Below are 57671 nucleotides of genomic sequence, written 5' to 3'. Positions count from 1 at the left end.
GCGGCCGGCTGTACAGCTGATACAGCGCATCGAGATCCGGGTCGGAAACGGTGTAGCCCTTATCCGCAGTGAGGCCGTGCTCGGCGGACACCTCGCGGATCACCTGGGCGATGGCGGCGTTATCGGCCGCCGTGATGGGGCGCACCTGCAGGCGCACGGGTGTTGCGGTTGTCATGTTTGCTCTCGCCATCCAAAAAAGATCGTCATTGTTTTTATTCCAGCAGCAAGCGCACCGGGCGTATTTCCCGGTGGAGCGTCCGTGCGGTATTGATAGTTTGTAATAACACCGATGCCGGGGCGGATGCAACGGCGAAAAAAAACAGCGGGGGTTAACCCGCTGTTCTGCGTGTGGCAATCCGTAGGGCGCATGCTGCAGCGCCCGCGGGATTACAGCGCGGCGATGGTCGCCTGCTGCTCTTGCAGTTTCACCTTGCCTTCTTTGCAGGCCGCCAGACGATCGCGCTCTTTGGCGACGACCGCTTCCGGCGCGCGTGAGACAAAGCCTTCGTTCGCCAGCTTGCCTTCAATCGCGGCAATCTCGCCGTCCAGCTTGGCCATCTCTTTCGTCAGGCGCGCGATTTCCGCGTCCTTGTCGATAAAGCCGGCCATCGGGATCAGCAGCTCGGCGCCGTCCACCAGTTTGGTGACGGAAACCGGGCCTTTCTCGCCGGCAGGCAGCAGCGCGATGGATTCCAGACGCGCCAGACGGGCGATAAAGTTCTGGTTGTCCTGCACGCGGCGCTGGGCATCGCCGTTGGCGTTGCGCAGCAGCACTTCCAGCGCTTTGCTTGGCGCGATGTTCATCTCGGCGCGGATATTACGCACCGCGATGATGGTCTGCTTGATCCACTCCAGGTCCGCCAGCGCCTGCTCATCTTCCAGCGCAGTGTCGTAGGCCGGGAACGGCTGCAGCATGATGGTATCGTCGCTGATGCCCTTCAGCAGCTTGACGCGCTGCCAGATGGTTTCGGTGATAAACGGAATGATCGGGTGCGCCAGGCGCAGCAGCGCTTCCAGCACGGTGATCAGCGTGTTGCGCGTACCGCGCTGTTCCGCCTCGCTGCCGTTGTTGATAACCGGCTTGGTCAGCTCCAGATACCAGTCGCAGAACTGGTTCCAGGTGAACTCGTACAGGATGCCGGCGGCGATGTCGAAACGGTAGCTGTCCAGCGCTTCGCGGTAGGCTTTCACCGTACGGTTGAATTCCGCCAGGATCCAGCGGTCCGCCAGCGACAGCTGCATCTCGCCGCCGTTGAAGCCGCAGTCGTGCTCTTCGGTGTTCATCAGCACAAAGCGGCTGGCGTTCCACAGTTTGTTACAGAAGTTGCGGTAGCCTTCCAGACGCTTCATATCCCAGTTGATATCGCGGCCGGTGGAGGCCAGCGCCGCCAGCGTAAAGCGCAGGGCATCGGTGCCGTGCGGTTCAATGCCGTTCGGGAACTGCTTCTCGGTGCGCTTGCGGATTTTCTCCGCCAGCTGCGGCTGCATCATGTTGCCGGTGCGTTTTTCCAGCAGATCTTCCAGCGAAATGCCGTCGATCATATCCAGCGGGTCAATCACGTTGCCCTTGGACTTGGACATCTTCTGCCCTTCGTCGTCGCGGATCAGGCCGGTCATGTAGACGGTGTGGAACGGCACCTGCGGCTTGCCGTTTTCATCTTTGATAAAGTGCATGGTCAGCATGATCATGCGGGCGATCCAGAAGAAGATGATGTCGAAGCCGCTGACCATCACGCTGGTCGGATGGAAGGTTTTCAGCGCGTCGGTCTGCTCCGGCCAACCCAGGGTGGAGAAGGTCCACAGGCCGGAAGAGAACCAGGTGTCCAGCACGTCTTCGTCCTGGCTGAGCGCCACGTCCGCCGCCAGGTTGTTGTCGCGGCGCACTTCTTCTTCATTACGGCCGACGTACACTTTGCCGTTGGCGTCGTACCAGGCCGGAATGCGGTGACCCCACCACAGCTGACGGGAGATGCACCAGTCCTGAATGTCGCGCATCCAGCTGAAGTACATGTTTTCGTACTGCTTCGGCACGAACTGGATATCGCCTTGTTCTACCGCTTCCACCGCCACTTTCGCCAGCGGCGCGGTGCGCACGTACCATTGGTCGGTCAGCATCGGCTCGATCACCACGCCGCCGCGGTCGCCGTAAGGCACCGTCAGGTCGTGCGGTTTGATCTCGTCCAGCAGGCCGAGCTCTTCAAAGGCGGCCACCACGGCTTTACGCGCGGCGAAACGCTCCAGGCCGCGGAACTGCGCCGGGATGTCGCTGCTGTACGCGTCGCTGGCTTCACCCAGCGTATCGAACACTTCCGCTTCCTGACGGATATCGCCGTCGAAAGTCAGAATGTTGATCATCGGCAGGCCGTGGCGCTTGCCCACTTCATAGTCGTTGAAGTCGTGCGCCGGGGTGATTTTCACGCAGCCGGTGCCTTTTTCCATATCGGCGTGCTCATCGCCGACGATACGGATGCGGCGGCCCACCAGCGGCAGCACGATCTCTTTGCCGATCAGGTCTTTGTAACGCGGGTCTTCCGGGTTGACCGCCACGCCGGTGTCGCCCAGCACGGTTTCCGGGCGGGTGGTGGCGACGATCAGGTAGTCTTTACCTTCGGCGGTTTTCGCGCCGTCGGCCAGCGGGTAGCGCAGGTGCCACATGGAACCTTTGGATTCGCGGTTTTCCACTTCCAGATCGGAGATGGCGGTGCGCAGCTTCGGATCCCAGTTCACCAGGCGCTTGCCGCGGTAGATCAGGTCTTCATTGTACAGGCGGACAAACACTTCCTTCACCGCGTTGGACAGGCCGTCGTCCATGGTGAAGCGCTCGCGCTCCCAGTCTACCGAGTTGCCGAGGCGGCGCATCTGGCGGGTGATGGTGCCGCCGGATTCCGCCTTCCACTGCCAGATTTTGTCGATAAACGCGTCGCGGCCGTAATCGTGGCGGGTTTTGCCTTCTTCCGCGGCGATTTTGCGCTCCACCACCATCTGGGTGGCGATGCCGGCGTGGTCGGTGCCCGCCTGCCACAGGGTGTTTTTACCCTGCATGCGCTGGTAGCGGATCATGGTGTCCATGATGGTCTGCTGGAAAGCGTGACCCATGTGCAGGCTGCCGGTGACGTTCGGCGGCGGGATCATGATGCAGAAGCTTTCCTGGCTGGTATCGCCATTGGGCTTGAAGTAACCTTGGCTCTCCCAGTGATCGTACAGTTTCTGTTCGATCTGGGACGGGTTGTAGGCGGTATCGAGCTGACTGTTTGTCTTTTCCATTTTATTTCGTAATTCAGTGAGTTGGCGGCGTTGCCGTGGTCAATTGGAAGCCGACGCTGCGATAGGCTTTGTATCGGTCGCGCGCCAACTGTTTTAAGGTTTCTTCATAAGGGACAAAGTCTACCACTTCATGGAAAGCGGTGGCAAAGTCCGCAAACTGCGGCAGCAGGGCGATCAGCAGATCGCGCGGGGCGTTGCCGCGCTTGCCGGGCCAGCACAGCTCCACCGGCGCGCCGTAGTGCGGCCCTTCGCCTGCCAGGTTGTGCGGTACAAACTGGTGCGGATCGCGCTGCCACAGCGCTTCATCCAGCCGGATGGCCTGTTCCTGACTTTCACAGGCGATCAGCACCCGTTTGCCGGCGCGGAAGGCGTCGGCAGCCACGGTGCAGGCCACGGCCTCGTGTGCGCTGAGCGCGCCCGCCGGGTCTGCATTGTCGAGCAAGTAAAACGTCGCCTGTTTCATCTGGGTCCACCGCTGCCGATAAAAAAACAGGGCACAACATGTCGGTTGCGCCCTTTTAGGGAACGGAGCAGATAACTCTGCTCCTTCGCTGCTGAGAGGATTATATACCCAATAGATTTCAAGTTGCAGCCAGCAAGGCGGCGGCTTGAAAGATGAAGGGTATTTAATCGTCGCCGTTTTGCCCGGCCCGGTTGAGCAGGAACTGCGACAGCAGTGCGACCGGACGGCCGGTCGCGCCTTTGGCCTTGCCGGAGCGCCAGGCGGTGCCGGCGATATCCAGGTGCGCCCAGCTGTACTTGCGGGTAAAGCGCGACAGGAAGCAGGCGGCGGTGATCGCCCCGCCCGGACGGCCGCCGATATTCGCCATATCGGCGAAGTTGGAGTCCATCTGCTCGTAGTATTCGTCGGCCATCGGCAGACGCCATGCGCGGTCGCCGGCCTGCTCGGAGGCGCCGATCAGTTCGTGCGCCAGCGGGTTGTGGTTCGACATCAGCCCGGTGATATGGTGGCCGAGCGCGATCACGCAGGCGCCGGTCAGGGTGGCGATATCAATCACCAGCTCCGGTTCGAAGCGCTCGACGTAGGTCAGGGTGTCGCACAGCACCAGACGGCCTTCGGCGTCGGTGTTCAGCACCTCCACCGTCTGGCCGGACATGGTGGTCAGCACGTCGCCCGGACGGTAGGCGCGCCCGCCCGGCATGTTTTCACAGCCGGCCAGCACGCCGATCACGTTCAGCGGCAGCTTCAGTTCCGCCACTACGCGCATCACGCCGTAGACCGTCGCCGCGCCGCACATGTCGTATTTCATCTCGTCCATGCCTTCGCCCGGCTTGAGCGAGATGCCGCCGGAGTCAAAGGTCAGGCCCTTGCCGACCAGCACGATAGGCTTGGCGTCCGGGTTAGGATTGCCTTTATATTCCATTACCGACATCAATGATTCGTTCTGCGAACCGGCGCCGACCGCCAGATAGGCGTTCATGCCCAGCTCTTTCATCTGCTGCTCGCCGATCACGCGGGTGGTGACATTGGTGCTGAAGGCGTCCGCCAGCTGGCGCGCCTGCGAGGCCAGATAGCCGGCGTTACAGATGTTCGGCGGCATATTGCCGAGATCTTTCGCCGCCTTGATGCCGGAGGAAATTGCCAGGCCGTGCTGGATGGCGCGTTCGCCGCTGGTCAGTTCACGGCGGGTCGGCACGTTGAACACCATTTTGCGCAGCGGACGGCGCGGCTCCACCTTGTTGCTTTTCAGCTGGTCGAAGGTGTACAGCGTCTCTTTGGCGGTCTCCACCGCCTGGCGCACCTTCCAGTAGGTGTTGCGGCCTTTGACGTGCAGCTCGGTCAGGAAGCAGACCGCTTCCATGGAGCCGGTGTCGTTAAGGGTATTGATGGTTTTCTGAATCACCTGCTTGTACTGGCGTTCATCCAGTTCGCGCTCTTTACCGCAGCCGATAAGCAGGATACGTTCGGAGAGGATGTTAGGCACGTGATGCAGCAGCAATGTCTGGCCGACCTTGCCTTCCAGTTCACCACGGCGCAACAGGGCGCTGATATAACCATCACTGATTTTGTCGAGTTGTTCTGCGATAGGCGACAGGCGGCGCGGTTCGAAAACGCCGACTACAATACAGGCACTGCGCTGTTTTTCCGGGCTACCGCTTTTTACACTGAACTCCATGCACTCTCCTGAATCTTAAAGACAAAGGCGGGAGGTACGGCTAGAATAACCAGCTCCGTAACGATCTCCCGCCGTTGAGTTAACTAAAGTATGTTAACCTGAACGGCGTAAATTGTTCTGTTTTGGCGACTATAGGTTTGTTCCTATAGGGCACCCAAACGGCTTGATGTTGTAATACTATTTTAGCTGTGAAGGTTGCCATATGATGAGAATAAATGGCGGATTAGCGAAGAAACTATCGATTTTCCTGCAAAAAGACAAGTTTTCACAGGCGTAATAAGCGTGATTATCATTAGATATCTGGTACGGGAAACGCTCAAGAGCCAAATCGCGATCCTGTTCATCCTGCTGCTGATCTTCTTTTGTCAGAACCTGGTCAGGGTGTTAGGGGACGCGGTGGACGGCGATGTCCCGACAAATTTAGTATTATCCCTGCTCGCACTGAGCGTGCCGAAAATGGCGCAGCTCATTCTACCGTTAAGCCTGTTTCTTGGCTTGCTGATGACGCTTGGACGGCTGTACACCGAAAGTGAAATTACGGTGATGCACGCCTGTGGCCTGGGCAAACGCACCCTGATTGTCGCCGCGATGGTGCTGGCGCTGTTCACCGCTCTCGCCGCCGCTGCCAACGTGTTCTGGATCGGCCCGTGGGCCTCCAGCCATCAGGATGAGGTGGTTGCCGAAGCCAAGGCCAACCCGAGCGTGGCCGGGCTGGCGGAAGGGCAGTTCAAGCCGTCGCAGGACGGCAATGCGGTGCTGTTTATCGGCAACGTCAAGGGCAACACCTTTAACGACGTGTTCCTGGCGCAGCTGCGGCCGAACGGCAACCAGCGCCCGTCGGTGGTGGTGGCGGAACATGGCAAGATCAACCAGTCGAAAGACGGTTCGCAGGTGGTGACGCTGGATAAAGGCACCCGCTTTGAGGGCACCGCGCTGCTGCGCGATTTCCGCATCACCGATTTCAGCGACTACAAGGCGGTGATTGGCCACCGCGCCGTCGTTGCAGACAATACCGAAGCCGAGCAGATGCCGATGAGCGCCCTGTGGCAGTCCGACGATCAGGACGCGCGCGCCGAGTTCCACTGGCGCCTGACGCTGGTGGTCTCCGTGGTGCTGATGGCGCTGCTGGTGGTGCCGCTCAGCGTGGTGAACCCGCGTCAGGGGCGTGTGCTGAGCATGCTGCCGGCTATCCTGCTGTATCTGATCTTCTTCCTGCTGCAGACCTCGCTGCGCTCCAACGCCGGTAAGGGCAAGCTGGACCCGATGCTGTGGATCTGGCTGGTGAACGCGGTGTATCTGGCGATCGCGCTGGCGCTCAACCTGTGGGATACCGTGCCGATGCGTAAGCTGCGCGGACGTCTGAGAGGAGCTGCCTGATGTTTGGCGTATTAGACCGCTATATCGGTAAAACCATCTTCAACACCATTATCATGACGCTGTTCATGCTGGTGTCGCTGTCCGGCATCATCAAGTTTGTCGACCAGCTGCGCAAGGTGGGGCAAGGGGAGTATTCGGCGCTGGGCGCGGGGGTGTATACCCTGCTGAGCGTGCCGAAGGATATTGAAACCTTCTTCCCGATGGCGGCGCTGCTGGGCGCGCTGCTGGGGCTGGGGCAGTTGGCGACGCGCAGTGAACTGGTGGTGATGCAGGCTTCCGGCTTTACGCGGCTGCAAATTGCCGGTTCGGTGATGAAAACCGCCATCCCGCTGATGCTGCTGACCATGGCGATCGGCGAATGGGTGGCGCCGCAGGGCGAGCAGATGGCGCGCAACTACCGCGCGCAGCAGATGTACGGCGGTTCGCTGCTGTCCACCAAGAGCGGCCTGTGGGCGAAAGACGGCAACGACTTTATCTATATCGAGCGGGTCTCCGGCAAGAACGAGCTGTCCGGCGTCAATATCTACCACTTTAACGACCAGCGCCGGCTGGAAACGGTGCGCTATGCCGCAACCGCCAGCTTTGAAGACGGCGTGTGGAAACTGTCGCAGGTGGATACATCGGATCTGACCAACGAGAAGCAGGTCACCGGCACCCAGATGCTGAACGGGGAGTGGAAGACCAACCTGACGCCGGATAAGCTGGGCGTGGTGGCGCTGGACCCGGATTCGCTCTCCATCAGCGGTCTGCACAACTATGCTAATTACCTGAAGCAGAGCGGCCAGGAAGCCAGCCGTTATCAGCTGAACATGTGGAGCAAAATTTTCTCGCCGCTGTCGGTGGCGGTGATGATGCTGATGGCGCTGTCGTTTATCTTCGGCCCGTTGCGCAGCGTGCCGATGGGGGTGCGCGTGGTGACCGGCATCAGCTGCGGCTTCCTGTTCTACGTGCTGGACCAGATCTTCGGCCCGCTCAGCCTGGTGTACAGCATGCCGCCGGTGCTGGGGGCGCTGTTGCCGAGCCTGCTGTTCCTGTCGGTCAGCGTGTATATGCTGCTCAAGCGCAAGTAACGCGCGTTTGATAGCAAAAAGGGTCGAAGCTTGCTTCGACCCTTTTTTGATCCCGGCGACCGGAAGGCCGTTTTGTGGTGAGAAAACGCTACATCTGCGAGAAGGTGTTCATGATGATGCCGCCGCCGATGATCAGCGCCATGGCGAAGATGGCCGGCAGGTCGGGTTTTTGCTTATACAGCAGCATCGACACCGCGGTCACGCCGACGATGCCAAAGCCGCACCACAGCGAATAGGCCACCCCTACCGGCATATAGCCCATTGCCCGGGTCAGTGCGAAATAACACAGGCAGTACGCACAGATTACCAGCAGAGAGGGACCGAATTTCTTAAAGCTGTTGGTTTTTTTAATCATCGAGGTGCCGGTGATTTCGGCGCCGATAGACAATGCCAGCCACAGAAAGCCAATATTAAACATGTGCCGCTCCCTTACTCTGACTCTGCCGAGCCCATTTTAGAAAACAGGTTCATAATCACGATGCCGCTGGCGATAATCGCCATGCTGATCATCGCCGGGATATCGGGATGCTGGCCGTAAAACACCATGCCCAGCGTCGACACCAGCAAAATACCGGTGCCCGACCAGGTGGCGTAGGCCAGACCGACGGGGATGTACTTCACCGCGTTCGACAGGGCGTAATAACAGGCGCAATACAGCACGACGATAAGGCCCAGCAGCAGGGTTTTGGTGGTGCCCTCGCTGTTATCGAACATCTTTAACGTTGAGGTGGCTGAGGTCTCGGACGCTATCACCAACAACATCCAGAGCCAGGACTTCGCTTTCGATGACATACTCTGTTTCTCCTGATAAATGATAATTTCCATAACGTTGGGGGAATGTTTTTTTTGGTTATTGGCTTCCTCGTTGGTATTCCAGCGCCAGATCGGTCAGCCTGGCGCCCGGCGGGCAGCGGCCGTTGCGCTGTTTGAGTTCGCTGAGGGTGATATAGCCGCCGGCCGTCCCGACGTCGGCCGCAGGCGGCACCGCCGGTGACAGCATCTGATCCAGGCTGCAGAACTGTATGCCGCGCTGCGCCAGCCGGGGCAGATTGTCCGCCAGCGAGTGCGCGTCTGCGCTGCGGCCAAGCCCTTTGAGCCGGTTTAATTCGCTGTGCGGATTGCAGTTGTAATCCAGCGCCAGCACCGGCGTGTTATGCAGCCGCGCCAGCTGAATGCAGCGAGCGGCTTCAGACTGAAACAGGTCGTGGGCGACTTCCGCTGCGGTGGCGAAATCCAGGAAGGGTGCGATGACGCGATCGATGTTTTCCAGCGCGCCGACTTGCGCCATCTCCTCCAGGGTGACAACGTGGCCCAGCTGCCGCCAGGCGTCTGCCGGGTGAACAGCCTGCGCCCTGTCGGCAAACAGCACCTGCGGCGCGAAGTGACGACAGTGCTGCAAACGCGCCAGAATGATTTCGTGGTAGCCGTCTGCGGCGGTGAGCAGCAGCAACAGCCGCGGCCGCATACGCATCAGTACGGCATTCACGATGCGGTCGAGAGTGTCGTCTTGCATCATCGCCCCCTCAGCCCGCCAGCGTGACGCTGTCGCCGGAGGCCAGTCCGGCGGCGTTGGCTTCATCGGTGTCAATGTGCAGTTCCAGCGCAAAGCTGTCTTTCACGCGCACCACCACCTGGTCGAAGACCAGCGCGCGCTGGCCTGCCGTTTTGACCCGCACCGCCTGACCGTTGCTCACTCCCAGCCGGGCGGCGTCCAGCGGTGACATATGGATATGCCGCTGGGCGCAAATCACCTGCGAACGCAGCGCGACATAGCCCGCCGGGCCGGCCAACATTGCGTCGCCGGAGGCCTGCAGCTGGCCGGACTCGCGCACCGGCGCTTTCACCCCGAGGGTAAAGCAGTCGGCCTTGGAGATTTCCAGCTGCGAAACGTCCCGCGCCGGCCCCAGCACCCGCACCTTGCCAATCGCGCCCTTCGGCCCGACGATGGTCACGCACTCTTTGGCGGCGAACTGTCCCGGCTGGCGCAGTTCCTTCAGCTGCGTCAGTTGGTAACCCGGGCCGAACAGCGCCTCGATATCCGGCTGCGACAGGTGGACATGGCGGTTGGAGACGCCAACCGGGATTGCCATCTCCGACGGCAGCGGCTGCGCCTGCGCCAGGTTGTGACGCACCTTTTCCAGTAACGATGCTTTAAACATAGGGTTGTTCCTGACTGTTAAGAGACGCTGTCGTTATTTCTGATCCTTTTTGCCGCCGGCCCGGTTTTCGGTGCGCGCGGGTTGTTTAGCCTCGGCGGTCGGCGGCGGGGCATCGTCCCGTTTGTCGGCCGGAGCGGCTGCGGCGGCGCTCGGTGCGATGGCGGCATCGTCGTCTGACGGCGTCAGGGCGTTACCCGCCAGACCATTCAGCAGTGCTACCACCTGTTGGCCCGGACGGGCGATAACCAACCGGCCGCGGATAAACGTCGGCTGGCCGACGGCGGCGACGCCGCTGTCAACGGCGCTTTTCACCGCGCTGATCTCGCCGCCGAGGAATACGTTAACCAGACCGGCGCCGATCTTCTTGTAACCCAGCAGCGTGACCGAGGCGGATTTACAGGCCGCGTCGGCGGCCTGAATGGCGGCGGTGAGGCCGTAGGTTTCAATGACTCCCAGGCTTAACTTCATGTGATTCTCCTTAGTGCCTTACCAGTCTGATGTCGAAATCAAAGCGTTGGAAAAACGCCGCCAGTTGATCCAGCTCTTGCTCGCTGTAGCTGGGGTCGTGCTGAATGGGATAGACCATGTCGAGCCGGTCGTATTTGGTGTTGCCCAGCTGGTGGTAAGGCAGCACGTCGATGCGGCTGATATTGCCGTGCCGCGCCAGCGCGGTGACATAGTCAATCGCGCCGGTGATGGCGTCGTAGGAGTCGTTGTAACCGCGCACCAGCGGCATACGCACCACGATATGGGCGCCAAGCTCCACCAGGCGCTCCAGGTTGCGCTTCACGCCTTCGTTGCCGACGCCGAACAGTTCGCGGTGGCGGTCGCTGTCGATATGCTTGATGTCGAACAGGAACATATCGGTGCAGGTCGCCAGCTTTTCGTAGTTGGCCAGCGGCGTGGTGCCGTTGGTCTCAATGGCGGTGTTGATCATCATTTTTTTGCATTCGGTCAGCAGCGCGACAGCAAAGTCCGCCTGCAGGCTCAGCTCGCCGCCGCCCAGCGTCACGCCGCCGCCGGAGGCGTAGTAAAAGTCGACGTCCTGCAGGATGATGTCCATCAGCTCCCGCACCGTGACGTCTTTGCCCATAATGTCCAGCGCGTCGCTGATGCACACCTCTTCACACTTGCGGCAGCCGATGCAGTCGATCTGACGGTCAACCCGATGCTGTGGGTCGCCCTGCGGGTTTTTGATCATCGAGTGGATGCCCACCGGGCAGACATCGACGCACTGACCGCAGTCCACGCACTTGTCGCGGGAGTACATCACCTGAAACTGGCTGCTGAGCCCTTCAGGGTTGGCGCACCAGGCGCAGCGGATGTTGCAGCCTTTGAAAAAAATCAGGGTGCGGATACCGTCTCCGTCATAGATCGAGTATTTCTGGATGTTAAAGATGCGACCCTTTTGCTCCATGTTATCCATGGTTATCGTTACCTCATTAGTCGGGCGGTGGGATAACGCCTCCCTGCGTCATCCCCGGCGCAATATCAGAACTTCTCAATCACCGTACGGCTGATGATTTCGTCCTGAACCTCTTTGCACAGCTCCACGAAGTAGGCGCTGTATCCCGCAACCCGCACGATCAGGTCGCGGTATTTCTCCGGCTCCAACTGGGCTTTTTTCAGCACCTCGTTATCGACATAGCTGAACTGCATCTGGCCGTTGCCGAGAATCGAAGCGGTGCGCAGCAGGGTGATCAGCCCGCCCTTGCCTTCCGGCGTGTCCAGCAGCCCTTTGAGGAACTTGAAGTTGTGCACCATGCCGATGTTCATGGTCTCCACGTTCATTTTGCTGACGGACTTGATGATGGCGGTCGGCCCCTGTTTGTCCGCGCCCTGGGTCGGGCTGATGCCGTCGGACAGCGGCATCCAGGCCAGACGGCCGTTCGGCGTCGCCGCCGTCAGCTCGCCGATTGGCGTGTTGTTGGAGATGGACAGGGTGCCGTGGCTCAGGCGCGAGTAGAGCATCTTGTACTGACGGCATTCGCGCTCCGTCCACTCGGTGATATCGAGGGCGAACTGATCCACGCTGTCGTCGTCGTTGCCGTACTTCGGCGCGTTCAGACAGTCGCGGCGCAGCTGTTCGTAGCCTTCGAAGTTGGCCAGCAGCGCATCGCGGATCTGCTCCAGGGTGTATTTACGATCCTGATACACCAGCTTGCGGATGGCGGCCATCGAGTCGACATAGGTCGCGAGGCCAGAGAAGATCAGGCCGGGGCCGTGGTTGATCACCGCGCCGCCGGCGGCGACGTCGAGGCCTTTTTCCATACAGCCTTCCACCAGCAGCGACATCAGCGGTTTGGGCGCGACGTCGCGGTGCACTCGCTGGCTGATTACGGTGCCGATGGCGGAGAGTTTGACGATATGCGCCACCTGCTCCTTCACCGCCCGGTCAAAGTCCTCATAGGTTTTCAGCGTGTGCAGCTCGCCGGTATCCAGGCCCTGATAGCTGTCGAACAGCACCATGCGGCCGCGGTTGAGCACAAATTCGATGGCGATCGGCCACTGGGTGTAGCCGGTGGAGGTCCACTGGTAGATGCGGCCCGATTTTTGCGGCTCCACGCAGCCCATCAGGCAGTAGTCGCGCGCGTCTTCAAAGTCGAACCCTTTACGCAGCATCATCTTGATGTGGGAATCATCGAAGTGACAGGCCGGGAAGCCCATGCCGGCTTTCACCACCTCGACGATTTTTTCCATATACTGCTGCGGCGACTGGTTGTGAATGCGGCAGGCCAGCGACGGCTGGTACACTTTGACAAAGCGCACCGCATCCATAATCAGATAGGTCAGTTCGTTACAGGCGTCGCCGCCGCTGCGCTTCTGGCCGCCCACGGTCAGGTTGATAAACGGCTGATAGCCGGCGAAGTACTTGGCGCCCTGTTCGCTGGACATCCACATCAGCTCGGCGCACTTGATGATAAACGCCTGCATCATCTCCAACGCCTGCTCCTGCGTCAGGCGGCCGGAGGCGATATCCGCCTGGTACATCGGGTAGCAGTACTGATCCAGACGCCCCAGCGACAGGCCGGTCTGGTTCTCTTCCACTTCAAACAGCGACTCCACCGTCCAGATGCTCTGCAGCGCTTCCTGCAGGGTCTGCGGCGGGTTAGCCGGCACGTTGTCGTTGGTTTCCGCAATGGTCAGCAGCTCGGCGCGCCGCGCCGGATCGTGCTCCTGCGACGCCAGCTCGCGCGCCTTGTCGGCGAGGCGTCTGGCATAGTTCATCACGCCGTCGCAGGTTTCGATCGCCGCCTTGTAGAAGTAGATCTTGTCGATATCTTCCGGATTTTCCATGCTCAGCGCGTTGAGGCGCTGCTGGGCGTCGGCCTTGATGCCGTTCATGCCCTTGGTGAACAGCAGGATGTCGTAGCCGGGGCAGGTGTCGCCGCCGCCGTTGATCTGGTGGTAGGAGAGATCGCTGACGAAGGTCTCGCCGCTGAACGACCAGACGCCGGCCTCGCGGTACTGCGCTTCGCAGATCTCATCCAGCGAGCGGCCTTCCCAGAACGGTACGATCTGTTCGCGGATGATCTGTTTGTCTTCTTCGGCGATCTCGAACGGATCCTGCGGGCGGGTGCTCATGGTATCCAGCTCGTCCTTCACCCAGCGCCAGGCGATATCCGGCGAGAAGGCGCCGGCGCGCGGTTTGCCGCACGGGTGGCCGACGATCAGTTCGTCCGGCTGGATCAGGATCGGCGCGCTTTCACAGGCGGCGCGGAACGACTTGGCGCGCAGCAGAATGGTCGGCAGGCCCGGGTTGTTTTTCGCCACCTCGGTAAAGGCCAGGGCGCGGAAGATGGAGACGCTCGGGCGGGCGTCCAGGTAATTGTCGCGCAGGCGCTGCAGACGCGGCGTCAGGCCCGGCATCAGTTGACCGGCGCTTGGTGCCGGCTGCGTGCCGGCGGCGGCATGGTGCTGAATAGGGGAGGCGGACCGGCTGCCAAACAGCCGGACGCGCAGCGCCGGGTTGACGCTTTCCAGGTTGCGGCGTGCGGCCAGCAGCATGGCGGACAGTTCGTTAATGACCAGCGCCGGGTCGTCGATGCTTACGCCGCGCAGCATGGCGTCGAACATCGGGTAGCCGTCCTGCTCGCAAGGGGCGCGCACTTCTGACAGCTCGCACAGTTTTAACCACAGGCACTCGACGATCTCATAGGCCTGCGCCGGCGTCAGGATGCCCTGAGCGATATCGTGCTGGTAGAAGCCGTACAGCAGCTTGTCGAAACCGCCCGGGCTGACCGCGTAGCTGCCGTTTTCCAGGTGCAGCGCCAGCTGGAACAGGTAGAACGCCTGGCACGCCTCTTTAAAGCTGCCTGCGCCCTGCGCCGGCACTTTTCTCAGAATGGCGGCCGCCTCGCGCAGCTCGGCCTGACGGTAAGGGTGGTTTTCCACCGCGGCCAGATTTTCCGCTTTGTCAGCCAGCTTCTGCGCCAGATGAACGACGGCGTTGCAGGCGTAAATTATCGCGCGGCACTGGTTGGCTTCATCCAGTGCGCCGCGGCTGACCGCGCTGCCGATACTTCTGGCGCGGTCTTCCATTTCGGCGCCGATGGCGCTCAGGCCTTTGGTAATCACCGCCAGATAGTCAGGTGAGGACTGGCCCGGTGCGGTAAAGGTGGAAGGGGTGCGCAGCTCGCTTTCGCTGTGGAAAATGGCGGCGCGCGGGGCGGAGGACTGGCTGCCGATAATCAGCTCATCCGGGCCGATATAGCCGGGCAGTTTTTTCACCAGCTCATTGAAGCGCCGGGCATGGCGAACCTGAGCCGGCTGGCCGGCCACGTCGTCATGCAGCGTTTCCAGCAGGCTGGCGCGCTCGGTGCTGATGGTGCTGTTCTGGGATAAAAAGCGTTCCGCCAGCTGCTGTACGCGCGGCGTCAGTGCATAGTGTGCCATGTTCAATATCTCCTGATTCCTTCGCCTTGCACGTTGTCGCGCAAAGTCCGTAAGCTTGATGATGGGTCGTTGCCGGCGGCACCGTGGTAAGCGCGGCGCAGCATGCTTTCGAGGTCGGCGAGGCTGACCTCACGCGGGTTGGTTGGCGTGCAGCCGTCATGCAGCGCCTGATGCGCCATTTCGTTCAGGCAGACCTGGAAGCGGTGCTCGTCCAGCCCGGCAGCGTGCAGGCTGGCCGGCATGTTCATTTCCTGTTTCAGCGTGGCGATTGCCACCAGCAGGCTGTTAACCCCTTCGCGCGCGCTGGCGGCCGGCAGCGCCAGCAGGCGCGCCAGTGCGGCATATTTATGGGCGGCGGGGGTGGCGCACTCTCCGTCCAGATCGGCGTTAAAAGCGATGGCCTCATGCATCAGCAGCGCATTGGCCCGCCCGTGCGGTACGCCGAACATGCCGCCGAGGGCGTGCGCCATGCTGTGGGTGACCCCGAGCGAGGCGTTGGTGAACGCCATACCGGCCATGCAGGAGGCGTTATGCATTTTCTCGCGCGCCAGCATATCGCTGCCTTGTTGGTAGCAGGGCAGCAGATGGTGGAACACCAGCTGCACCACCTTTTCCGCCAACGCGTCGCTGAAATCGCTGGCGCGCCGTGAGACATAGGCTTCCAGCGCATGGCACAGCACGTCCATGCCGGTGTCGGCGGTAATCACCGGCGGCACCGACGCCACCAGCTGCGGGTCAAGAATGGCGACGTCGGGCAGCATAAACTCATCCACCAGCACCAGCTTTTCACTGCGCGCTTTGATGACGGAAAAGCTGGTGACCTCAGAGCCGGTGCCGCTGGTGGTGGGAATCGCGACGAAGCAGGGGCGTGGACGCCGGCTCTCCTGGCGACAGTGCCACAGCGTGTACATCACCGCTTTGGCCGCATCGATCACCGAGCCGCCGCCCAGAGCGATAATCAGCTCGGGGTAGTCGTCGTCCATCATCTTCATCCCGCTGACGATGGCGGCGATATCCGGATCGGAGGCGACGCTGTCATACTGGCGGCAGCGCACCTGCTGCTGTTGGAGCAGACGCGTCACCTGCTCCGCCATCCCCAGTTTCACCATCGCCTGATCCGTCACCAAAAACGCCGAACGGCCGGGCAGATCCCGCAGCGCGTTCAGTGCGTCCGCACCGAAATGGATTTTTGGCTTAATCAGAAATTCATTCATGCCTGCTTCCTCTTAACGCTCCCGGTGAACCTTCTCGACAATGGCGACGATCGACATGGCCTTGTAGCGCTCTTTGTTCAGCGCGAAATACTCCTCCACCAGCACCAGGTCATCCTCCCCGGCGCCGACGCTGTCGACCGCCACATAGGTCCGGTCTTTGATGGCCTGCAGGTCATCCCCCAGCGCCGTCACCAGCAGCAGGTTGCTGCCGCGCAGTTCGTCGCTTTTCTGTGTGGCCACCACGTGTCCGGTTACCCTTGCGAGAATCATTGCTTATCACCTCTTATTGCCGTGTTACCGGGACATACGGCCAAGCACCGCTTTGATAATGTGCTCGACGTTTTCTTCGTTGATGTCGTTGGCCGCCTGCGCCGCCGACGGGCTTACCGCGCCGAAACGGTCGTCGGCCTGAGCGCACGGCGACTGCGCGCCGGCCTGCGGCCCCTGCTGGAAGCGTGAGTCAGCGAAAATACTGGTGTTGTGGTCCGGTTGGCTGCTGCTCTGCCGGGCGGGCTGACGCAGATCGTCGATGCTGCGCACGCCGTAGCCGACCTTGCGGATATTGATCAGATTCAGCGGCCCGACGTTATCGGAGGTGGAACCGCCGCCGACGGCGCCGCAGCCGAGGGTCAGCGCCGGTATCAGGTTGGTGGTGGCGCCGATGCCGCCCAGCGCGGCGGGGGTGTTGATCAGAATGCGGTGCACCGGTTTTTGCAGCGCAAACTCGCGGATCACCTGCTGGTTCTGCGTGTGGATCACCAGCGTATGTCCCAGGCCTTCGTTGGTGAGCAGCTCAACCACGCGGTCGCAGGCGTGCATCCAGTCTTCTTCGATATACAGCCCCAGTACCGGACAGAGCTTTTCACGGGCGTACGGGTTGCTGCGCGACACACTGTCCTGCAGGGCGATCAGCACCCGGGTGTTCGGCGGTACGTTGAAGCCGGCGCGCTCGCTGAGGTAGATCGCGGTTTTGCCGACGATTTCCGGGTTGATCATGCCGTTCGGCCGCAGCAGAATATTGGCCAGGCGGCGGGCTTCGTCGTCATTCAGGAAGTACGCGCCCTGCGCCAGCAATTCGCGGTGCACATCCTGATAGATGCATTTCTCCACGATGATCGACTGCTCAGAGGCGCAGATCACGCCGTTATCGAAGGTCTTGCTGGTGATGATGTCGCCGACCGCCTGTTTGACATCGGCGCTGCGCTCGATAAACGCCGGGCCGTTGCCCGGGCCGCCGCTGATGGTCGGCGTGCCGGAACTGTAGGCGGCGCGCACCATGCCTTCGCCGCCGGTCGCCAGGATCAGCGCCACGTCTTTGCTGTGCATCAGGGTTTTGGTCGCATCCAGCGTCAGCTGGGTCAGGCCGTCGACGATGCCGGCCGGCGCACCGGCCTGCAGGGCGGCATGTTTGACGACTTCAATCGCCCGCTGGCTGCACTGGCGGGCGTTCGGGTGCGGGGAGAAGATAATCGCGTTGCCGGCCTTCAGGGCAATCAGCGTTTTGTAGAAAATGGTCGAGGTCGGGTTGGTGGATGGCACCAGCGCCGTGATGACCCCCAGCGGTACGCCGACGTCCATCACCTTGGTTTCCCGATCGTCGTGCAGAATACCGACGGTTTTGATTGCTTTAATATGCGAATAGACGTGCTCGGAGGCGAAGATATTTTTTAATACTTTATCCTGCCAATTACCGAAGCCGGTTTCTTCATGCGCCAGCTTAGCTAACTCTTCCGCGTGCTGAGCGGCATATTGCGCAATCTGTTTAATAATTTCGTCGATCTTTTCCTGTGAATAACCGGCGAATATTTTTTGCGCCTGTTTGGCGTTATTAATTAAATTTCTCGCCTGCTGAATAGATTGTAAATCCGGATCTAATGTCGTCATTAGTCTATTCCCCTGAATAGGAAATTAATGGGTACTCTCGGCGGTAGGGTAATAATGTCTATCGTGCTTTAACTATTCTCCCGGCTGTTATCAGGTTTTATGTTTAGCGGCGATTTTCTCAATATCGTTATGCGGGCGGGCAATCACCCGCGAAGAGACCACGTGGCCGATACGGCCGGCGGCCTCAAGGCCTGATTCCACCGCGGCGTTCACCGCGCCGACGTCGCCTCTTACCATCACGGTCACCAAGCCGGAACCCACGTTCTCATAGCCGATCAGCGCGATATTGGCGGCCTTGCACATGGCATCGGCGGCTTCAATCGCCGGCACCAGCCCTTTGGTCTCGATCAATCCGAGTGCGTCTTTCATGTACGGCTCCTGGTTATTCGGCAACTTTGTACTGTGCGACGATTTTCTGAATGTCGTTGTGCGGACGGGCGATAACCAGCGAGGTCACCACTTCACCGACGCGCTGCGCCGATTCCACGCCGGAGTCGACCGCCGCCTTCACCGCGCCGACGTCGCCTTTCACCATCGCGGTGACCAGGCCGGAACCGACGTTCTCGTAGCCGATCAGCTCCACGTTGGCCGCTTTACACATGGCGTCTGCCGCTTCTATGCAGGCCACCAGCCCTTTGGTTTCAATCAATCCTAATGCGTCACCCATGATCGTTCTCCCGATTCAGGTCGTTATGCCTTGTGTTTAATAACGATTTTGTTGATGTCGTTGTGCGGACGGGCAATCACCAGCGAAGTCACCACTTCACCGACGCGCTGCGCCGATTCCACGCCGGAGTCGACCGCTGCCTTCACCGCGCCGACGTCGCCTTTCACCATCGCGGTCACCAGCCCGGAACCGACGTTTTCATAGCCGATCAGTTCGACGTTGGCTGCTTTACACATGGCGTCCGCCGCTTCCACACAGGCCACCAGCCCTTTGGTTTCGATCAGACCTAATGCATCACCCATGATTGTTTCCTCCACAAAGTCAGTTGATGGGGTCATCACCCGACTGCGCCGTGGGCCATTTGCCCCTGATACGGCCAGTCACTGGCACTATACCCCTTAAGTGATAATGCAAAATATAAATTCAATATGTTCGACATATTTAGTTTAAACATCTTATTTTCACGCTAATCACCCCGTTAATTTATCTGTTAATGCTGATTTTCTTGCGGGTAATAGCCGTGCTTACTGGTGAAAAAAGGCGGCTGCGGCGTTTCATCACTCCCCGTCTCAAGCTTGTTAATAAAGTTGTTATCAGCCGGATTTTTTCGGTAACCGGGCAGGGCGCAGAGTGTGGCCCAGCGCAAGTTTTTATCCGGCCGCAGCCCCGGCCTTAAACGTGGCGGCGGGCGGTTTCAGCAGAGAAGGGGACGGGTTAACCTGGAAGGGATGCAGCGAAGAGGCGCAAAGCGCGGTGCCGTACATGTAAAACACCGCGCAAATAACAGAGTAAAGGAAAGGGAATCAGTGGGCTGCGCCGGGCTTCAGCGTGCAGATATACAGCGGCGAGTTGATTGAACTGAGCAAGACCGTACGCGGGTTGATTTGCTCCACCGCCAGCAGCAGGCCGTCGTGGCTGTCTGACATTTCCCGCATAAAGTAGTCAAAAATCACGTCCGGCGACTGGTCGATGGAGGACTTGCTGGCGACCCAGCGGTTGATGCGGTAATAGCGGGTGCCGGGCGAGATACGCTTGCTGGTGTAATCAAACTGCACGTAGCGCTGTAAATAGAGCCAGCCGGCGGCGGAGTCGGAATAGCCTTCTACCACGATCGAACCTTTATTGTCGGCGTTAAAGCTGAAATGGATATTAACGTTGACGGATTCGGTCTCGGTATCTTCAAAATGCATAATCGCTTTGGTGGAGCAGTTTAACAGATCGTTACGCCAAATGGCTTCGTGCCGGGCGGCGATAAATATTGCCAGCAGCAGCAACAGCACAGAGCCGAAGAAAAAGCATTTCCCCCAGACTAATTTTTTCATACTGGCTTCCATGAATAATAAAAATAGTTATCGCAGTAGCTGAACGAATTATCCTGATGTTTGACGCAGTGCGCGAGGAAGGTGCGGCCTAATCCGTTGGACTGCAGCTTATCGCCGTAAAAGAACAGAAACTGCTCCCCATTATGGTATTTGATGCCTTTCTTTTTCTTCACTGCGTTAAAGTTCTGCAGGTAATTATTGCGCATGCGCTGGTCCAGCATCATGTCGGTGGAAAACACCTCGACCGGCGTCTGCGCCAGCTGTGAAAAGCGCAGCGGCGTCAGGCTGCGGCCGTTGCTCCACGACCAGCCGAACAGCGCCAGCGCCAGCAACACCAGAACCGCGCCGCTGTAGCCCCAGTAGTGGTCATGTTCGCCGGCGGCAGCGGACGGCGGCGCGCTTGCCGGCTCTGCGGCAGGCGGCGCGGGTTCGCTGGCCAGCACGGCGGGGTGCAGCGGTGCGTCGTCAATCACCTCTATCTGCAGCTCGGGGTTCAGCTCCAGCCGGCCACGCGATACGGTGACGATCACGTTGTCGATGCCGTAGCGGCGGAACGCCTTGCGCAGCATGCTCAGATACTGGTTGAGGTTGCTGTTGGAAGAGACCAGGCCGTTATCGTCCCAGACGCGTTTCATAACGTCGTCGCGGCTGATAACGCCGGGATGCTGGATAATAAAGAACAGCAGGGCGTTGGCGGTGATGGTGAGCTGGGTATCGGACTTACCGCCGTCATTCAGCCGGAGTGAACCTTCGGTGGCGTCATAATCAAGAAAGGCATTTATTCTGTACTTCATTATCGCCCCCCAGGGTGTTGATAGCTCGCCATCGACCCGCTGCTGCCGGCATAGCCGGCAATGATGCCCAGCGCGGCATGGGAGATTTATCTAAACATGTGAACAATGATGCTGCGAATCATAGCCAGCGGCAGGTGGGGGGGACTTGATCGAGGTCAAGCCCCTTCCCGGCGGGGGAGCGACAAGCTGCAATTATGCCTGCCAGTTCACATTTCCGGTATAACGATATGATAGTAAAGATTTTTCCTAAAGCCGAGGCGGGCGCTGAGACCGGCGTCCGCCCCGGTGCGTTACAGCAGCCAGTCCAGCAGCACGACGCCCACCAGGCTGATCGCCCAGGCGATGGTGGTCGGCACCGACCACACCATAATCTGCTGCTTCACGTCCTTGATGCCCATCATGCGGTTCACCACCCAGAACATGCTGTCGTTAAAGTAGCTGAAGAACAGCGCGCCCATGGTGGCTGCCTGCGCCGCCGCCAGCATGTTGATGCCCGGCAGCTGGCTGACGATGGGTGCGGAGATGGAGGCGGCGGTGATCATCGCCACGGTGCCGGAGCCCTGGATCAGCCGCACCAGCGTGGCGATAAAGAACGGGATCAGCACCGGCGACAGCGGCAGGCTGGCGACGTGCTGCGCCAGCAGGTTGCCGGTGCCGCTTTCGCGCAGCACCGCGCCCAGCGCGCCGCCGGCGCCGGTCACCAGCAGGATGATCCCTGCCGACTGCAGCCCTTCCTCCAGCCGCTCCAGCGTTTGATGTTTATCGACCTTCGGCATCAGGGTGCTGACCGCCAGCAGTACGCTGATCGCCAGCGCAATCACCGGCGAACCGAGGAAGGCGAAGGTCTGCCCCCACAGGCTTTCCGTCAGTCCGCTGAAGCCGTCGAGCTTCGCCAGCATGCCGTTGACCGCGTTGATAAAGATCAGCGCGATCGGCGTAACGATCGGCAGCAGCGACAGCATCAGCCCCGGCAGCGCCTTGGCACTTTTTTCCGCCAGGTAGTTATCGTGGGCGACGCGCAGATCCTGCGGCGCCTCGTCATCCATACTCGGCTGAAAATCCGGGTACTTCTTGCCCAGCCAGCGGGCATAGAGCACGATGCCGACCACGCAGGGCACCGCCAGCGCCAGCCCGGCCAGCATCATCGCGCCGATATCGACGCCGAAGATGCCGGCCACCCCCAGCGGCCCCGGCGTCGGCGGCACCGCGTGGTGGGTGATGATCAGTCCGCCGGCCAGAGCGACGCCCAGCGTCAGCAGGTTACGCTGGCCCTTTTTGGCCAGCGCCTTCACCAGCGGATAGAGGATAACGAACGCCGAATCGACAAAGATGGGAATGCTGACGATATAGCCGGTGATCGCCAGCGCCCACTCTTCGCGCTTTTTACCCAGCCATTTGATAAAGCTGTAGGCGATCTGTTCCGCCGCGCCGGAGACTTCCAGCACCCGGCCCATCATCACCCCCAGCCCGATCACGATGCCGATGCTGCCGAGGGTGGAGCCGAAGCCCTTGGTGATGGTATCCACCGTCTGCACCGCGCTCAGCCCGCCGGAGATGCCGGCGATGGAGGCGGCGATCAGCATGGCGATCAGCGCGTGCACCCGGGTGCGCAGCACCAGAAACACCAGCACGAACACCGCCACCGCCAGACCGATAATCGGAATATACAATTCCATGCTCAGCCCTCGCCCTGCGCCTGCTCATCGCGCAGGAAAGCGCGGATCGCCTGTTGAAAATCTTCATCGGCGCCAAAGCCCATCGCCAGCGCGCGGCGCACGTCGAAGTTACCCGGCCAGCTGGCGACGATGCGGTTGATCGCTTCGTCCGGCTCAAAGCGCACCAGATTGCTGACCCGTTCGCCGGCGACCTCGCGCAGTGCCGCCAGCATTTGGCGCACGCTGACGCTGATGCCGGGCAGGTTGACGGTGCGCGAGACGCCGAAGGCGCTGGCGGGCAGGGTGGCGGCGTGGATAAAGTTCTGCACCACGCGGCCGGGACTGGAGAGCCACAGCGTCAGCTCCGGCGATACCGGGCACACCGCCGCTTCACCGTGCAGCGGTTCGCGGATAATGCCGCTGGCGAACGACGAGGCCGCCTTGTTTGGCTTGCCCGGCCGCACGCTGATGGTCGGCAGGCGCAGCACGCGGCCATCGACAAAGCCTTTGCGCGCGTAGTCGTTGATCAGCAGTTCGCACATCGCCTTTTGTGTACCGTAGGAGGACTGCGGCGTCACCGCGCAGCCGTCATCGATCAGCGCCGGCAGCTCGCCGCCGAACACCGCCAGCGAGCTGGTGAAGATAAACTTCATCGCCGGCGCTTTGCGGCGCGCCACTTCCAGCAACTGGCGCGTGGCATCGAAGTTGACCTGCATGCCGAGGTCAAAGTCGCTTTCGGCGTGGCTGCTGACGATGGCGGCCAGATGGAACAACACGCCGCAGTCGGCGTCGATCAGCATTTCCGCCGCCTGCGGCTGGCTGAGATCGAGCGCCACGCAGCGCACGCGCGCGTCTTCTACCGGCGGGCGCGGAGTATTAATGTCCGCCAGGATCAGCCGTTCGAACGGCAGGACGTTGTTTTGCAGCAGCGCGGCGGCCAGACGCTGGCCAAGGAAGCCGGCGGCGCCGGTAATAATAATGTTCATGGTGTTACTCCTGTTCCCTGTAAGGTGTGTTGTTATGGTTGTTGCGCCGTTTGCGGCGCGTATCAGAGGTTGACGCAGTGCAGGCGCAGCCCGCGATCGTTAAGTTGCTGCTGGGTTTCCGCTGCCAGCGCGGCGTCGCACAGGATGTCGTCCAGCGCCTCCAGCGGACAGACGCGGAACATGCCGTACTTGCCGAATTTGCTGCTGTCGGAGACCAGCACCCGCCGGCGCGCCACCTCCAGCAGCGCCTGTTTCACCAGCACTTTTTCTTCATGCGGCGTCGACAGCCCGTGCTCCAGGTCCCAGGAGCTGGTGCTGATAAACGCCACGTCGATATTCAGCGTGCGCAGCAGCATGGCGGCGCTGTTGCCGACGCAGGAGTAGTTGCGCTGGTCCACCTGCCCGCCGGTGTGAAACAGGCTGAGCTGCGGGCGGTTCATCAGGTGCTGGATAATGGAGAAGTCGTTGGTGACCACCGTCAGGTTGAAGCGCTCCGCCAGGTTACGGGCGATTTCAAAGGTGGTGGTGCCGGCGTCCAGATAGACCACCTGGCCATCCTCCACCAGGCCGGCGGCGTATTTGCCGATGGCGCGCTTATGGCGGTGGTGCAGCTGCATTTTTTCGTTGTAGGCCAGCTCCTGCCGCAGCGCATCGCTCAGGCGCACGCCGCCGCTGACGCTGACCACCTTGCCCTCTTCCTCCAGCACGCGGATATCGCGCCGCACCGTCATATGGGACACGCTCATCAGCTCCGTCAGCGCGGCGATGGGCACCAGCTGATATTCATGCACGTAGCGATAGATAAAATCGCGGCGTTCGGATGGGATCATGCTCTCTCCTGTTGGCCGCTGACGCCTGCAGAACGCGCGGCTGTTATTTTTTGTTATCAGCGAAGATAGTTGACGATCTGGTTTAACAAGTAAGCGATATTTGTCACAAATAGCGCGCAGGGGATGGATGGCGGGTAGGTAGTTAATTGGTTGAAAATATTTATATTAATTGAGTAACGTTGATAAAGAGGCGTGCACAAAACGCTGTGATAAATAATGTGACGGCTAACATCTTTTGTTAGCGTTGAGGAGGGGAAACGGACGGCGGAGAGGGGCGCGATCGGCGCGACGCCGGGCTACGCTGATTTTTTCGGCACTTAACGCGTTGAATCGGTGATAACTGTTGCACCCCGATAGCTGGCAGGTATAATGCACCCGTTTTCCGCATTCTACTTCAGTGCCGAAGTGGCGAAATCGGTAGACGCAGTTGATTCAAAATCAACCGTAGAGATACGTGCCGGTTCGAGTCCGGCCTTCGGCACCATAAGTATGTAAATAGACCTCAACTGAGGTCTTTTTTTATGCCTAAAATCCAGTCCCCGCAAGGCTTTGCCCCGCTTTTCAGTCAACCGACGTCAATCTGAGTTACCCCACATCAACATGCTTGTGAGTATAGAACCGAGTATATATGCTGGTTCGATAATGCTTATATACTCACGGCAGCATATGGAAGGAATACCATCATGGCCCTGACTGATACCAAAGTGCGTTCGGCAAAACCTGAAGTGAAGGAATACTCACTAGTAGACGGTGATGGCATGTTTTTGCTTGTTCACCCCAATGGCTCAAAGTATTGGCGTTTCCGCTTTCGCTTTGGCGGTAAGCAGCACCTGATGGCATTTGGGGTTTATCCTGAAACATCGTTAGCGGATGCGAGACATAAGCGGGAAGAGGCCAGAAAGCTGGTTGCTGCTGGCATTGATCCCCGTGAACATAAGCGTGCTGTAAAAGAAGAGCAGGCGAAAGAGATTATTACTTTCGAGAAGGTTGCCAGAGAGTGGCTCGCGACCAATCAAAAATGGTCGGAAGATCATGCTGATCGCGTAAAAAAGAGCCTGGAGGATAATATCTTCCCAGCAATTGGTACTCGCAACATTGCTGAATTGGGTACTCGTGATTTACTGGCACCCGTTAAAGCGGTGGAACTGTCTGGACGACTTGAGGTGGCTTCTCGTCTCCAACAGCGTACCACGGCCATCATGCGTTATGCAGTGCAAAGCGGGTTGATTGATTACAACCCGGCGCAGGAGATGGCTGGAGCCGTCGCATCTGGCAATCGACAACATCGCCCGGCGCTGGAATTAAAGCGCATACCTGAGTTACTTGAGAAAATAGACGGCTATACCGGCAGGCCGCTAACCCGGTGGGCAACTGAACTCACTCTGCTTATATTTATTCGGTCCAGTGAGCTGCGTTTTGCTCGCTGGTCAGAGATCGATTTTGAAACGTCAATGTGGACCATCCCGCCTGAGCGAGAGCTTATTCCCGGCGTGAAACATTCTCAGCGAGGATCAAAGATGCGTACACCGCATCTGGTACCGCTTTCTAAACAGGCGCTGGCGATCCTGAAGCAGATAAAACAGTTTTGCGGCGAGCATGAGCTGATTTTTATTGGCGATCACGATCCCCGCAAACCGATGAGTGAAAACACGGTGAATAGTGCGCTGCGGGTGATGGGTTATGACACCAAAGTTGAGGTTTGCGGTCACGGCTTTCGTACAATGGCCTGTAGTTCGTTAATTGAGTCAGGGCTATGGTCGAAGGATGCGGTTGAAAGGCAGATGAGCCATATGGAACGCAATTCGGTGCGGGCGGCGTATATCCATAAAGCGGAACATCTGGACGAACGCAAGCTGATGTTGCAGTGGTGGGCTGATTTTCTGGATGCGAATCGGGAGAGAGCGATTACGCCGTTTGACTATGCGAAGATCAATCGGGGTAATATTTAGAGTATATGTTTAATTAAGATAAAACTAATCAACCATCAACTAGCCTCGCTTTGGAGGCTAGTTGATGGTTTTGGGTTTGACCCCCGTCTCTGGATGTGTTTTGTATCATTGGTAACGTTGTACGGATAGGGAAAGATACGATGTTGAAATCGCTCGTAATGACTGTGTCAAAGAGCCTATAGATATCATGGGTTAGCTTTTATACAATAGGTGAATTCTTACTTTAGAGAACATGAACTCATGAGCGCAATCACATTACGTAAAGCGTTGGGTGTACTTGCGAAGTCATCTTCGTTTTCCGTCACCACCGTGACACACCGTCAGAAGGATGAGTTCGATCAGTTAAAGGAACAACTGTTTGTTAAACAAGAGATTGAAGCCGAGTTACAACGCTATCTGGATGTTGCTAAACCCGGTGAAATCATTTTTTTGTGCGGTAGTAGCGGGGACGGAAAGTCCGAAATTTTAACCCGCTGTCAGTCAGATCCGCGTTACCAGCGGCGGTTTATTTTCCATCTGGATGCCACTCATAGCTTTGCCCCTCGACAATCAGCCATTGATGCTTTGAATGAGTTATTTGCTAATCATCAGCAGCAGTCATCTCCATTGCTCATTGGCATCAACACCGGAATGCTTGCTAACTTTGCCCGAGAAGGCGCTGAATGCCACAGGGTGATCCGGTCTGCAATTGACTCATTTTTATCAGGGCAGCAGGATGAAAGCCGTCCTTACCGTAACGAGAATTGTTCTTTTTTTGATTTTGAACATTACCCTAAATTCCAGTTTGACGAAAATAAACAATATTCATCATTTATTAAGACCTTATTAGATAATTTAACTCGTGATGATGATAATAATTTATTTCAGTTTATTTTTCGGCGCGATGAGTCAATTAATCCAGATCTAAAAGAGGTCGCAAACTTTAAATTGCTTTGTATGCCAGGCGTGCAGAGTGTATTAATTACGCAGCTCTTTAAAGCGCGATTAATTAAAGACCAGTTTGTAACGACCCGAACGCTGCTGGATTTTTTGCATCATCTGCTGATGGGGCCTGGCTACTTATTTGATAATCTCTTCATCGGTGCAGAAAATGATCTGATTAAAAAAGTTTCCGATTTTGATCCCGCCAGATTGCACACCTATGAACTTGATCAGTTTGTTTTGCGCTATGAATTGGGACTAGTTGACGCTGATCTCGATGATTTTTTAGCCGCACTTGAGCCGTTGCACATTAAGTTTGATCGCCAGAACGTTAAGTCTGGTGACGCAACCTCCTTGATCCGGCTTTTCTGGCTGTTGCAGTACGAGTCATTGGGTAATGATTATCATCGGAAATTTTCCGCGTTCTTTAACGAATCGTTGTTTGAACGTTACTCAGAAATCTGGCATTTGCATAGAAATTACACAGCAGATCCGGAGCAAAAAAGATCACTGAATCGCTTTTATGCTTTTGAGCTTATCGCGGGTATCCAGCGCTATGCTAACCGCAAAGCACCTGAATTAAGTATGCAAAAAGAAGAGTTCTTTTTGGGTGAGTTTGGTGGGGTCAAAATAACCGCACCGGTGGAGGTAAAGCCTGATTGGGATGCTATCCGTAATAAACATACGGCTCATCCAACTGGCTTCGATGTCTATTTAAAGGTGGGGCAAAATCCACTACCGCATATCCATATCGGGCTTAATTTGTTCGAATTATTGGACAAGTTGAATAATGGCTATCGTCCGAATAAATACGATAAAAATGCCATCGTGTTACTGGATGAAATTGTTGAGTTGATCGCGGAGCAGGCCAAATCCAGCAGCGAAATCAAATTTTATGATGGCAGACAACGGGTTTATCGTGCAAAGGCGGATGACGATATGATCACTATTAGCGGTATGGAGGGGTAGCAGAATGTATCCTATCGCAACCGAGTTAAAAGTGGGTAACAATCAACTGGATAGTTACCTGCCTGTACGCAATAAAAACAACGATATTAGCTGGCAATTCGTCACCGGACTGGCCCTTAGCTACGCCCTGAAACGTAAAATTGAAGCCTACGATCCTGACCAATTCCGTGAAGATTGTAAAACACATATGCAGGAGCTGCTTGATGAGCCTGCATTCTGGTCGGTGCTGGAACGGATGTATTTTTCCAGTCAGGATATTTTCCGTGTATCTCCTCTTTTTTTACTATTTCACGCTCAGTTTGTGGGCGAAAAAATAAGTGCGGGATCTACGGCAGATAAACGTCTGGGTACGCTGTTTGCCAATTTGATGGGCGATTTCAGCCTTCGTTACCCCATACAGGACAGACTGAACTTCATTGAGCAGCAAATGCTGAATAAGCTCAATGAAAAAATAAAATTGCTGGGGAAAGGACCTTTTGCCGAAGAGCAACCCTATCTTCCGTATATGGTCACGTGTTTTCAGTCCGATCTGGCGTTTTTGGCGGAGCACCCACAATACCTTTTACAAGAATTGACCAACACCCTACGTTTGTACGCCTTTAGCTGGTGCGCTCAACTGGCGCTCAATCTGGACAACTGGCAGGACGGCGAACCACAAAGCAAATCGCTGTTTTTTATTCTTGATAGCGAAAAAGCCAGCTCTGAACGGGAAAAGGTGAAACGTTATGGCTATAAGCTATTCGCCAGCCAGAGCGAAAAACTGTTCCCCGTGCTCTCTGTACTTGAGGTTTTGCAATGGGGAAAAGGACAGAAAAAGCGTCCGTTATGGCAGATTTATCAAGATACTCTGAATGATTCAGACTCATCTGCTCGAGTACTAAATGACCTTAACGTTTATTTGCAGGACTTTATTGTGGATCGCGGCCTCCCGCTTCGTGAACGCGCAACAAACCTGGAAAATGCCTTCAAACAGCTCTTATCCGTTGCCTTAGAGCAGTTCCAGGGTAAAAAAACTGACCGCGCGACGGTAAATCGTAAATACGTTAATGAGCTGGAAAACCAGATTTGCACTGACTTCATTCAGGTGCGTGGTCGGGCAGGGAAAGTGCTGGTGCTGAATCAGGATCGTCTTCTGTTGCTGACCAATCTCACTGTGGGCAAAAATGACAAACTCCGCCTGCACGAATTGCTGCGTGGTTTTGAACAGCGCGGTTTTTATCTGGATAACCAGTCGGCGCAAACGCTGGTGGCGTTTTATGAACGCATGGGAAATGTAGAGCGAATGAGTGATAGTGGAGACGCCGTGTATGTCCGTAAAACAGTATGAAACCTATCTGGCCGAAACCTTTATTGAATGGGTAGGTGGCATCATTCAGCCCGGCGAGCGCTACCAGTTCAAATCTCCCGATCCCGATAATGCCCTAAAACTCTGGGAAGCATTCGTCTCTCTGGCGGACGGCAATCAGTTGGAAATTGTGCCAGGGCAATATATTGATTGCCTTCCCTGCAATGGTGTTCAGCTTATTCCTGTACTGCACGGTGCCGAGGCTCCAGCATTCACAGAAAACTACATTTCTCATTTGCGCGATGAAGTTGCAGGGCGCAGCGGCGTTTTTGCCCAAACGGCACTGTTGATTATTCATAACAGTATGCTCGATACCCTGATTAACAGCACCAAAGACGTGGCAGCACCGGATGCTATCTGGTATCCACAAACCTTTAGCCATCAGCTGGAAAAGCTCATTACTACCGACAGCAACCGTTCGGAATTGTCCCGCTGTTTGCTGGAGGATCAACTGGCGACGGTACTGGATGAAGGCGCTACCGTATTTGGTTTCTCGTCGCTGTATCGCTTGCTGGATGATGGCAATCTGGATTTCTCCGAGCTTCATCTGTTTAAAGATGATGAACTACTGAACTATAGCCAGAAACAGCTACGCACCCGACTGAATGAAAACCGGAAATTATATCGCCAGATAGAAGACAGCGTTGAACGCTACAGTGGGCAACTGGAGAATGTGTTGACTGAATTCAGTACTAAGTTCATTCAGGAACACTTCGTCGATAAAGAAGACTGGCGTGAGCTCGATTTCTCCGACTACAGGAAAGAGAAAGAGCAGAACAGTGAACAAAAACTGGTGCTGGAGAACGTCTCCGTCGAAAACGGCGAGATTTGGCAACGGGCGAAAAGCGCCAGTAAGGCAGGCAAACGCGACATCAGCCTGCTGGTGCAAGTACAGCCGGGGCAATCAAAAGCGGAGCTGGAGTTCAGCTTTCAGGGCAACGATCTTCAGGATAACCAGATAAAGATTGCCCATCATCGCCAGTTAAAGAACATGTCTTTCTGGCGCACCAGCCGTGCGGGAGGCAAGACTTCCCGCATTATGGCGTCGGTGCCTTTTGACGGGCATCCCTGCTTCTTTAGTCTCGAACTGACCAACCGCAATAATTCAGCCGAAGAGTATAAATTCCGCCTGTTGCTGGTCGAGCAGGGACAATTCTGGCTAAACGATATTCAGCACTGCTACCGAGTTGAGCCGGGTAAAGGACAAATAACGCTGCAACTGGAAGACAACACGCTGCGTATTGCCGAGTCTGGCAACCTGACCTGTACGTTGGATGACGAGAGCGAAGACATCGACTGCCAGCATTATGCTCAGGTGAATTTTGAGACGCTGGCGAATCAAAGTGACCTGGTTCAGTTTGCGCTCGTTTCCGGCGATTCCCGTCTGTCGTTTAACATTGAGGGGCCGGGAGCTGAAGAAGGGCTAACGCTGCCGCTACTTTTCGACCAGAGTCGTTTCAATAAGCTGTTCAAAGAAGAGGGTAATGCAACCTGGAATCGATTGAAGGGACGTATCATTCTTGATAACACCGAACACAAGGTTGTCGGTGTTCGTCAGCAATTGTTGATACTGGAAGCCTCATTAATTGAGCGACGTCTGCTGGGTACGGGAAGTGATGATAGCGAGTTTGCGCTGGATGAACTTCTTGTCAGTTACCCCGATCTCTATAACGCCTATGAGCAGTTATTTGCCTACTATCAGCGTCGTACTACCCTACCGAGTCTGGTGTCGTGGTCAGCGGAATATCGCACACTGGTCAGCTACATTGTTACTACGTTTGAACAGTCACTCCAGCAAATCGGCCTGAGCAGAGCGCTGACAGCGCATGAGAAACGTCTTCTGCATCTGGGGATCTGCCGCAATGATAGCCATGAGCGTCTCTCACCACTGCACCCATTAGTGCTGGCCTACCATCTACAACTGGCAGAAGCTATCGTTGCGGAGTCGGAACAGCACGATTCGGCTTCATTTGCCACACTACCGCCGATCACTCTTGATCGCTTGATGGTTTCCGGGTTAATGCCGTTTGTTTACCACAGTGAGCATGAATACGCCCAACTACAGCCGGTGGAGGAAAACCGTTTCTGGATTGACGCGGTTCCCCAGCGGCAGGTCAGCCATGACTACGTTAAACGTCTGGTAAAAGACAAACTCAATGAGTTCACGGACGCCTACGCTCGATTGTTCCAGAACGCTGAAAACAGTGCGCTGATTATCAATGCCATTAATCAAGGGAACGCCAAAGAACTGTTTCTGGGATTAGTAGAATATTTTAAGCAAGAAAAAGAGCACGCTATTTCGGTGCATGTGAACTGCTACGATGAACGTTTGCTACCCAATATGTTCGATCACTTTGCCGAAAGTGGTAGTTATGAGCAGCTTAAAAACGATCTCGATCTGAACAGTGGCGTATGGCGGGCGGAAGCCGATATGCTGATTGACCTGCTGCGTAGCCGGTTAACGTTCAGCAAGTTTGTCCTGCCATCAGAAAGCGACAAGCTGGCCTATGCGCATCTGGCATTTTTCACCAATACAGCACCTGTGGATTGCCGCCAGATCCGCATTGAAGATGCGTCTAGCGGGGTATTGTGTCATGGGTTGATCGCTGGGGAAGGTGCCGAAACGCAGGGGGATGCTTACTTTACCGCGTTTGGACTGCGAGATGTGGATACTGAGTCCTACTGCGCCCTGCGTCTTGCCAGACTAATCGGCTGCCTGTGGCAACCCGCACGTCAAAGCAACAGCCAGTATCATGGACAAGGGATCGGCCTGGCCGTGAGTGGCAATTTTAAACAGCTGCTCAATTACTCCTACAACAGCGCGCTCTGGACCACCATCATTGATCCTAAAGTCACCCTCGACTTTTTCACCAGTCAGAAAGATGTGGTGCTTATCCACTATTCTGACCAGTACACCAGTTGCGCAGGCTACGATGCCGTCACCGTCACGAAACAGGTTGATTTGTTCCTGCGGTTGCTCCAGACCGGAAATCAGTCAGGGCAACCTGCTGTTGATAGTCAGCATTTGCTGGCTGAATTTAATGCCTTTAATGGCGAATGGCTGCTGAAAATGCTGCGCTCCAGTGAAAGGGAGCGTAAAGAGAAACACGGCATTATAGGCGCGTACAAATTTGTGCAATCCATGTTGCACCAGTCCGATATTTGCTGGATTCCGCTATCGGTAGCCGAAATGATCCGCGTGTCCGGCAATGTCGGGCTGAAAATGAAAGAGAGTGATTTATCGAGAAATTTACAGGGGTATCGTAAAGGTGCAATTTCTGATGACGTACTCTTTGTCGGATTCAAAGAAAACAGCCTCTATTTGTTGCCGCTGGAAGTTAAAACCGGGGCGCGACCGGACTACAGTTATGCAGGCCAACAGGCTCGTGAGCTGAAACGTTATTTACAGCAGGACATTCTGGAACCACAAACGCTGGCATCACAATTCTACAGGGCGCTCTTTATTCGTCAGGTGTTGATGCAGGTGGAGAAATTGCGTCTGTACGGTGTGCTGGACAGCAACAAACTGGCTCCCTTGCTGGATCGACGCGAATGGTGGTTAACGGGCGACTATCAGTTAGGTAAGTTGGTCGACTATGTGGACGGCTTCGTCGTGGCGCATGTGGACAGCGCAACCTGCTTTGGTCCCTCTTATAAAGAGACGGCGGAGAATATCTTACAGATCGAAATCCCTTATTCACTGCTACCTTCGCTGATCGCTGCGCAGGGGGATGAACCACCGCTGGCGGAACGTCATCGGGTGCCGGAAAAATATCGGCTTAAGCCAGAGTGTGATGCCAGTCCGTCACAACCCGAAATCGTGGTAGAAGTCACAACACCGGCTACTGCACAGTCCATTTCGGAACCGGAGTCATTACAGCCTGTTGTGCCGGTGGCGATTCCTGATATTAGCGATACTCCATTACAGATCCTGTTTGGTCATGATGCTGCGCGTCAGAGCCCGTTACATTGGGAGCCAACCAACACCGCGAAGTTTATGAATACCAATACCGGCATTATTGGAACGATGGGTACCGGTAAAACCCAATTTACTAAATCGCTGGTCACACAACTGATACGCAATCAGTCCTGTAACGTTGATGGTAAACCAATCGGCCTGCTGATCTTCGACTATAAGTCGGACTATGTAGATGATGCTTTCTTGGATGCAACGGGGGCTAAAAAGTACAAGCTATTTAAGCTGCCCTATAATCCATTATCTCTGTTTGGCGATACGCCAATGCTGCCGATCCACACCGCTGGTGGACTATCAGAAACAATGGCGAAAGCCTATGGCCTGGGTCATAAACAGCAGCTTAAATTAGAAAACCTGATTTTAGAATGCTACGAAGCAGCGGGGATTTCGCCGGAAGATCCGACAACATGGTCAAGAACTGCGCCGACGATTGAAGACGTATGGCAACGTTTCCTCAGTCAGGAAAAGGTTGAAGAAGATTCTCTTTACGCAGCGCTTTCTAAGCTAGCGCGTTACAAGATATTCGAAACCATCCCGGAGAAGATGACCAGTCTGTACGAATTGATTGACGGCGTTACAGTGATTGAATTAGCAGGTTATCCGCCAGAAGTGCAAAACCTGGTGGTCGCACTAACACTGGATCTTTTTTACGCGCAGATGCAAAAGCGCGGTAAACCGGTGGTGCGAGGGGATTATCGACAGCTCACCAAAATGATTCTGGTGGACGAAGCCGATAACTTTATGCGTCAGGATTTTTCCAGTCTGCGTAAAATCCTTAAAGAAGGCCGTGAGTATGGCGTAGGAGCGATCCTGTCAACGCAGGAAATTACCCACTTTAAGACTGGTGAAAATAATTATGCCTCCTATATTTTAACCTGGGTGATCCATCGTGTTTCGGAGATTAGGAATGCGGATATTAAGGCGGTATTAAACGTCGATGATAAAGGTGAGCAGGAATCGTTGATGGGGCAGATTCGGCAGCTTGAGAAGCATTTTAGCCTGTATGTGGATGGCGATAAGCAGGTTAAGAAGATGCGAGATAAGGCATTCTGGGAGTTAAATTATGAAAAATAAGATGTTTCGCCCGGAATATAGTGCTAAATCTTCTATTTCTTTCGGTAAGGGAGTCCAGTCATGGGGAAGGTGAGGCATAGTCCATGGGGGAGTGTTCTTAAAGAGTTATGGGGACGGATTGTTAACACATTTAATAGTATCTCTTTTATTGCTTTTTTCCTTGCAGGAATTCTTTTTGTCGGTGGTGTTGGATTATGGCTCCCTTACTTGTCAGCAATAATATCTGGGGATAAAAATGCATCATTTTTTGAGAGTGTAAATGTTTTTACTTATTCGTTTGCTATACTTGGAACTTTATGTGTGGATGTGATCTTAAATAACCAAAAATCGACAAAGGATTTTTTAGGCTTAGGGATGATATTTGGTGTTCTTGCTCTTATTTTTTGTGTTGTTGGGTACTTAACAACAAAGACAGGAAGTTCATATTTATTAAATATTGGCACCCTTATTACATTGCTTATATTTATATGTGCTAATGTAAATGACGATAAATTTGATAATGATACCTCTCGAACCGAACCTGATCCTACTGGATATCAAGAGGCTGCCCTATCTAATATTAAAGATGGTGAAAGAAATGAATAAATTCCCAATGAAGTTGCCAGCAATTAAAGTAGAACAACCGTTAGGGGATTTTTATGTTGTATCGATTCCTGCTGAAGTTTTGTTAGAAGTGTGCTATACAATTCGGGCTGAGATATTAGATGGTTATGAAGACCAATCTATCTCTCACGTTGGTACATTCATCAATAAATTGGTTGGTAACCAAAGGGTTACAACCAGGTCTCGGCTTGAAGAAATAAAGAGATATACTGAAACAGTAGATGCTAGTTTCCCAAACTCAATTATATTAGGTGTTAATTACTCTAGTAATGGAACTTTGGTCACAGATGAAGCTGTACGCTGGGATATAGAGAAAAAAGATAATGGTTTTTATTATCTTACGATTCCAACAGGAGAGAAATTAGCTTCTATTATTGATGGTCAACATCGAGTCTTTGGATTTACTAATTCAAGCTGCAAAGATATGGAGTTGTTATGCTCAGTATATTTAGATCTCCCATTAGCTTATCATGGTAGAATCTTCACCAATATCAACATTAATCAAAGACGAGTGGATAAAAATCTAGCTTATAATCTATTCCAATTTGATATGGAACAAGGTGAGCCATCATCTTGGTCACCAGAAACCCTTGCAGTTTATTTCACTCGCGTTCTATCAGAAGATGAAAAATCACCACTTAGAGGAAAGATAAAACTAGGCGTCGTGAATGGAGGTTCAAATTCAACTATATCAATGGCATCAATAATTGATGGGATTTTATCATTAATTACAAGTAATCCCAAAACCGACAGAGATATATTGCAAACTAAAAAAGTTTCTGAAGGTCGTGATAGAAATATGCTACTGAGTATTCCATATAAAGCCCCTTTGAGGAGGTTATATATTGATAATAAAGATAAAACATTATTCGATATCATTTTAAATTTTCTTGAAGCTATTGTAAGTAATCTATGGAAATATAATGTATTCAAGAAAACACTAGGTATGCAGGCATGCTTCGATTTCTTTAAAATAATCTGCGAAGATGACGGCTATTTACACTTTGATGTTAACGAGTTGTTTGAAAAAGCATCTTTTGTTAATTTTGACGATCCCTTTTTTGGTGTTCAGTCAAAATTAAGAGTTAGGATTAAAAACACTCTTATTGTTGCTTCTGGAATAAAGATGCTAAGTGATTTGAATATAAAAAATGATGCGGATTATTCAGAGTACGAAAGACTATTAGCGGATATCTAAAAGATTACGCAATGCCAAAATTTTATTTTTGGCATTGCGTATAAGGTAAATAATAATTTATAAGGCTTTAGCTATCGATAATAATGTACGATAATTTCTTAATCCTGCAATTCCATCTTCAACATGCGATGCCCACGCCTTAATCATCACCCTCTGATCCAATTGCGGATAAAGCATCTTTAACACCAGTTCTGTAGCTTGCAGTGTTTCCCCAAGCCATGTAATTTTATCCAGCACTAGCGAGCCATCCAGCTTCTTACTATCCCGCTCAGGCAAATAGCGAAACTCACTCTCCACCGAGCGGAAAAATGCCAGTCGAGCAGCGACATTGGGCGTAATCCCTGTATATCCTTTTAACTTCTTGAGCTGGTCTTCAGTCTGACGACTAAGCACCATTCGATTCGGGAGCATCAGACAGCCTCCTTGGTTAATTCCCAGAAATAGCCAGGTTTCAGCGCAGATGATTTGGTATGCGCATTAAACACAATCTCATAAGCATGAGAAATATCATCACGCAGTCGATCGACGAAATAACGCTCATCTACTTCAGTATCGGTTGATAGCAGCACAACCTGATGGCTGGCCTCCGGAAAATAATGATTAATCAACTTATCCCGGTGCTGAGAATCCAGACGCCCTAGAGGCGTATCAATAATCACCGGGAAATCACGCCCAGAGGTTTTTGCCAGCGCCTCAAGAATGGCAATCGCATAAATTTGTTTTTCACCCGCAGAAAGCAGCTTGCGATTAATCACCGAACCCTTTTCATCCACCAGTTCAACATCAAATGTCTGTGGATTTATGTGTGCATTAAGCTGTAAATCCTCTTTACGAGCCAGCTTGTGGTAGGCAATTTCAAAGTTAGCAGATAATTTTTTCACTCGCGCCTGCGTTAGTACATCGCTGTAGTAATCGAGCAGGTTAATGGTTTCCTGCGCATTTTTTAATGCGCTGCTCAAACCATGTTGGCTACGAGTGATGTCATGTGCTTTCTGTACCTGACGAACATAGTCCAGTTGCTGCTGTTTTGTCCGTTTAGCCTCTTCCAGCAGTGAGCGGTATTTTTGCCGCTGTTTTTCACGCTTATGGTCGAGCTCACGTAATGCTGCAAAGAGATCCACTAATTGCTCGTCTTCCGGGGCTCGAGCAATATTAGCTGCGGCCTGCTCCAGTTGTTGTTCAATATCCGCTAACTGTTGGCGGTACATATCAAAACGCTGCCATGCTTTTTTGCTGTCTTGCTCAATGGACTGCTGGAGCATACCGGCTTCACGTTCAGAAATATCAAACAGCAAATCACCTTTTGGTTTGGCTGCCATATATGCGTCCAAATTATTGGTAATAGCTTCGGTAGCAATGGCTCTGGTACTACTCTCACTGCTGGAACGGAACGCGATATCATTTTTGAGTTGCGTTAAAAATTGATTTAACTCCGTCTCAAAATTTTTCGCCTGCTTGATCTGTGCTTCATTGGCAATTTTTTCCAGCAACCGCGACAACGTATTAGGTGCTAACGCATAGGGCAACGATCCATCGCATTCCTGTCGTAACGATTTTTCCAAACGTTCTTTTTCTTTTAACAGCGTTTCAACTTTCTGTTTTTCCTGTGCTTTGGTTTGGGCAAATGCGCCCCCCTGCGCATTTAACAATCCCTCATGACGAATAATGTCCTGGGATAAAAATTCAATCCGCGAGTTAACGAAATCGGCCTCTTCCAGCAATTTCTCTGCCTGACCGGCAAGCATTCTAATCTTTGTCTCAAGCGCTTCAACCTGCTGTTGCTGGGAGCCACCCAACTGGGCGGTTTGCTGGCGTTTGACAAAAATCATCAGATCATTTTGCAGTCTGGCGATCAGATCCAGTCCCAACAAACGACGCACCGCTGTACGCAGAATATTACCGGATTCATCTTCCGCCAACTCTGCAATCTTCTCTCCATCAAAAAAGAAAAGATCGGCAACACCGTGAGGAATTAATTCATTCAAAAACCCCTGACACTGGTCATAACTGAGCTCACTACGCGGTTGTCCATCCTGCTGCAAAGAGAGACGGTCTTTCTTTCCTTTCTTCCAGCTACGCGTGACGGTGAATTCAGTCTCATGGCCGTTTTGGTTGTAGGTAAAGGTCAGTTCTACTGCGGCCTCATCCGGACGCTCTGCTGTATACGTCCCGTTGTGCACCAGTGCACCGAGTTGTTCAACATACTCCTGCTGCTGCATTGCCGGGCCAAACGCTAAACGCCCATACAGTGCCAGTCGAATTGCCGACAAAATAGACGTTTTCCCTGCGCCATTTAAACCACCAAACAGCACAATTGGACGAGGGTTTACTTCATGCGGACGCTTTCTGGGAGCCAGATCGATGGTGTGTGTGCCGCAAAATACGCGAAAATTATGTAATACCAGTTGCTTAATGAGCACGTTTATTTTCCTCATCGATAAGCACAGACGATTCGCCCGCATCGATAATTCTGCGCTGCAAAGTCTGAAGTTCATCTTCCAGCTTTTCAACTTCGTCCTGATGAATATCCCGATCGTTGCGCTTTTGCAGCGTTGCTTGTTGCTGCTGGATCTCTTCCAGGCTGCCCCAGTCCTGCTTCAAAATTGTGCCGAGCTTGTCAAAAATCCCCTGACGACGACTTAACCCTTCCATTGAGGTTTCCAGCTCAATCAGTTTCATCACCATTTCAGGTACTACATTAAACCCTTGTGTTATCTGGGCCAGCAAATCAGCATCGCTGGCATCAAAGCGCGACTGATCGTCAACTACCCAGTTCAGATCCTGCTGATATACCTCGCGGTAAATACCGGGGAGTGTGTCATACCAGTCTGGCTCGTTAGGATCTTTCAACCACTCCTGGCGGATAGCGTGCAGTTCCGGCTGGGTGATTAACGTAATCGTGTGGCCCTGGGCGTTTAAATCACGCTCAATTTCCAGTAAGTCTTTTAACCACTGCTGGCGGTATTTGAGCCAGTAGGGGCCAGGAACATGCTTACGCTCTGCACTGCGATCTTCGCCGTCTTTAGCGTACTGATAGCTCACCTTACCGGTGCGGCGTTTATAGTTGCGATAGGTGTCTTTATTCACCGGATCGGTGGTAAACGCCAGCAGATCACGATATTTCAGCAATGGCGACATCCATTCTTCGCCATTTTTGATCAGACTTTCCATCGCTTTATCTTTGGTGACTACGGTACAGGTCCAGCAGCCAAAGCGAGAATTCCCGCAAGAAGGGGTACTTTCGTCGATCACTAGGGGACACTCACCCTGTGCGGAAGAGTCCATATACAGCGTCCACAGCGGACGGTTGTTTCCACCCCACGGGCTTTCCCATTCGTCGATATCTTCAGGAGCATAGCGGAACGCTCCGCGCAGCAGTTTCCAGACGTCTTCTACATCCCAGGTATCAATAGGGGTATAGATAAACGCATTTGCCAGCGTGGTATGCCGGGCCAGGCGTGAGCCATCAATTTTGTGCTTTGCGATGACCTGCGCACGGGAGGCACTCTCGCTACTACGTGAGCCGAGGACAACAATCACTTCATCAAACTGGCTGACCTTATCTTTAATAAAGTCGCTCACCGGATTGATTTTCATACGCTCGGTACACCAGCGAAAACTACGGGTTGGGGCCGGATAACCTTTCCCTAGTAAATTGACCCAGAAGGTTTCATTAGTTTTAGGCATCACGGCATGTTGAGTGATCGGCAGGCCATTACGTTTTGCGCCTGCCTCAATCTGCAACATTGTTTTCTTAATCAGATCCACGACCACTGGTGTTTCCACCAGTGTATCTGATGACACCAGAAAAACATCTTTGCTGCGCATTTCCGGGGGCAGGCCGAGCAGGGCCAGATACACCAGCGTGATCACAGCGGAAGAATCTTTCCCGCCGCTATAGCCAATTACCCACGGACGCTTATCCGCACAATAAATTCTTTGAACCTCGGCAACATATTCGGCCAGAGGGCGTCCAGCGAACTGCTCCTGATTAATAAAATCTTCGTATTCGGCCAAATCGTAGGCCTGAACTAATTTACTCATGAGACAACCATTTGAGCTTCAAGCTCCTGTTCTTCAGGAGTGAGGGGAATTGAGAGCGCGGTTTTTAGCGCATTACAGGTGAGCTGGATCGCCGTACTGGTTTTACTCAGTTTGCCGTGCTGCATCGCACGTTTGATGAGATCCGGGTTGTTTCTGCGCCAGTTAAAAGTTTTAAGTGCAGCTATTTTCTCCGGCCACTGCTCAGGATAATCCGTTAGCAGGGTATATCCCAGTTGCCCAAGTGCCTGCAATCCAATGCCATGAGCGTGAACATAATCTTGTCGTAACTGAACCGGAGAAACCTCTTTTTTAGCCGCTAACTGCCAATCCGGCATCACGTTAAAAATAGCCTGCCAATATTGGGTAGCAATTTGGGTGCATTCCTCAAAGTTGTTCTCTTTGGGATCTTTACCCAACAATGCGCGGGTAGCCTGCTTGATGCTGCTCAACGTAAATAACTTATTCGACCGCTGACTGATGCCAGATTTTTCCAGTTCTGTCATCCCAACAAACGGCTCTATGGACATCGCCAGATAACGTGCCAGATTTGAACTGGCATCACGATGATCGTATAGAGACGCCAGCGACGGACTGGGGCGAATGGCGTATTTATTCAGATCGGCGAACATCTGCTGGCTACGTTTTAAGCCTTCATCAACAAAGAACAATACCGGAATATTATCCTGGCCCAGCTCCGGGCGAGCATCCAAAGCGTCTTCAATCGCTTTACGGCGATGCTGACCGTCATTGATCAGAATTTGCGCATCCATCGGTACGCATAACGTTCCTAAGTTGTTTGTACCTGGGTGCTCATCAAACTGGACGTCAACGGCAATGGATGCTGTAAGCGCAGAGAACACATAATCTTTTGGATTTTCCAGAAGATAACGCACCATTTCGGGGATACGCGATTTATTCAGCGTGCGCTGTGCGCGTAGCTCAGGCGGTACGTCATTTTCATCAAAGCTGAATATCTTGGGAATTATGCGCATCGGGCACGTGGCGATGTAGAAAGGACGACCAGCCTGAATGCCACGTATAGCTGGAAAAGAGTAGCAGTAATCTGCATCAACACTAGCCATGCTGTAATCCGTATAAAAATCGAATGAATTTGGTTACGTGATATTTTACGTAACCCGGGGCAAAAATTACAGTTTTTTCACGTGAAAAATTGCGTACTGCATTCCGATATATGCCCGAAATTTAGTTCTGCAACCCAAAACATTCATGTAGATGCAGCACTGTTAGTGCTATTGCTTGGTCTCTTTCAGAGCATTATCCGCTTTTTAAAATCATGGTTGCTCATGTGACAGACCAAATGAAGCTGTAGTTTGGCATCTCCCCAACAAGCAGGGCAATTCAGGTGTAATTATTCTGCCAGCAGGCTTCCTCAATGCTGTAAATACCGTTCCCGCAGACTGTGCAGCGTTTTTCCCCGCTGTAATGGTTAGCGCACCAGACGCAGTACCAAGCTAGCGACATTACCGGGGAGTCCAGTGTGTTGAAAAGACTCCGTAATGTACTTCTGCGTATCTCCGCTTTCACTGCCGGGTCAATATGCGCACAACTCATCAACGTACTGGCAGCTACTGTCCTCTGGTCATGTTCGAACCAGGGAGAGTCAGCGTGCGTGCCGGTATGGAAGATGAGTCGACAGCCACAGGATACGCAGCTCCATACCCGTCCCGGTATGTTCGCTGCTTCACTGGTTGTCACAAAATGCCCACGGTGGTCATTGGCGAGGTAGCATTTCAGCATACGAATTTCGGCGTGCAGATTCTCACTGGTAATGGTCTTAAAATTCATCGGACTGACTCCTTACCGCCATACGACATGCAGGCTATCACCGTCGAGAGATGGCTGTCTGTGTGGAAGGATGGCGGGTTACAGGTTGATAATGGATAGCTGGAACTGATGGGGCAGGATTTTCGGCTGCAAGCGGGGCTGGGCTTAGTGTCACAGTAACGCCGCTTTTCATGTTCGTATCGTCAACGGAGTGATATGCAGTTAGCAGTTTGACGGGAGCGATGCTGCCCGGTTGACTTCAGTACCCCCGTGAGTTGGCAATAACCTGCTGCATCCAACTCTGGACTTCACTTTTATACCAACGGGAGCTGCGTCCCAGTTTGATGGGTTTCGGAAACCTGCCATCCTGAATCAACTTGTAAAACCACTTGTCGGTCATCCTGGTGTGTTTGGTGATGTATGCCATATCGATAAGCGGGTCTTCTGCGTTAAATAATGACGCGGCGGATGGTGTTGTACTGGTAGTCATGGAATCTCTCCCTCTGAAAATGAATGTTGGGAGGAGCCCGGTGTGGGTTGAGTTCTGTTGCACACCGGTACTCCTTCAGAGGATAAGGGGTGTATGTAAAATATTACCTAGAGAGGTCAGACAAAGGGCTGAGGACGCCAGGAAGTCAGCCCTGACTACAGCCAAAGTTACGCCCGCCATCACCGGTGACTTTGGTGTGGTCTTTAGCGAGGTAATCAGCCCGAGCTAGGGCCTGTTGAAGTTGTGCGCTGTTCCCCCTGTCAATCCATAGCGCTGGATTCTCAGGGAAATTCGCCAGTGTGGCATGCTGCTGCACGTCCACCTGCAACGCGCTACACCAGGCCTGTTTAATCATCCCGGCCAGCGTGTGCGGTGAATTGTAATCACCAGCTCCACACCAACTCTCTCGGTTCAGCAGTAAAACAGCGTGATAGTGCTTTTTACCGCTACGCTCGCCGAACTCCCGAGCCCAGACATACCGCAGCGTTGTGGGGTGTACCCGCTTGCCCTCCTGCTTTCTACGCAACTGACAGGCGGTAATTTTGGCTTTAAGGGATTCTGTAAAACGGGATATTACAGCGGCGTCAGTGGCGGCAGGGGCATCAGGCAGGCGTAGATCAACTCTCAGCATTAATACTCGTGGATAGGCATCCAGGGCATTCTGAAAGGTAGCGGCAATACGTTGCTGCCAGAAATCGTTAAAGATGTAATACATGAGGAAAGTCTCCGGTTGAATGTGATTCATATCCATTACCGGTGACATAAAAAAAGACAGTTGCGTTAAAACAGAATCGATGACAGCTGCGTATTTAAAACTGCGACTGATACAGTCGTCACTTTTCTGAAGGTGTTTTTTTTTCATGATAATAATCTATGTGCTGAATATAGTCTCAGAGTGTCCGTAACGCGCCAGTAAACGTTAAGTTCTTTTATCTTACGTTATACCTAAGTGACTACAGTAAAGCAGTAAGTACTACGATTTTTATGGCCTTAATACAGGAAGGGTTGAGGCTATAAACTAGCCAGAATAACAAATGGGCTGATCTGAACTCTGATCTTTTTACATGCGTTTCTAATCAGTCATAGACAAAAAGTATCTTCGGTAAAGATATTGTCGAATAAGCCCCAGATTAGTATTAATAACTTAATTTAGTCAACTTGTGATGTGTAGGTGATTAAAGACTATGCCTGCTGATTATCCATTATGATATGTACTTATACAGTTACAATGATGATATCAGGTAGTGCATAGTGAGTGGTTGCTGATGATAACACTTGCTTCATTTTTATTAATTAGGATAATGACTGTAAGAACATTATTATGTCGTTACTGACACTTCCTTGAGGTCAATATAATCAAGGTGGTTAACCTGCTTTACGATTAAGATAGTTCATGATACATGCTCTTCTTTATTGTTTATATTACCAATCCGACAAGCAGGGCGATATGACCTTGGTACAGATGGGGTGTACAGACCGGTGGTTTTACTTCATGGTGATATGTTGCCACTCTGGAGTTATGATAGCTATGGCGGACAAGCATCGGTCAACACGGTAAAAATAGCCGTTGGAGTTTACAGCACTGTAACTGGCCGGCTTGGCTTTTCGTTTATCGTGAGCTAAAAAAACCTCTGTAGCGATCCCTACTGCTCTGAGGTGAAGCTTGATAGGTAACCAGCGTAAGAGTCCCGTTATGGCAGGTTTCTTTACGTTATCTGTGTTGTTAAATTACATAATTTGTGTGGTGTGATGGCAGCCTGATCGGCTATCTTCAGAGAACAGAGAAAACAAAATGGTTGTTCTGATGTCTGGCTGATAGCCAGAGTCATGACGACGGACAGGAAAGGAGTCTGACCAGTGGCAGCGTTCAACATGTCTGATGATTTTCGTTTTATATTCCCGAAAAAGGCCGACAAGTATAAGAATGTGATGGTCACATCTGTTGATTTTCGTCGGCTGGAAAAAGAATATTGCATTTGTTTTTATCATAAATCTAATGATAGTAGCATTGGGGATGTTTTCAATCTTATTACTGTTTTAAGGTCTGAGTACGCAGGACTTCAGCATGGGAAACTGATTTTTAATTCAGAAGATAAGGAGAATTGTGAACGAAATAAATGGCTTTTACTGAGGGCGATAAAAAAAGATATAGATAAAAAGATGAGAATGTTCAGTACTGCCAGAGAGTTTCATAACGAGATGAATCGCAGGCATAAGAATTCGGGTACACTCTGTTTCTCTTTATTTGCTGAAGGTGTCTCCGGAGATCCCATTCCGGATCACATGAAAACACTAAAAACGCTAAGCTCCCGATTTTTTAATAATATCCGATCCAGAACCACATTTAAGAACCATGTTCTGGGCTATTTCTGGGTTGTATTAAAGAACAACTGTGATAACCTGCCTTATTTACATGTCAATTTTTATATTGATACTCGAGGTTTTAATAACGTTATTGGTGAGGAAATTAATGCTTGCTGGTTTAATGCACTCAAAGCCATGGAGGACAGAGAAGGAGGGGTATTGCACCTTACTGTGACAAAAGAATATCAGAATGGGTTGCTCTTAAGAAGTACCAGTGGTTACAGGGAGCAGTCCGGAGAGAATCACGCTATTTTTACTCTTTTCAATTCTGATACAAGTGTAATTACTCAAGATTTGAACGCTGCGAATTCAGAAATATACAAGCAGTTTACCAATAATAAAGATAAACAGTATTTCATACATTATCTTTATGCACTCGCTAAAGAGTCTTACTTTATTGCTGAAAACACTCATTTCTTTGGTTCTTCCTCAGCGGTAAAACGGTTGAAATAAATTTCAGATATATATCATCCTGATGAACTGCAACAAACCAGTTGTGCTGGCCCCTTGGTTATTTCTCCCAGAGACACAACCTGTCGTTTAAAGATTTCTTTGCGCAAAAATCCACCATTTCTGATGACATATCCATACAGTTCCCTCCTTTAAAGTGTGGCCTCTCCACCACCCTGATTGAGAAAGAACAATGGCTGTCTACCGTAACGACCCTGATTTGAATCTGCTGGGCAAGTGCAGCAATGAAGAGCTGCAATTACTGGTTTCCATCCTGACCACTGACCCACGCGATGGTGACACTCGCTGGACAGAGAGTCTGACCAGTACCCCGGAGTACCGCCTGTTAGCACCAGACCACCGCCGCTACTGGCAACTGATAGCCGCTGAGTTTCAGCGTTACGGCGCGAATACCCTGGCGAGTCTGGTCCGACTGGGGCAAGGCGTGACCTATCGGGAAATCCTCGTCGATGTCTGTGACAAGCTTGATGTGGATTACAACCAGAAAAGCACTACCGAAACCATTGAGCTTGCTCTGTTGATGAAGGTACTGGAAAAAAGCCTGGATCAGATGTCACCGGAAGAGCTGGCTGCTTTCTCCCACAATATGCATCTGGATCTGACAAACCCCACGCCACAACTCATTCTTATTGCCGTTCAGGCTGCCATCCGGACTTCCTCGCTGGCTGCACTGGAGCTGGCAACGATGTTGTCTGCCAGTGTCATCACTTCTCTTGGCGGTATTGCCACCTGGGGAACTGTGGTGGTCGCTTCACGCGCACTTTCCGTACTGGCGGGTCCTCTTGCCATCGCACTGAGTTCAGCGTGGATGATTTCCGACATCGCTGGTCCGGCTTATCGGGTCACGATACCAGCATGCATCATCGTGTCCTGGCTGAGACAGCAGCACCTTTCCCGTTAACACCTTTTACTTAACCATCAGCCCCGACGGGGCTGCCATTTGCGCAGGAAGCATCCCTCATGTCTGAACAGGAACAACGCTATGACCGCCTGGCAAGCCGTCTCGCCATACTGGTCAGCCGCCTCTTTATGGGAGAAACGCTCAGTATCAGGCAACTTGCTCAGGAGTTTGGCGTCTCTGAGCGTACCGTTCAGCGCGACCTGCGTGAACGACTGCGCTATATCGACACGGAATATATCGATGGTCACGTCAGTCTCCGGGATGCTCGGGGCCCCTTTCGTACCAACAGCGACATTATCCGTTTTGCCCAAATAACCAGGGTGGCACATTACTTTCCGGCACTTGACCCTAAGTTGTTGTCTGTCCTGCTCGACAACGGTCAGGACTCCCCCTGCATTATCTGGAATGCGCCACCCCGTCAGGCTCCGGCGTTGTTTGGCGGTTTTCAGGTCATTATCCAGGCCATCATCAGCAATCGCCGCATTCATTTTCTGCATCACGGACACCATCAGTCCGCCGTTGCCCCTTACCGGCTTATCTGTCTGGAAGGCGAGTGGTACCTGACGGCAGTAACTGGCGAGCGGATTCAAGTATTTACCCTTTCAGCCATCACCGATGTGGTCATGACCATCGGGGGCTTCACCAGAAGCAGTCATATCCGGCGGATTTTTGAAGACCCGCGATTTATTCAGGCCCTGCCGCATTTTCAGTACATCAGCAGGCTCATCCGGGAATGACCCCGCATGTTCATTCGTCAGCACCGTAGTTTTACTAACAGAAGGAGTTCATCTTGAAAAATGTATCACTCAGCATCCTGGTACTGGCTGGCAGTCTGCTACCGGTTATGGCGCAGGCATCTGGCAGTCAGGATACCTGGACCCGAGGTTGGGGACAGGGAGTATCAGAGTTTGTCATCAAAGGGAAAGGTCAGTCACAACTGTCACTGAGCTGTGAAGATTATGGCTCGCAACCGGCCACGGTCATATTTACTGACGCCAGCGGGCATCAGGTCAGTATGGATGAAGATAAAAGCCTTCAGGTCAGTATCGACGGTGGAGCACTTATTGATATCAGCGAATCTGGCAGTCGAGTGGGCGGTAATAACCTGGCGCTGGCCTGGGCTCAGTTACGTAAGGGCAAACAGGTCTTAGTAACCGGAGACGGTGTTAAGCCTGCCACATTCACGCTGTCCGGGGCGACTAAGGTTTTACCGGCATTCGGGACACACGGCTGCGTGGGTAAAGATGCACTCTAGCCTGCATCTGAGTTTGACGCCTGTTGATTACGTTATTTTAAAAAGGAACAGATTATGAAATTTAAACACATGCTGGTACCCGCACTGCTTGCACTCTCAGCTCATACGCTGGCAGAGCCAGCGCCGACCATCAAAGTGGAGACCAGTAATCAGGTTCATCCTGCCGGGACACGCTATGTCACGGTCGTGGTCACCTCGCTGGATGACAGTATCAAAGTTGAAAAGATAGATGTGAACCGGGGTAACTGTCGTATTGATAACCAGAAGTACCTATATTCCAGCAATAAGGAAACTATTCTGCCCGCCTCCTTGCGCTACGGGGAGTCCGTCAAAGTAAATTTTTATAATAACTGCGTTGCTTCAGAAGTCGTCGTCACCACTGACAAGGGGGGATGGCGTTACACCTACCACTGAGCCACTTTCCTGTATCAGCTTCCTCAAATAAATCTTCACTCCACCAGAGGGCTGCCGCCAGGCAGTCCGGAGCAAACCCTATGACCTTTCTGAAAATGCTGGTGACGGCCCTGAGCCAGGCACTGACATGGTGCGGCGGGCATCAGGCCCGGCAGTTTATTGAAATTCGCCTGCGTCAGGCAGGCTACGATGACAGCAGTATTGATACAGCCCGGGAAGCGGTCACGTTGCTGGTCACTGCACTTATCACCGCCCTGATGGCGCAGATACTGAAGATTCTGGATACGTTGTAGTCCTGCCCGCCATATCCCTCCCACTGTGAACAACATATCTGCCCCTGCCTCCTCACGGAGCAGGGGTTTTTGCTTTTATGCCTTCAGATTAATCAGATGAGGAATCAACTATGCGATTAGCCAGCCGTTTTGGTCGGGTGAACCAGATTCGCCGTGACCGCCCCTTAACCCACGAAGAACTGATGCAGCATGTCCCCAGCGTCTTCGGGGAAGACAAGCACGACTCCAGAAGCGAAAAGTACACCTACATACCCACGATCACCCTGCTGGAGAACCTTAAACGCGAAGGGTTCTGGCCTTTCTTTGCCTGTCAGTCACGTGTGCGCGACCAGAGCAGGCGAGAACATACAAAGCATATGCTGCGCCTGCGTCGTGCCGGTCAGATAAACGGTCAGCAGGTGCCGGAAATCATCATTCTGAATTCGCACGATGGCGCGTCGAGTTTTCAGTTACTGCCGGGGATATTCCGAAGTGTCTGCACTAATTCGCTCGTCTGCGGACAGTCGTTTGGCGAGATCCGCGTGCCACACAGGGGGGATGTCGTCGGGAAGGTGATTGAGGGTGCCTATGAGGTGCTCAGCGTCTTTGACCGGGTGGAAGAGAAACGTGACGCTATGCAGTCCCTGCAACTCCCGTCACCAGCACAGCATGCACTTGCTAAAGCGGCGCTGGCGTACCGTTTTGGGGAAGAGTACCAGCCAGTGACTGAATCGCAAATCCTTGCACCTCGCCGCTGGCAGGACGAGAACGATGACCTGTGGACTACCTACCAGCGCATTCAGGAAAACCTGCTGAAAGGCGGTCTGCCTGGACGAACCGCACAGGGGAAACGCAGCCGTACCCGCGCCGTGAATGGCATCGATGGAGACGTGAAGCTCAACCGCGCCCTATGGGTGATGACCGAAAACATGCTGGCACTGTTTGACCACTAATGTTAGCCACTTAAATTAGAGGAGATACCCTCACCATGAACACAACAAACTCATTATCTGTTGTTGCTGAGCTGGCTCCCGCCACACAGCGTGCCATTAAACGCGCCTTAACTTTGCTGGAAAGCCAGTTGCGTGAGCCCGGCGTGTCATTTACATCGAGCAGTTCAGTTCGGGACTGGTTTCGCTTGCAGATGGCATTACTCGAGCGGGAAGCGTTTATGCTGCTCTGGCTCGATAACCAGAACCGCCTGATTGCTCACGAAACTCTGTTTAAAGGCACCATCAACAGTACTGAAGTCCATCCCCGCGAAGTAGTGAAGTCAGGCCTGAAGCACAATGCGGCAGCAGCCGTACTGGCACACAATCACCCCTCCGGTCAGGCGGAACCTAGTCATGCCGACCGGCAGATAACGAAACGGCTGAAGAGTGCCCTGACTCTCGTGGATATCCGGCTGCTCGACCACCTGGTGGTGGGCGGAATGGATGTTGTCTCGTTTGCTGAACGTGGCTGGCTTTAAAGGAAGATTATTAATGAAAATTATCAGTAAACATCAGGCGATGGCGATATACCGACAGCACCCTGAGTCGCGATTATTTCGCATCTCTACCGGGAAATATCAGTGGTACGGCAGCGTCTGCCACTATTACGGCAGGGAGGTTCAAAACATCAACGGGGTACTGGCTGTTTTTGCTGAACGCCGTCAGGACCGCAAAGGGCCTTATGTCAGTCTGCGTAGCGTGACCCTGAATTAACCGTTTTAAGGAGTGCAAAAATGCTGAGTAAAAACATGACCGCAGCTCATGATATTGCTGAACCGTGGTGGGGACTCAGACGCGATTTCTCACCGTGTTTTGGTGCCCGCCTGGTGCAGGAAGGCAACCAACTGCATTACCTGGCTGACCGCGCTAGTTTTAACGGTCAGTTCAGCGATGCGGATTTACGCCATCTCGACCTGGCTTTTCCTGTACTGATGAAACAGCTAGAACTGATGCTCACCAGTGGTGAGCTTAATCCACGGCACCAGCACTGCGTTACGCTGTACCACAACGAACTGACCTGTGAAGCGGATACGCATGGTAGTTGTGGCTACGTTTATCTCGCTATCTATCCTACCCAACGCTAAGTCCATTTCCCAACGAGAAAACTTATGAAAACTCCTCCTGTAAATCAGCGGGTGGCGAAGCCATGCCCGCCGCCAGTACTTGTCTGGCAAACGTTGCTTACGCGTTTACTGGAGCAACACTATGGCCTAACGCTGAATGACACTCCGTTCAGTGATGAAAGCGTTATTCAGGAGCATATCGACGCCGGTATTACGCTGGCGGATGCCGTTAACTTTCTGGTGGAAAAGTACGAGCTGGTTCGTATCGATCGCAAGGGATTTAGCTGGCAGGAACAATCGCCTTATCTTCGGGCTGTAGATATTTTGCGGGCGCGACAGGCAACTGGTCTGTTACGACAAAGCCATAATCTTTTGACACGCTGACTCTTGCGAGTCTCCTTCCCGAATTACATTCCCGATCTGTCTTCCTTATTTACTCATTGCATAATGCGTCTGCCACTCCCGGCGGGCGTGTTTGCTTTTTACGGACAAAATATCATGCAAACAGAAGCTGAAGTTTTAACCGATCATAGTGAGCTAATTTGCTCGACCAGCATTGAGCGTATCATCACAGGACGTGATGCTGCGCTGAGCTTGATAGAAATCCTGATCCATAAGCTTGATGATATCTCGCGGTTAACCTCCAGCATCGGTGGTGATGTAGCGGAGCATTGGGCGATGCGACAGGGCCATTCCTTTGACTGCTGGCTGATGCAATCAGTAGATAAAGCGATGCCGGTGATTACCCGCAATATCGACCGCAGTATCTGGCGCGATCTCATGCTGAAGTCCGGGATGTTGACCTTGATGGATGCCGAAGCCCGCAGCCAGTGGGCTAAAAACCTCGAAGAGGGCGATCTTCCAGCCATCAGTGAAGCCAACATCCTAAGTACCTTTAAACAACTCCACCACAATAAACAGGATGTTTTCGAACGTGGGATTATCAACGTATTCAAAGGACTAAGCTGGGACTATAAAACCAACAATCCCTGCTGTTTCGGTAAGAAGATCATCATCAACAATCTGGTGAAGCACGACCGATGGGGCTACAGCCTGAATTGGGGCTGGCGGCGCGATCAGTTAGCCGATCTGGAACGGATGCTCTACTTGCTGGATGGTAAAACCATTCCCGATAACCGGCACGATGTCTCCATCCGGTTTATGGATTTTGTGCGCGATAACCCGCATCAGCAGGTCTTCGAGGATGATTTGTTCACTATTCGCTACTTTCAGAAGGGTAGCGGGCATATCACTTTTAAACGCCTGGATCTGGTGGAGAAGATGAATGATATTGTGGCGAAACACTATCCGGGGATGTTGCCTGCGAAATAAGATGTGATGTTTTTATAGGCACCTCTATGCTAATCTTAATAGGCGTTATTAAGTATTATTAAACGAGGTAATCCTTATGGTTTCTTCTGCTAAACAGACCATCAGCGCTCAGATTCCAGTTGAGTTGGCTCTTGCCGTTGAGAATCTGGCTGTAGAGCTGGATCGCTCAAAGAGTTGGGTCATAAAGGAAGCATTACTCTCCATGTTGGCTGAAAGAGAGCGACGTCACCAGAACATCCAGGCCGGTCTTGCCGATGTGGATACCGGTCGTGTGGTGAGTCATTCGGACATGGTGGATTTCGCTAACCGTTTAAAGAAAGCCTGATAAATGGAAGTTTACTGGACGCGTAAAGCTCAGGATGACCTGGAACGTATCTACCGTTTTGCCCTTCAGTACAGTCGCCAGCACGCCGATGATGTTTTGGATCGCCTGATTACTGGCTGTGCTGGTCTTACAGCGCATCCGGCAATTGGCGTACAGCAGGCTCGATATGAACCTCGGGAAGTCCGAAAAGTGTTGTTCGATGACTACGAGGTACACTACGAACTCCGTGACAATGATATCTATATCGTGGATCTCTGGCATACAAAAGAAGAACGATGAAGGGATTTTCTTTTCGTTTACGAGCGTCTATAAATGAGCAAAAACACGGTTTTGTGTCTTTACTCATTTATGTGTTTTAATGGCATCTTCTTCCCCTTCTGAAGGATGGATGCCATGTTACAGAACAACATCAAACATCTTCGTACACAGCTATCTATCACCCAACGCGAGCTGGCGTTTATGGTCGGCACCAGCCAGCAGCAAATTCAGCGTATCGAAACCGGGAAGGTTGCGGCAAAGCTGAGTCTCGCACAGGCAATATGCAATGCTCTGGATAAGCCTCTAAATGTGGTGTTTCCGGAAAGCGATCGGTTGATAAACGACTTCCGTAAAAAGCGTCGTAAAACCGATGAAGATCTTGAAGCGATAGCCACAAGCGGCATTGAAATGGACAGTGGTCTCTGGACCGTAAAACTTTGGCTACAGGGACATCTGGACTATTTGCTGTTGCCCATTTCAGCGGCGGATAAGCGGAGGTTTTATTATTATTTTCAGGAAAAAACCGCCCCAAACACAGAGCGCTTCTTCGTTTTTGATTCTTCCGAGTATCGTTATGCGTTAAATATGCGTGAAGTGGCATTTCACCAGTTTTTGTCTGATGGTCTGCGGCCAATCGTTGACGAAGAGGATGATGCCTACGAAGACGATTATTTTAATGTCCATATCACCCTGGTGAACGGAGGGGGTGAGATTCCACTGTGTGTTGAGTCTGATGCGCCGCAAAACGAAGAGGTGGATGATATCGGTCAGTTGAATGCGCTTTTTGAAACGCTGGATGGCGAGCCTGAAACAACGGATCGTTACATGCTGACCGACGAGGATGGAGAAGATGCTTTTATCCGTATTGGTTCTATCGCGATGGTGCGAGTCACGCTTGACGCGTTAGAGCCTGTGGAAGATGATGAAGAGTAGTTTTTAGCTAGCTGTATTCACAAGGAATCGCCTTGAGTATACATGTGAGTATATATGGCGGTTCTATTATTTTTTAATATCAATAATTTCAGTTGGTTAAGTCGGCAATCGCGGTGCGGCCTTCGCACCATTCCTCCTTCCGTAGCCGTCCGACGAAGTCCAAAAAATCCTTTAAAATCAATAAGAGTAGCCTTTTTGGCGTCCGCCGTTGTCCGAGGCCGTCCGTTGAAATCCAGGGGGCACTGGGGGCATAATTGGGGGCATCTCCACTTCGATAGGAAATGTGCCCCCAAAATGAAGCTAAACGCCCGCCAGGTAGAGACCGCAAAGCCCAAAGAGAAAACCTACAAAATGGCCGATGGCGGCGGTTTGTATCTCGAGGTTACGACGAAAGGTTCCAAGTATTGGCGAATGAAGTACCGCCGCCCTAACGATAAAAAAGAGGATCGGCTTGCTTTCGGTGTTTGGCCGATGGTCAGTCTTGCCGAAGCACGTAGCAAAAGAGACGAAGCCAAAAAGCTGTTGGTACAAGGATTGGATCCAAAGGTAGAAGAAAGGGAAGCTCAGGCTGAAACTGCGGGTGCATACACATTCGAGACCATTGCCCGAGAATGGCATGCCAACAACAAACGTTGGAGTGAAGATCACCGAGCGAGAGTGCTTCGTTATTTGGAACTGTATATTTTCCCGCGCATTGGTGCAGCTGATATTCGTGGTCTTAAAACCAGCCATCTCTTAGCACCGATTAAGGCCGTTGACGCCAGCGGTAAGCACGACGTAGCGCAGCGCTTACAGCAACGTGTTACGGCCATTATGCGTTATGCAGTTCAGAACGATTACATTGATTCTAATCCTGCCAGCGACATGGCCGGAGCATTGGCAGCAACCAAAGCTCGGCATTATCCGGCATTGCCGCCTCATCGTTTCCCTGAGTTTCTCGCACGGCTTGCCGCTTATCGGGGACGTCTCATGACACGCATCGCCGTAGAGCTTTCATTACTCACCTTTGTGCGTTCTAGTGAGCTGCGTTTCGCCCGCTGGGATGAGTTCGATTTTGATAAAGCTTGTTGGCGCATACCGGCGCAGCGTGAAGAAATCAAAGGTGTACGCTACTCACACCGTGGCATGAAGATGAAAGAAGAGCATATCGTCCCGCTAAGCCGCCAAGCGTTGGTTTTGTTGGAGAAGCTAAGGACTTTGAGCGGAGAAAACAAGCGGTTGTTCCCCGGAGATCATGATCCCGATAAAGTCATGAGCGAAAATACTGTGAATAATGCACTACGTGCAATGGGCTACGACACCAAAACAGAAGTCTGTGGGCACGGTTTTAGGACGATGGCGCGCGGTGCTTTGGGGGAATCAGGGTTGTGGAGCGATGATGCGATAGAACGCCAGCTAAGCCATTCTGAGCGAAATAATGTGCGCGCTGCCTATATTCATACTTCTGAACACTTGGATGAGCGACGTTTGATGGTTCAGTGGTGGGCGGATTATTTATATTCTAATATCGAAGAGTTTGTATCGGCGTTTGATTATGCGAAAAAAACAACATGATTACAGAAGCAATAGGCAACATGAGTTGCCTATTACATGACTAGACACGATTTCTGTTTTGAATTCTCGGTTGAACCCTTGGTTGGATTCTTTGCTGAATGGTTTGGTAAATATTTATATTCTGCGTATGTGTCATTTCTACTACAATTGCATAACGTTGTTCTTGGATAAAGTCGGCCCATCCAGCTTGACATCTTACAACTAAATAATATGTATCTCCGTAATTTTGCATAGCACGGTCATAGGTGACTGATGCCGTCTGAACAGTGCTAAAGTCTCTTGAATTTGCACCAGGTTTAAGATCGCAATTATTACTTTGAGACATTTCTGAGACGATTCCGGTATCATCTTTAACTTTAAAGAATTCGAAAACCTCAGCGGCAGATTTACCACGAATTAATCTGAAATTCATTTCACACCCAAGGTAATCCTTTCTGGTATGTCTTACAGGAGGATCAAATGTAAGTGTTACCTTTATTGTCTTTTTGCCTGCCGTATTTCTGAAGATTTCTGTTATTGGTATTTCGTATACTGCAAAGTAATCTGGTTGTAATGAATCTTCTGAATAGAGAACCACTCGATTATCTTCGGATGCTATTAGGTTTTTTAGCTGAGGAACTCCCTTTCCATAAATTTTTCCTTTAGACGCTTCATCTAACATATTTATTCTTTGTTGGTTGAGCGTAGGATGATTTGATGAATTTACCAATAGAGCTCTTAGCAAATTAGCAGAGCAATCTGGAATTTGCTTGAGTAATATTGCTGCTTTATGGGCTACCATAGGAGCAGCAACAGATGTGCCAGAGGATGTTTTAAATAACTTAGTCAAAAAATGGTTATTAAGGCTTATCATGCCAGCTTCAGAAATATCGGCGCCAGACCGTATTTTAAATATTGCGGAATCGAAAATAGCAGTGCCACCATAATCAACCATATCAGGTTTACATATACCTAATACACCGGGGCCAGTACGTGTGAAAATAGACGGTTCATCCAATTTAGCTGTAGGTTGCACTCCAACATACGGCGCTAAGCTAGGTGGTAAGCCATCACCACAAGACAACGAACCTACAGTTAGTACATTGACTGCACCAGCTGGCTCAAGGAACTTATTTTTTTCATCTAAGAGAAAATTTGGATACTCATTAATAGCATCTTCAGGATTTTGACCCCATGCATTACCGTTGCCAGCTGAAACGATTATTAGGATATCGAGACTTCGTGCCAACTCGTCGAGAATGGATGCCCATTGACCATTTCGCTTACCATTAAATGGTGCTTTGGGATCTCCCAAAGAAATGTTAAAAATGCGACAACTATAATGTCTATGAAGTTCATTAATTGCCTGAGACATTAATTTTGGAATTACAACATCCTCAGGGAATTTACCTTCATTATTAACTACTTTGGCGGAGCAAATTTTGGCATAGCGAGTAAGCCGGTTACTGATGCTAAGCTGATACCGAAAATCACCAAATGCTGCTATTCCTGCAACTGAAGTCCCATGTCCCAAAACATCTTCACCGGTATCCTGCAAAAAAGATATTCCACCAATTAAAGCACCGTCTAGGAATGGGTGATTATTTACACCGCTATCGATCACCCCGATTACGGGTAAATCTTCATATGCATCATTAACTTCATGAGCATTTTCTAGATCTATTTCCATATATCTGCTAGTTTCCATATCAGGTGATGGAGGCAGATCAACTGTGTATATCTCAGGGATTTCCAATATTTCGTTTAAGCATTCAGTGTTACATTTTATTCTTAGAAGAGATATGGACGGTCCGACATATGAATCAATGTATTCGCCTCCATTTTCAATGGCGATTTTTTTTATTGATTCAATTTTAGCTTCTCGGGCTATCCTGCCACCAAAATCCCAGAGCTCGACGTCAAAAGTGTAAACTTCATCCTCATCAAAATCAGCTAAGGAAACGAATCCATCCTCCCTAAGTCTTATTCCAATCCTGTCATTGGCGGTAATTGTTTCTATGGATGTTAAGTTGCCTACAAAATTATTGTAGGCAGGGTTGCGCTGATTGGCGGGAATAGGGGCTGAGTACGCATTGATTCTTTCTGTTAGAGATAATAGAGAGTCGTTTGACGAAAAGAGAACTAAAGTTTTGTCTTCGTCATGTGAAAGTACATGCAATCCAAGTCTTTCCCAATCCTCATCAGCAGCTGAACCCTCATACTTTACTTTCATGATTAATGATGGATCAATACTTCCTGGTTTTCGCTTGCTCCTGATATAAGCAACAGTTGAATCTAACTGTCTTATAAGAGAGGTCCCATGCGTAACTCTTTGTTGACTGTTACGTTTAGGAGCGGAACCAAATCCGGGCTTTTTCCGTCTTTCGAATTGCTGTGGCATCTTAACAAGACGCAAATGTTCATACTCTGCCATTTTTATTCTCCATTTATATTAACGCATTTTATCAACACCACTATTCCTGCGATATTCATCATTGATCGCGTCAACTAAATAACGTTCACTCAATACTTTTTTCTTCCCTATAATCATGGTTTTTATAGCTTGATTTAATACTCTTTCTAAGCTTGAAAAACTCATATTATCTAACTTTAATATAAAATTATCTGGGTTGAAATCATAGTTAACATTTTTAAGCCTGCTTTTCAAAAACCTTTTAATCATCCCTTTATCGGGGTTTTTGAACCAAACAACTTCATCGAAACGCCGCCATACTGCTGGATCTATGCTTTTATCAAGATTGGTTGCGGCAATCATAAAACCTTTTGGAGCTAATCGTTCAATAAATAGCAAAAGGCTATTAACAACTCTCTTAAGTTCATTGTGCTCGTTTCCATCCTCACGTGAACGTGCAATTGCATCAAATTCATCTAAAAAAAGCACGCAAGGTTTGTTATTCGCGAATTCAAATATGGAGCGAATATTAGT

Annotated in this window: 54 protein-coding genes, 1 tRNA gene and 2 pseudogenes (2 of these 57 cut by a window edge); 25 read left to right on the top strand and 32 right to left on the bottom strand. The window is 52.4% G+C overall.

From position 1 onward, the window contains the following. The 4 genes from HF675_RS21130 to pepA all read right to left on the bottom strand — a co-directional run. Positions 1–175: the beginning of a GNAT family N-acetyltransferase gene (locus HF675_RS21130; protein ID WP_105229577.1), read on the bottom strand. The gene continues 329 nt to the left of window position 1, outside the view; the window shows 175 of its 504 coding nt (coding positions 1–175); it begins with the start codon at positions 173–175; the stop codon falls past the left edge of the window. Positions 176–387: 212 nt separating this feature from the next. Next, positions 388–3264 (bottom strand): valine--tRNA ligase, encoded by a 2877-nt coding sequence (locus HF675_RS21125; RefSeq protein WP_187043738.1) that lies wholly within the window; start codon positions 3262–3264, stop codon positions 388–390. A gap of 13 nt (positions 3265–3277) precedes the next feature. Beyond that, positions 3278–3727: a DNA polymerase III subunit chi gene (locus HF675_RS21120; protein WP_105229579.1), complete on the bottom strand. Its 450-nt coding sequence runs from the start codon at positions 3725–3727 to the stop codon at positions 3278–3280. A gap of 163 nt (positions 3728–3890) precedes the next feature. Beyond that, positions 3891–5402, bottom strand: coding sequence for a leucyl aminopeptidase (pepA, locus tag HF675_RS21115; protein WP_105229580.1), 1512 nt, complete (start codon positions 5400–5402; stop codon positions 3891–3893). A 282-nt stretch (positions 5403–5684) separates the two neighbouring features. On the opposite strand from pepA, the gene lptF reads away from it, so the two are divergent. After that, positions 5685–6779: an LPS export ABC transporter permease LptF gene (lptF, locus tag HF675_RS21110; protein WP_105229581.1), complete on the top strand. Its 1095-nt coding sequence runs from the start codon at positions 5685–5687 to the stop codon at positions 6777–6779. Next, positions 6779–7849, top strand: a complete 1071-nt coding sequence (gene lptG, locus HF675_RS21105) for an LPS export ABC transporter permease LptG (protein WP_105229582.1) — start codon at positions 6779–6781, stop codon at positions 7847–7849. The genes lptF and lptG overlap by 1 nt, the downstream gene beginning before the upstream one ends. An 88-nt stretch (positions 7850–7937) precedes the next feature. Here the strand turns inward: lptG and HF675_RS21100 are convergent, their stop codons facing one another. The 19 genes and pseudogenes from HF675_RS21100 to HF675_RS21015 all read right to left on the bottom strand — a co-directional run bounded on the left by HF675_RS21100 (position 7938) and on the right by HF675_RS21015 (position 24256). Continuing rightward, positions 7938–8267: a multidrug efflux SMR transporter gene (locus HF675_RS21100; RefSeq protein ID WP_015670686.1), complete on the bottom strand. Its 330-nt coding sequence runs from the start codon at positions 8265–8267 to the stop codon at positions 7938–7940. 11 nt (positions 8268–8278) lie between these two features. Further along, on the bottom strand, positions 8279–8641 hold the full coding sequence (locus HF675_RS21095) for a multidrug efflux SMR transporter (protein ID WP_105233196.1): 363 nt from the start codon (positions 8639–8641) through the stop codon (positions 8279–8281). Between the two features lie 58 nt (positions 8642–8699). Continuing rightward, a complete protein-coding gene (locus HF675_RS21090) occupies positions 8700–9365 on the bottom strand; it encodes a hypothetical protein (protein WP_111737828.1) in 666 nt (221 codons plus the stop codon). Between the two features lie 7 nt (positions 9366–9372). Then, positions 9373–10008, bottom strand: coding sequence for a phosphate propanoyltransferase (locus HF675_RS21085; protein ID WP_370569824.1), 636 nt, complete (start codon positions 10006–10008; stop codon positions 9373–9375). Between the two features lie 33 nt (positions 10009–10041). After that, positions 10042–10476, bottom strand: coding sequence for a BMC domain-containing protein (locus HF675_RS21080; RefSeq protein WP_187043737.1), 435 nt, complete (start codon positions 10474–10476; stop codon positions 10042–10044). 10 nt (positions 10477–10486) lie between these two features. After that, positions 10487–11434 carry a choline TMA-lyase-activating enzyme gene (cutD, locus tag HF675_RS21075; RefSeq protein WP_187043736.1) on the bottom strand — a complete coding sequence of 316 codons (948 nt, stop codon included), beginning with the start codon at positions 11432–11434 and terminating at the stop codon, positions 10487–10489. A 65-nt stretch (positions 11435–11499) separates the two neighbouring features. Continuing rightward, positions 11500–13878, bottom strand: a pseudogene (gene cutC / locus HF675_RS21070) (choline trimethylamine-lyase); the annotation flags it as partial. A 72-nt stretch (positions 13879–13950) separates the two neighbouring features. After that, positions 13951–14904, bottom strand: a pseudogene (locus HF675_RS24015) (pyruvate formate lyase family protein); the annotation flags it as partial. Positions 14905–14906: 2 nt separating this feature from the next. Next, positions 14907–16118 (bottom strand): 1-propanol dehydrogenase PduQ, encoded by a 1212-nt coding sequence (locus HF675_RS21065; RefSeq protein ID WP_187043734.1) that lies wholly within the window; start codon positions 16116–16118, stop codon positions 14907–14909. A gap of 12 nt (positions 16119–16130) precedes the next feature. Beyond that, complete coding sequence (locus HF675_RS21060) at positions 16131–16388, bottom strand: EutN/CcmL family microcompartment protein (RefSeq protein WP_105229588.1); 258 nt, start codon at positions 16386–16388, stop codon at positions 16131–16133. A 24-nt stretch (positions 16389–16412) separates the two neighbouring features. Further along, the gene (locus tag HF675_RS21055) at positions 16413–18002 is read right to left on the bottom strand and encodes an acetaldehyde dehydrogenase (acetylating) (protein ID WP_187043733.1); all 1590 of its coding nucleotides are present in this window, start codon (positions 18000–18002) and stop codon (positions 16413–16415) included. Positions 18003–18092: 90 nt separating this feature from the next. After that, on the bottom strand, positions 18093–18371 hold the full coding sequence (locus HF675_RS21050; protein WP_105229590.1) for a BMC domain-containing protein: 279 nt from the start codon (positions 18369–18371) through the stop codon (positions 18093–18095). A 13-nt stretch (positions 18372–18384) separates the two neighbouring features. Next, positions 18385–18669 carry a BMC domain-containing protein gene (locus tag HF675_RS21045; protein ID WP_015670697.1) on the bottom strand — a complete coding sequence of 95 codons (285 nt, stop codon included), beginning with the start codon at positions 18667–18669 and terminating at the stop codon, positions 18385–18387. Positions 18670–18692: 23 nt separating this feature from the next. Beyond that, entirely contained in the window at positions 18693–18971 is a 279-nt protein-coding gene (locus tag HF675_RS21040) for a BMC domain-containing protein (protein ID WP_015670698.1), read from the bottom strand. 501 nt (positions 18972–19472) lie between these two features. Continuing rightward, a complete protein-coding gene (locus HF675_RS21035; RefSeq protein WP_187043732.1) occupies positions 19473–19991 on the bottom strand; it encodes a FidL-like protein in 519 nt (172 codons plus the stop codon). Next, a complete protein-coding gene (locus tag HF675_RS21030) occupies positions 19988–20785 on the bottom strand; it encodes a winged helix-turn-helix domain-containing protein (RefSeq protein ID WP_105229592.1) in 798 nt (265 codons plus the stop codon). Before HF675_RS21030 ends, HF675_RS21035 begins: the two co-directional genes overlap by 4 nt. A 290-nt stretch (positions 20786–21075) precedes the next feature. Continuing rightward, positions 21076–22461: a GntP family permease gene (locus HF675_RS21025; protein WP_187043731.1), complete on the bottom strand. Its 1386-nt coding sequence runs from the start codon at positions 22459–22461 to the stop codon at positions 21076–21078. A 2-nt stretch (positions 22462–22463) separates the two neighbouring features. Then, on the bottom strand, positions 22464–23426 hold the full coding sequence (gene denD / locus HF675_RS21020; protein WP_187043730.1) for a D-erythronate dehydrogenase: 963 nt from the start codon (positions 23424–23426) through the stop codon (positions 22464–22466). 62 nt (positions 23427–23488) lie between these two features. Then, positions 23489–24256 (bottom strand): DeoR/GlpR family DNA-binding transcription regulator, encoded by a 768-nt coding sequence (locus tag HF675_RS21015; RefSeq protein WP_187043729.1) that lies wholly within the window; start codon positions 24254–24256, stop codon positions 23489–23491. A 399-nt stretch (positions 24257–24655) separates the two neighbouring features. On the opposite strand from HF675_RS21015, the gene HF675_RS21010 reads away from it, so the two are divergent. From HF675_RS21010 to HF675_RS20980, 7 genes are all read left to right on the top strand, one after another. Beyond that, positions 24656–24740, top strand: a tRNA-Leu gene (locus HF675_RS21010). 199 nt (positions 24741–24939) lie between these two features. Beyond that, positions 24940–26205 carry an integrase arm-type DNA-binding domain-containing protein gene (locus HF675_RS21005; protein WP_178996084.1) on the top strand — a complete coding sequence of 422 codons (1266 nt, stop codon included), beginning with the start codon at positions 24940–24942 and terminating at the stop codon, positions 26203–26205. Between the two features lie 240 nt (positions 26206–26445). After that, positions 26446–28095 (top strand): DNA phosphorothioation-dependent restriction protein DptF, encoded by a 1650-nt coding sequence (gene dptF / locus HF675_RS21000; protein ID WP_187043728.1) that lies wholly within the window; start codon positions 26446–26448, stop codon positions 28093–28095. A gap of 4 nt (positions 28096–28099) precedes the next feature. Beyond that, complete coding sequence (dptG, locus tag HF675_RS20995; protein WP_187043727.1) at positions 28100–29422, top strand: DNA phosphorothioation-dependent restriction protein DptG; 1323 nt, start codon at positions 28100–28102, stop codon at positions 29420–29422. Next, entirely contained in the window at positions 29403–34490 is a 5088-nt protein-coding gene (dptH, locus tag HF675_RS20990; RefSeq protein WP_187043726.1) for a DNA phosphorothioation-dependent restriction protein DptH, read from the top strand. Before dptG ends, dptH begins: the two co-directional genes overlap by 20 nt. Before the next feature lie 60 nt (positions 34491–34550). After that, positions 34551–35075 (top strand): hypothetical protein, encoded by a 525-nt coding sequence (locus HF675_RS20985; RefSeq protein WP_187043725.1) that lies wholly within the window; start codon positions 34551–34553, stop codon positions 35073–35075. Further along, on the top strand, positions 35068–36291 hold the full coding sequence (locus HF675_RS20980; RefSeq protein WP_187043724.1) for a DGQHR domain-containing protein: 1224 nt from the start codon (positions 35068–35070) through the stop codon (positions 36289–36291). The genes HF675_RS20985 and HF675_RS20980 overlap by 8 nt, the downstream gene beginning before the upstream one ends. Positions 36292–36348: 57 nt before the next feature. Here HF675_RS20980 and dndE read toward each other — a convergent pair whose 3' ends face one another. The 7 genes from dndE to HF675_RS20945 form a co-directional block, all read right to left on the bottom strand. Next, complete coding sequence (dndE, locus tag HF675_RS20975; protein ID WP_187043723.1) at positions 36349–36702, bottom strand: DNA sulfur modification protein DndE; 354 nt, start codon at positions 36700–36702, stop codon at positions 36349–36351. Next, complete coding sequence (dndD, locus tag HF675_RS20970) at positions 36702–38711, bottom strand: DNA sulfur modification protein DndD (protein ID WP_187043722.1); 2010 nt, start codon at positions 38709–38711, stop codon at positions 36702–36704. The genes dndE and dndD overlap by 1 nt, the downstream gene beginning before the upstream one ends. Beyond that, positions 38701–40335 (bottom strand): DNA phosphorothioation system sulfurtransferase DndC, encoded by a 1635-nt coding sequence (dndC, locus tag HF675_RS20965; protein WP_187043721.1) that lies wholly within the window; start codon positions 40333–40335, stop codon positions 38701–38703. The genes dndD and dndC overlap by 11 nt, the downstream gene beginning before the upstream one ends. Beyond that, a complete protein-coding gene (dndB, locus tag HF675_RS20960) occupies positions 40332–41417 on the bottom strand; it encodes a DNA sulfur modification protein DndB (RefSeq protein ID WP_187043720.1) in 1086 nt (361 codons plus the stop codon). Before dndB ends, dndC begins: the two co-directional genes overlap by 4 nt. Positions 41418–41694: 277 nt before the next feature. Beyond that, entirely contained in the window at positions 41695–42093 is a 399-nt protein-coding gene (locus HF675_RS20955; RefSeq protein ID WP_255427366.1) for a zinc-ribbon domain-containing protein, read from the bottom strand. A gap of 286 nt (positions 42094–42379) precedes the next feature. Further along, a complete protein-coding gene (locus HF675_RS20950) occupies positions 42380–42610 on the bottom strand; it encodes an AlpA family transcriptional regulator (RefSeq protein ID WP_142816035.1) in 231 nt (76 codons plus the stop codon). Positions 42611–42755: 145 nt separating this feature from the next. Continuing rightward, positions 42756–43325: an inovirus Gp2 family protein gene (locus tag HF675_RS20945; protein ID WP_187044781.1), complete on the bottom strand. Its 570-nt coding sequence runs from the start codon at positions 43323–43325 to the stop codon at positions 42756–42758. Positions 43326–44467: 1142 nt separating this feature from the next. On the opposite strand from HF675_RS20945, the gene HF675_RS20940 reads away from it, so the two are divergent. From HF675_RS20940 to HF675_RS20865, 16 genes are all read left to right on the top strand, one after another. Then, complete coding sequence (locus HF675_RS20940; RefSeq protein ID WP_142816034.1) at positions 44468–45427, top strand: hypothetical protein; 960 nt, start codon at positions 44468–44470, stop codon at positions 45425–45427. Between the two features lie 190 nt (positions 45428–45617). Continuing rightward, on the top strand, positions 45618–46346 hold the full coding sequence (locus HF675_RS20935) for a DUF3944 domain-containing protein (RefSeq protein ID WP_187043719.1): 729 nt from the start codon (positions 45618–45620) through the stop codon (positions 46344–46346). Between the two features lie 59 nt (positions 46347–46405). After that, positions 46406–47083 (top strand): YafY family protein, encoded by a 678-nt coding sequence (locus HF675_RS20930; RefSeq protein WP_048225434.1) that lies wholly within the window; start codon positions 46406–46408, stop codon positions 47081–47083. 107 nt (positions 47084–47190) lie between these two features. Next, a complete protein-coding gene (locus HF675_RS20925; RefSeq protein WP_142816459.1) occupies positions 47191–47601 on the top strand; it encodes a hypothetical protein in 411 nt (136 codons plus the stop codon). A 54-nt stretch (positions 47602–47655) separates the two neighbouring features. Then, positions 47656–48015: a hypothetical protein gene (locus HF675_RS20920; protein ID WP_010434179.1), complete on the top strand. Its 360-nt coding sequence runs from the start codon at positions 47656–47658 to the stop codon at positions 48013–48015. A gap of 80 nt (positions 48016–48095) precedes the next feature. Then, entirely contained in the window at positions 48096–48308 is a 213-nt protein-coding gene (locus tag HF675_RS20915; RefSeq protein ID WP_010434180.1) for a hypothetical protein, read from the top strand. Positions 48309–48418: 110 nt separating this feature from the next. Next, positions 48419–49240, top strand: coding sequence for a DUF932 domain-containing protein (locus HF675_RS20910; RefSeq protein ID WP_187043718.1), 822 nt, complete (start codon positions 48419–48421; stop codon positions 49238–49240). A 35-nt stretch (positions 49241–49275) separates the two neighbouring features. Then, entirely contained in the window at positions 49276–49758 is a 483-nt protein-coding gene (gene radC / locus HF675_RS20905; protein ID WP_187043717.1) for a DNA repair protein RadC, read from the top strand. Between the two features lie 13 nt (positions 49759–49771). Further along, the gene (locus HF675_RS20900) at positions 49772–49993 is read left to right on the top strand and encodes a DUF987 family protein (protein ID WP_142816030.1); all 222 of its coding nucleotides are present in this window, start codon (positions 49772–49774) and stop codon (positions 49991–49993) included. 20 nt (positions 49994–50013) lie between these two features. Continuing rightward, positions 50014–50364, top strand: coding sequence for a type IV toxin-antitoxin system YeeU family antitoxin (locus HF675_RS20895; RefSeq protein ID WP_142816029.1), 351 nt, complete (start codon positions 50014–50016; stop codon positions 50362–50364). 24 nt (positions 50365–50388) lie between these two features. Next, positions 50389–50727 (top strand): TA system toxin CbtA family protein, encoded by a 339-nt coding sequence (locus HF675_RS20890; RefSeq protein ID WP_090122177.1) that lies wholly within the window; start codon positions 50389–50391, stop codon positions 50725–50727. Positions 50728–50841: 114 nt separating this feature from the next. After that, positions 50842–51675, top strand: coding sequence for a DUF4942 domain-containing protein (locus tag HF675_RS20885; RefSeq protein ID WP_142816028.1), 834 nt, complete (start codon positions 50842–50844; stop codon positions 51673–51675). A gap of 76 nt (positions 51676–51751) precedes the next feature. Further along, the gene (locus HF675_RS20880; RefSeq protein WP_142816027.1) at positions 51752–52000 is read left to right on the top strand and encodes a CopG family ribbon-helix-helix protein; all 249 of its coding nucleotides are present in this window, start codon (positions 51752–51754) and stop codon (positions 51998–52000) included. Between the two features lie 3 nt (positions 52001–52003). Further along, entirely contained in the window at positions 52004–52279 is a 276-nt protein-coding gene (locus tag HF675_RS20875) for a type II toxin-antitoxin system RelE/ParE family toxin (RefSeq protein WP_142816026.1), read from the top strand. A 114-nt stretch (positions 52280–52393) separates the two neighbouring features. Next, positions 52394–53191, top strand: a complete 798-nt coding sequence (locus tag HF675_RS20870) for a helix-turn-helix transcriptional regulator (RefSeq protein ID WP_187043716.1) — start codon at positions 52394–52396, stop codon at positions 53189–53191. A gap of 294 nt (positions 53192–53485) precedes the next feature. Further along, a complete protein-coding gene (locus HF675_RS20865; RefSeq protein ID WP_187043715.1) occupies positions 53486–54745 on the top strand; it encodes an integrase arm-type DNA-binding domain-containing protein in 1260 nt (419 codons plus the stop codon). A gap of 40 nt (positions 54746–54785) precedes the next feature. On the opposite strand, the gene HF675_RS20860 is transcribed toward HF675_RS20865, so the two are convergent. Next, complete coding sequence (locus HF675_RS20860; protein ID WP_187043714.1) at positions 54786–57158, bottom strand: S8 family peptidase; 2373 nt, start codon at positions 57156–57158, stop codon at positions 54786–54788. A gap of 18 nt (positions 57159–57176) precedes the next feature. Then, on the bottom strand, positions 57177–57671 hold the 3' portion of the coding sequence (locus tag HF675_RS20855; protein WP_187043713.1) for an AAA family ATPase. The gene runs 492 nt beyond the window's last position; only the last 495 of its 987 coding nucleotides appear in the window; its start codon lies beyond the right edge, outside the window; its stop codon occupies positions 57177–57179.

Source organism: Serratia sp. JUb9 (assembly GCF_014298095.1).
Lineage (GTDB): Bacteria > Pseudomonadota > Gammaproteobacteria > Enterobacterales > Enterobacteriaceae > Serratia_B > Serratia_B rhizosphaerae.
The sequence above is the reverse complement of the archived record's forward strand: the minus strand, read 5'-3'. Positions and strand labels throughout refer to the sequence as shown.

Coding starts and splice junctions, on each gene's coding strand:
- HF675_RS21125 (WP_187043738.1), bottom strand. CDS start 3,264: ATGGAAAAGACAAACAGTCAGCTCGATACCGCCTACAACCCGTCCCAG.
- HF675_RS21120 (WP_105229579.1), bottom strand. CDS start 3,727: ATGAAACAGGCGACGTTTTACTTGCTCGACAATGCAGACCCGGCGGGC.
- pepA (WP_105229580.1), bottom strand. CDS start 5,402: ATGGAGTTCAGTGTAAAAAGCGGTAGCCCGGAAAAACAGCGCAGTGCC.
- lptG (WP_105229582.1), top strand. CDS start 6,779: ATGTTTGGCGTATTAGACCGCTATATCGGTAAAACCATCTTCAACACC.
- HF675_RS21100 (WP_015670686.1), bottom strand. CDS start 8,267: ATGTTTAATATTGGCTTTCTGTGGCTGGCATTGTCTATCGGCGCCGAA.
- HF675_RS21095 (WP_105233196.1), bottom strand. CDS start 8,641: ATGTCATCGAAAGCGAAGTCCTGGCTCTGGATGTTGTTGGTGATAGCG.
- HF675_RS21090 (WP_111737828.1), bottom strand. CDS start 9,365: ATGATGCAAGACGACACTCTCGACCGCATCGTGAATGCCGTACTGATG.
- HF675_RS21085 (WP_370569824.1), bottom strand. CDS start 10,008: ATGTTTAAAGCATCGTTACTGGAAAAGGTGCGTCACAACCTGGCGCAG.
- HF675_RS21080 (WP_187043737.1), bottom strand. CDS start 10,476: ATGAAGTTAAGCCTGGGAGTCATTGAAACCTACGGCCTCACCGCCGCC.
- cutD (WP_187043736.1), bottom strand. CDS start 11,434: ATGGATAACATGGAGCAAAAGGGTCGCATCTTTAACATCCAGAAATAC.
- HF675_RS21065 (WP_187043734.1), bottom strand. CDS start 16,118: ATGAATGAATTTCTGATTAAGCCAAAAATCCATTTCGGTGCGGACGCA.
- HF675_RS21060 (WP_105229588.1), bottom strand. CDS start 16,388: ATGATTCTCGCAAGGGTAACCGGACACGTGGTGGCCACACAGAAAAGC.
- HF675_RS21055 (WP_187043733.1), bottom strand. CDS start 18,002: ATGACGACATTAGATCCGGATTTACAATCTATTCAGCAGGCGAGAAAT.
- HF675_RS21050 (WP_105229590.1), bottom strand. CDS start 18,371: ATGAAAGACGCACTCGGATTGATCGAGACCAAAGGGCTGGTGCCGGCG.
- HF675_RS21045 (WP_015670697.1), bottom strand. CDS start 18,669: ATGGGTGACGCATTAGGATTGATTGAAACCAAAGGGCTGGTGGCCTGC.
- HF675_RS21040 (WP_015670698.1), bottom strand. CDS start 18,971: ATGGGTGATGCATTAGGTCTGATCGAAACCAAAGGGCTGGTGGCCTGT.
- HF675_RS21035 (WP_187043732.1), bottom strand. CDS start 19,991: ATGAAAAAATTAGTCTGGGGGAAATGCTTTTTCTTCGGCTCTGTGCTG.
- HF675_RS21030 (WP_105229592.1), bottom strand. CDS start 20,785: ATGAAGTACAGAATAAATGCCTTTCTTGATTATGACGCCACCGAAGGT.
- HF675_RS21025 (WP_187043731.1), bottom strand. CDS start 22,461: ATGGAATTGTATATTCCGATTATCGGTCTGGCGGTGGCGGTGTTCGTG.
- denD (WP_187043730.1), bottom strand. CDS start 23,426: ATGAACATTATTATTACCGGCGCCGCCGGCTTCCTTGGCCAGCGTCTG.
- HF675_RS21015 (WP_187043729.1), bottom strand. CDS start 24,256: ATGATCCCATCCGAACGCCGCGATTTTATCTATCGCTACGTGCATGAA.
- HF675_RS21005 (WP_178996084.1), top strand. CDS start 24,940: ATGGCCCTGACTGATACCAAAGTGCGTTCGGCAAAACCTGAAGTGAAG.
- dptF (WP_187043728.1), top strand. CDS start 26,446: ATGAGCGCAATCACATTACGTAAAGCGTTGGGTGTACTTGCGAAGTCA.
- dptG (WP_187043727.1), top strand. CDS start 28,100: ATGTATCCTATCGCAACCGAGTTAAAAGTGGGTAACAATCAACTGGAT.
- dptH (WP_187043726.1), top strand. CDS start 29,403: ATGTCCGTAAAACAGTATGAAACCTATCTGGCCGAAACCTTTATTGAA.
- HF675_RS20985 (WP_187043725.1), top strand. CDS start 34,551: ATGGGGAAGGTGAGGCATAGTCCATGGGGGAGTGTTCTTAAAGAGTTA.
- HF675_RS20980 (WP_187043724.1), top strand. CDS start 35,068: ATGAATAAATTCCCAATGAAGTTGCCAGCAATTAAAGTAGAACAACCG.
- dndE (WP_187043723.1), bottom strand. CDS start 36,702: ATGCTCCCGAATCGAATGGTGCTTAGTCGTCAGACTGAAGACCAGCTC.
- dndC (WP_187043721.1), bottom strand. CDS start 40,335: ATGAGTAAATTAGTTCAGGCCTACGATTTGGCCGAATACGAAGATTTT.
- dndB (WP_187043720.1), bottom strand. CDS start 41,417: ATGGCTAGTGTTGATGCAGATTACTGCTACTCTTTTCCAGCTATACGT.
- HF675_RS20955 (WP_255427366.1), bottom strand. CDS start 42,093: ATGCTGAAATGCTACCTCGCCAATGACCACCGTGGGCATTTTGTGACA.
- HF675_RS20950 (WP_142816035.1), bottom strand. CDS start 42,610: ATGACTACCAGTACAACACCATCCGCCGCGTCATTATTTAACGCAGAA.
- HF675_RS20945 (WP_187044781.1), bottom strand. CDS start 43,325: ATGTATTACATCTTTAACGATTTCTGGCAGCAACGTATTGCCGCTACC.
- HF675_RS20935 (WP_187043719.1), top strand. CDS start 45,618: ATGGCTGTCTACCGTAACGACCCTGATTTGAATCTGCTGGGCAAGTGC.
- HF675_RS20930 (WP_048225434.1), top strand. CDS start 46,406: ATGTCTGAACAGGAACAACGCTATGACCGCCTGGCAAGCCGTCTCGCC.
- HF675_RS20925 (WP_142816459.1), top strand. CDS start 47,191: ATGGCGCAGGCATCTGGCAGTCAGGATACCTGGACCCGAGGTTGGGGA.
- HF675_RS20920 (WP_010434179.1), top strand. CDS start 47,656: ATGAAATTTAAACACATGCTGGTACCCGCACTGCTTGCACTCTCAGCT.
- HF675_RS20915 (WP_010434180.1), top strand. CDS start 48,096: ATGACCTTTCTGAAAATGCTGGTGACGGCCCTGAGCCAGGCACTGACA.
- HF675_RS20910 (WP_187043718.1), top strand. CDS start 48,419: ATGCGATTAGCCAGCCGTTTTGGTCGGGTGAACCAGATTCGCCGTGAC.
- radC (WP_187043717.1), top strand. CDS start 49,276: ATGAACACAACAAACTCATTATCTGTTGTTGCTGAGCTGGCTCCCGCC.
- HF675_RS20900 (WP_142816030.1), top strand. CDS start 49,772: ATGAAAATTATCAGTAAACATCAGGCGATGGCGATATACCGACAGCAC.
- HF675_RS20895 (WP_142816029.1), top strand. CDS start 50,014: ATGCTGAGTAAAAACATGACCGCAGCTCATGATATTGCTGAACCGTGG.
- HF675_RS20890 (WP_090122177.1), top strand. CDS start 50,389: ATGAAAACTCCTCCTGTAAATCAGCGGGTGGCGAAGCCATGCCCGCCG.
- HF675_RS20885 (WP_142816028.1), top strand. CDS start 50,842: ATGCAAACAGAAGCTGAAGTTTTAACCGATCATAGTGAGCTAATTTGC.
- HF675_RS20880 (WP_142816027.1), top strand. CDS start 51,752: ATGGTTTCTTCTGCTAAACAGACCATCAGCGCTCAGATTCCAGTTGAG.
- HF675_RS20875 (WP_142816026.1), top strand. CDS start 52,004: ATGGAAGTTTACTGGACGCGTAAAGCTCAGGATGACCTGGAACGTATC.
- HF675_RS20870 (WP_187043716.1), top strand. CDS start 52,394: ATGTTACAGAACAACATCAAACATCTTCGTACACAGCTATCTATCACC.
- HF675_RS20865 (WP_187043715.1), top strand. CDS start 53,486: ATGAAGCTAAACGCCCGCCAGGTAGAGACCGCAAAGCCCAAAGAGAAA.
- HF675_RS20860 (WP_187043714.1), bottom strand. CDS start 57,158: ATGGCAGAGTATGAACATTTGCGTCTTGTTAAGATGCCACAGCAATTC.